The organism is Micromonospora globosa, from assembly GCF_000717585.1.
Classification (GTDB): domain Bacteria; phylum Actinomycetota; class Actinomycetes; order Mycobacteriales; family Micromonosporaceae; genus Micromonospora; species Micromonospora aurantiaca.
This window is the reverse complement of the sequence record NZ_JNZR01000027.1, coordinates 110,117-166,710: the sequence shown is the minus strand read 5'-3', so window position 1 is coordinate 166,710 and position 56,594 is coordinate 110,117. Positions and strand designations below refer to the sequence as shown.

The 56,594-nt window shown below is 72.8% G+C and carries 51 protein-coding genes, 1 pseudogene and 1 riboswitch (1 of these 53 cut by a window edge); of the genes and pseudogenes, 17 read left to right on the top strand and 35 right to left on the bottom strand.

Annotation, left to right across the window (positions count from 1 at the left end; translation table 11 throughout):
• Positions 1 to 74 precede the first annotated feature (74 nt).
• The 3 genes from IF06_RS0123360 (at position 75) to IF06_RS0123350 (ending at position 2,561) form a co-directional block, all read left to right on the top strand.
• Complete coding sequence (locus IF06_RS0123360) at positions 75 to 962, top strand: ABC transporter ATP-binding protein (protein WP_013283576.1); 888 nt, start codon at positions 75 to 77, stop codon at positions 960 to 962.
• 9 nt (positions 963 to 971) lie between these two features.
• A complete protein-coding gene (locus tag IF06_RS0123355; RefSeq protein ID WP_013283575.1) occupies positions 972 to 1,709 on the top strand; it encodes an ABC transporter permease in 738 nt (245 codons plus the stop codon).
• Positions 1,710 to 1,802: 93 nt separating this feature from the next.
• Positions 1,803 to 2,561: a VOC family protein gene (locus IF06_RS0123350; protein ID WP_030273565.1), complete on the top strand. Its 759-nt coding sequence runs from the start codon at positions 1,803 to 1,805 to the stop codon at positions 2,559 to 2,561.
• 318 nt (positions 2,562 to 2,879) lie between these two features.
• On the opposite strand, the gene IF06_RS0123345 is transcribed toward IF06_RS0123350, so the two are convergent.
• The 4 genes and pseudogenes from IF06_RS0123345 to IF06_RS0123330 all read right to left on the bottom strand — a co-directional run.
• On the bottom strand, positions 2,880 to 3,659 hold the full coding sequence (locus IF06_RS0123345) for an ABC transporter ATP-binding protein (RefSeq protein WP_030273563.1): 780 nt from the start codon (positions 3,657 to 3,659) through the stop codon (positions 2,880 to 2,882).
• The gene (locus tag IF06_RS0123340; RefSeq protein WP_369752213.1) at positions 3,656 to 4,750 is read right to left on the bottom strand and encodes a FecCD family ABC transporter permease; all 1,095 of its coding nucleotides are present in this window, start codon (positions 4,748 to 4,750) and stop codon (positions 3,656 to 3,658) included. The genes IF06_RS0123345 and IF06_RS0123340 overlap by 4 nt, the downstream gene beginning before the upstream one ends.
• A 77-nt stretch (positions 4,751 to 4,827) precedes the next feature.
• Positions 4,828 to 5,760, bottom strand: a complete 933-nt coding sequence (locus IF06_RS0123335; RefSeq protein ID WP_013473539.1) for an ABC transporter substrate-binding protein — start codon at positions 5,758 to 5,760, stop codon at positions 4,828 to 4,830.
• Between the two features lie 106 nt (positions 5,761 to 5,866).
• A riboswitch (cobalamin riboswitch) is annotated at positions 5,867 to 5,960 on the bottom strand.
• A 120-nt stretch (positions 5,961 to 6,080) separates the two neighbouring features.
• Positions 6,081 to 7,400: pseudogene (locus IF06_RS0123330) on the bottom strand (M14 family metallopeptidase); the annotation flags it as partial.
• A 205-nt stretch (positions 7,401 to 7,605) separates the two neighbouring features.
• On the opposite strand from IF06_RS0123330, the gene IF06_RS0123325 reads away from it, so the two are divergent.
• The gene (locus tag IF06_RS0123325; RefSeq protein WP_030273559.1) at positions 7,606 to 8,946 is read left to right on the top strand and encodes a C39 family peptidase; all 1,341 of its coding nucleotides are present in this window, start codon (positions 7,606 to 7,608) and stop codon (positions 8,944 to 8,946) included.
• An 84-nt stretch (positions 8,947 to 9,030) separates the two neighbouring features.
• On the opposite strand, the gene IF06_RS0123320 is transcribed toward IF06_RS0123325, so the two are convergent.
• From IF06_RS0123320 to mqnE, 3 genes are read right to left on the bottom strand one after another with little or no spacing between them, the layout of a single operon-like run.
• Entirely contained in the window at positions 9,031 to 9,315 is a 285-nt protein-coding gene (locus IF06_RS0123320; RefSeq protein ID WP_013283568.1) for a DUF4229 domain-containing protein, read from the bottom strand.
• Between the two features lie 26 nt (positions 9,316 to 9,341).
• Positions 9,342 to 9,770, bottom strand: a complete 429-nt coding sequence (locus tag IF06_RS0123315; RefSeq protein ID WP_030273557.1) for a hypothetical protein — start codon at positions 9,768 to 9,770, stop codon at positions 9,342 to 9,344.
• A gap of 7 nt (positions 9,771 to 9,777) precedes the next feature.
• Positions 9,778 to 10,947: an aminofutalosine synthase MqnE gene (gene mqnE, locus IF06_RS0123310; RefSeq protein ID WP_013283566.1), complete on the bottom strand. Its 1,170-nt coding sequence runs from the start codon at positions 10,945 to 10,947 to the stop codon at positions 9,778 to 9,780.
• A gap of 220 nt (positions 10,948 to 11,167) precedes the next feature.
• On the opposite strand from mqnE, the gene IF06_RS0123305 reads away from it, so the two are divergent.
• The 3 genes from IF06_RS0123305 (at position 11,168) to IF06_RS0123295 (ending at position 16,655) form a co-directional block, all read left to right on the top strand.
• A complete protein-coding gene (locus tag IF06_RS0123305; RefSeq protein ID WP_198039680.1) occupies positions 11,168 to 12,808 on the top strand; it encodes a C40 family peptidase in 1,641 nt (546 codons plus the stop codon).
• A gap of 109 nt (positions 12,809 to 12,917) precedes the next feature.
• Complete coding sequence (locus IF06_RS0123300) at positions 12,918 to 14,558, top strand: hypothetical protein (RefSeq protein ID WP_030273553.1); 1,641 nt, start codon at positions 12,918 to 12,920, stop codon at positions 14,556 to 14,558.
• Between the two features lie 189 nt (positions 14,559 to 14,747).
• A complete protein-coding gene (locus IF06_RS0123295; RefSeq protein ID WP_030273551.1) occupies positions 14,748 to 16,655 on the top strand; it encodes a DEAD/DEAH box helicase in 1,908 nt (635 codons plus the stop codon).
• A 76-nt stretch (positions 16,656 to 16,731) separates the two neighbouring features.
• Here the strand turns inward: IF06_RS0123295 and IF06_RS0123290 are convergent, their stop codons facing one another.
• Positions 16,732 to 16,953 (bottom strand): hypothetical protein, encoded by a 222-nt coding sequence (locus tag IF06_RS0123290; protein ID WP_013283562.1) that lies wholly within the window; start codon positions 16,951 to 16,953, stop codon positions 16,732 to 16,734.
• Entirely contained in the window at positions 16,946 to 17,197 is a 252-nt protein-coding gene (locus tag IF06_RS0123285) for a hypothetical protein (protein ID WP_013283561.1), read from the bottom strand. The genes IF06_RS0123290 and IF06_RS0123285 overlap by 8 nt, the downstream gene beginning before the upstream one ends.
• A 187-nt stretch (positions 17,198 to 17,384) precedes the next feature.
• On the opposite strand from IF06_RS0123285, the gene IF06_RS32300 reads away from it, so the two are divergent.
• Positions 17,385 to 17,600, top strand: a complete 216-nt coding sequence (locus tag IF06_RS32300; RefSeq protein WP_036311366.1) for a helix-turn-helix transcriptional regulator — start codon at positions 17,385 to 17,387, stop codon at positions 17,598 to 17,600.
• Positions 17,601 to 17,800: 200 nt separating this feature from the next.
• Complete coding sequence (locus IF06_RS0123270; protein ID WP_013283559.1) at positions 17,801 to 18,421, top strand: putative glycolipid-binding domain-containing protein; 621 nt, start codon at positions 17,801 to 17,803, stop codon at positions 18,419 to 18,421.
• A gap of 17 nt (positions 18,422 to 18,438) precedes the next feature.
• Here IF06_RS0123270 and IF06_RS0123265 read toward each other — a convergent pair whose 3' ends face one another.
• The 3 genes from IF06_RS0123265 to IF06_RS0123255 are packed head-to-tail and all read right to left on the bottom strand — an operon-like array spanning position 18,439 to position 20,887.
• Positions 18,439 to 19,533 carry a PLP-dependent cysteine synthase family protein gene (locus tag IF06_RS0123265; protein ID WP_013283558.1) on the bottom strand — a complete coding sequence of 365 codons (1,095 nt, stop codon included), beginning with the start codon at positions 19,531 to 19,533 and terminating at the stop codon, positions 18,439 to 18,441.
• A gap of 10 nt (positions 19,534 to 19,543) precedes the next feature.
• Complete coding sequence (locus IF06_RS0123260; protein ID WP_030273548.1) at positions 19,544 to 20,386, bottom strand: SDR family NAD(P)-dependent oxidoreductase; 843 nt, start codon at positions 20,384 to 20,386, stop codon at positions 19,544 to 19,546.
• Between the two features lie 42 nt (positions 20,387 to 20,428).
• Positions 20,429 to 20,887, bottom strand: coding sequence for an Lrp/AsnC family transcriptional regulator (locus IF06_RS0123255; protein WP_013283556.1), 459 nt, complete (start codon positions 20,885 to 20,887; stop codon positions 20,429 to 20,431).
• 257 nt (positions 20,888 to 21,144) lie between these two features.
• Between IF06_RS0123255 and IF06_RS0123250 the strand changes: the two genes are divergently transcribed.
• Positions 21,145 to 21,411: a BldC family transcriptional regulator gene (locus IF06_RS0123250; RefSeq protein ID WP_013473529.1), complete on the top strand. Its 267-nt coding sequence runs from the start codon at positions 21,145 to 21,147 to the stop codon at positions 21,409 to 21,411.
• 56 nt (positions 21,412 to 21,467) lie between these two features.
• Here IF06_RS0123250 and IF06_RS0123245 read toward each other — a convergent pair whose 3' ends face one another.
• On the bottom strand, positions 21,468 to 22,112 hold the full coding sequence (locus tag IF06_RS0123245; RefSeq protein ID WP_030273546.1) for a UbiX family flavin prenyltransferase: 645 nt from the start codon (positions 22,110 to 22,112) through the stop codon (positions 21,468 to 21,470).
• A 142-nt stretch (positions 22,113 to 22,254) separates the two neighbouring features.
• Between IF06_RS0123245 and IF06_RS0123240 the strand changes: the two genes are divergently transcribed.
• Complete coding sequence (locus IF06_RS0123240) at positions 22,255 to 23,220, top strand: terpene synthase family protein (protein WP_030273544.1); 966 nt, start codon at positions 22,255 to 22,257, stop codon at positions 23,218 to 23,220.
• 20 nt (positions 23,221 to 23,240) lie between these two features.
• On the opposite strand, the gene mqnP is transcribed toward IF06_RS0123240, so the two are convergent.
• The 3 genes from mqnP to IF06_RS0123225 form a co-directional block, all read right to left on the bottom strand.
• Entirely contained in the window at positions 23,241 to 24,146 is a 906-nt protein-coding gene (gene mqnP, locus IF06_RS0123235) for a menaquinone biosynthesis prenyltransferase MqnP (RefSeq protein WP_013283552.1), read from the bottom strand.
• Entirely contained in the window at positions 24,146 to 25,603 is a 1,458-nt protein-coding gene (locus tag IF06_RS0123230) for a menaquinone biosynthesis decarboxylase (protein WP_030273542.1), read from the bottom strand. The genes mqnP and IF06_RS0123230 overlap by 1 nt, the downstream gene beginning before the upstream one ends.
• Positions 25,604 to 25,697: 94 nt before the next feature.
• Positions 25,698 to 26,252 (bottom strand): carboxymuconolactone decarboxylase family protein, encoded by a 555-nt coding sequence (locus IF06_RS0123225; RefSeq protein WP_030273541.1) that lies wholly within the window; start codon positions 26,250 to 26,252, stop codon positions 25,698 to 25,700.
• Between the two features lie 63 nt (positions 26,253 to 26,315).
• Between IF06_RS0123225 and IF06_RS0123220 the strand changes: the two genes are divergently transcribed.
• Positions 26,316 to 26,786 carry a MarR family winged helix-turn-helix transcriptional regulator gene (locus IF06_RS0123220; protein ID WP_013473525.1) on the top strand — a complete coding sequence of 157 codons (471 nt, stop codon included), beginning with the start codon at positions 26,316 to 26,318 and terminating at the stop codon, positions 26,784 to 26,786.
• Between the two features lie 8 nt (positions 26,787 to 26,794).
• Here IF06_RS0123220 and IF06_RS0123215 read toward each other — a convergent pair whose 3' ends face one another.
• On the bottom strand, positions 26,795 to 28,279 hold the full coding sequence (locus tag IF06_RS0123215; protein ID WP_030273539.1) for an ATP-binding protein: 1,485 nt from the start codon (positions 28,277 to 28,279) through the stop codon (positions 26,795 to 26,797).
• Between the two features lie 96 nt (positions 28,280 to 28,375).
• Between IF06_RS0123215 and IF06_RS0123210 the strand changes: the two genes are divergently transcribed.
• The gene (locus IF06_RS0123210) at positions 28,376 to 28,600 is read left to right on the top strand and encodes a hypothetical protein (RefSeq protein ID WP_030273537.1); all 225 of its coding nucleotides are present in this window, start codon (positions 28,376 to 28,378) and stop codon (positions 28,598 to 28,600) included.
• Here the strand turns inward: IF06_RS0123210 and ccsB are convergent.
• The 6 genes from ccsB to hemL are packed head-to-tail and all read right to left on the bottom strand — an operon-like array spanning position 28,569 to position 34,633.
• Positions 28,569 to 29,543, bottom strand: coding sequence for a c-type cytochrome biogenesis protein CcsB (gene ccsB, locus IF06_RS0123205; protein ID WP_013283546.1), 975 nt, complete (start codon positions 29,541 to 29,543; stop codon positions 28,569 to 28,571). The two genes, IF06_RS0123210 and ccsB, sit on opposite strands and share 32 nt — an antisense overlap.
• On the bottom strand, positions 29,543 to 31,162 hold the full coding sequence (gene resB / locus IF06_RS0123200) for a cytochrome c biogenesis protein ResB (protein ID WP_013473523.1): 1,620 nt from the start codon (positions 31,160 to 31,162) through the stop codon (positions 29,543 to 29,545). Before resB ends, ccsB begins: the two co-directional genes overlap by 1 nt.
• On the bottom strand, positions 31,162 to 32,070 hold the full coding sequence (locus IF06_RS0123195; RefSeq protein ID WP_030273534.1) for a cytochrome c biogenesis CcdA family protein: 909 nt from the start codon (positions 32,068 to 32,070) through the stop codon (positions 31,162 to 31,164). The genes resB and IF06_RS0123195 overlap by 1 nt, the downstream gene beginning before the upstream one ends.
• The gene (locus tag IF06_RS0123190) at positions 32,070 to 32,645 is read right to left on the bottom strand and encodes a TlpA family protein disulfide reductase (protein ID WP_013473521.1); all 576 of its coding nucleotides are present in this window, start codon (positions 32,643 to 32,645) and stop codon (positions 32,070 to 32,072) included. The genes IF06_RS0123195 and IF06_RS0123190 overlap by 1 nt, the downstream gene beginning before the upstream one ends.
• On the bottom strand, positions 32,645 to 33,292 hold the full coding sequence (locus IF06_RS0123185) for a histidine phosphatase family protein (protein ID WP_013283542.1): 648 nt from the start codon (positions 33,290 to 33,292) through the stop codon (positions 32,645 to 32,647). The genes IF06_RS0123190 and IF06_RS0123185 overlap by 1 nt, the downstream gene beginning before the upstream one ends.
• Before the next feature lie 3 nt (positions 33,293 to 33,295).
• Entirely contained in the window at positions 33,296 to 34,633 is a 1,338-nt protein-coding gene (gene hemL / locus IF06_RS0123180) for a glutamate-1-semialdehyde 2,1-aminomutase (RefSeq protein WP_030273532.1), read from the bottom strand.
• A gap of 157 nt (positions 34,634 to 34,790) precedes the next feature.
• Here hemL and IF06_RS0123175 point away from each other — a divergent pair, with 157 nt between their 5' ends.
• Entirely contained in the window at positions 34,791 to 35,123 is a 333-nt protein-coding gene (locus tag IF06_RS0123175) for an STAS domain-containing protein (protein ID WP_013283540.1), read from the top strand.
• 98 nt (positions 35,124 to 35,221) lie between these two features.
• Here IF06_RS0123175 and IF06_RS0123170 read toward each other — a convergent pair whose 3' ends face one another.
• Together IF06_RS0123170 and IF06_RS0123165 are read right to left on the bottom strand one after the other, a co-directional pair.
• Positions 35,222 to 36,814: an ABC transporter permease gene (locus IF06_RS0123170; protein ID WP_030273530.1), complete on the bottom strand. Its 1,593-nt coding sequence runs from the start codon at positions 36,812 to 36,814 to the stop codon at positions 35,222 to 35,224.
• Entirely contained in the window at positions 36,811 to 37,770 is a 960-nt protein-coding gene (locus IF06_RS0123165) for an ABC transporter ATP-binding protein (protein ID WP_030273529.1), read from the bottom strand. The genes IF06_RS0123170 and IF06_RS0123165 overlap by 4 nt, the downstream gene beginning before the upstream one ends.
• A gap of 53 nt (positions 37,771 to 37,823) precedes the next feature.
• Here IF06_RS0123165 and IF06_RS0123160 point away from each other — a divergent pair, with 53 nt between their 5' ends.
• Positions 37,824 to 38,348, top strand: coding sequence for a GbsR/MarR family transcriptional regulator (locus IF06_RS0123160; RefSeq protein WP_225319687.1), 525 nt, complete (start codon positions 37,824 to 37,826; stop codon positions 38,346 to 38,348).
• 4 nt (positions 38,349 to 38,352) lie between these two features.
• Here IF06_RS0123160 and IF06_RS0123155 read toward each other — a convergent pair whose 3' ends face one another.
• Positions 38,353 to 38,910 carry a response regulator gene (locus IF06_RS0123155; RefSeq protein WP_013283536.1) on the bottom strand — a complete coding sequence of 186 codons (558 nt, stop codon included), beginning with the start codon at positions 38,908 to 38,910 and terminating at the stop codon, positions 38,353 to 38,355.
• Positions 38,907 to 43,100, bottom strand: coding sequence for a HAMP domain-containing protein (locus tag IF06_RS0123150; RefSeq protein WP_030273526.1), 4,194 nt, complete (start codon positions 43,098 to 43,100; stop codon positions 38,907 to 38,909). Before IF06_RS0123150 ends, IF06_RS0123155 begins: the two co-directional genes overlap by 4 nt.
• 170 nt (positions 43,101 to 43,270) lie before the next feature.
• Between IF06_RS0123150 and IF06_RS0123145 the strand changes: the two genes are divergently transcribed.
• On the top strand, positions 43,271 to 45,331 hold the full coding sequence (locus IF06_RS0123145; RefSeq protein WP_030273524.1) for a SpoIIE family protein phosphatase: 2,061 nt from the start codon (positions 43,271 to 43,273) through the stop codon (positions 45,329 to 45,331).
• 469 nt (positions 45,332 to 45,800) lie between these two features.
• On the opposite strand, the gene IF06_RS33195 is transcribed toward IF06_RS0123145, so the two are convergent.
• Positions 45,801 to 47,387, bottom strand: coding sequence for an FAD-binding oxidoreductase (locus tag IF06_RS33195; RefSeq protein ID WP_030273522.1), 1,587 nt, complete (start codon positions 47,385 to 47,387; stop codon positions 45,801 to 45,803).
• 100 nt (positions 47,388 to 47,487) lie between these two features.
• Here IF06_RS33195 and IF06_RS0123135 point away from each other — a divergent pair, with 100 nt between their 5' ends.
• Positions 47,488 to 49,581, top strand: a complete 2,094-nt coding sequence (locus IF06_RS0123135; protein WP_030273521.1) for a S9 family peptidase — start codon at positions 47,488 to 47,490, stop codon at positions 49,579 to 49,581.
• A gap of 80 nt (positions 49,582 to 49,661) precedes the next feature.
• Here IF06_RS0123135 and IF06_RS0123130 read toward each other — a convergent pair whose 3' ends face one another.
• The 7 genes from IF06_RS0123130 to IF06_RS0123100 all read right to left on the bottom strand — a co-directional run.
• A complete protein-coding gene (locus IF06_RS0123130) occupies positions 49,662 to 51,173 on the bottom strand; it encodes an FtsX-like permease family protein (RefSeq protein WP_030273520.1) in 1,512 nt (503 codons plus the stop codon).
• Entirely contained in the window at positions 51,170 to 51,871 is a 702-nt protein-coding gene (locus IF06_RS0123125) for an ABC transporter ATP-binding protein (protein WP_030273519.1), read from the bottom strand. The genes IF06_RS0123130 and IF06_RS0123125 overlap by 4 nt, the downstream gene beginning before the upstream one ends.
• The gene (locus tag IF06_RS0123120) at positions 51,868 to 52,404 is read right to left on the bottom strand and encodes a PadR family transcriptional regulator (protein WP_013283529.1); all 537 of its coding nucleotides are present in this window, start codon (positions 52,402 to 52,404) and stop codon (positions 51,868 to 51,870) included. Before IF06_RS0123120 ends, IF06_RS0123125 begins: the two co-directional genes overlap by 4 nt.
• Before the next feature lie 73 nt (positions 52,405 to 52,477).
• Positions 52,478 to 53,044 carry a TIGR03086 family metal-binding protein gene (locus IF06_RS0123115; RefSeq protein WP_030273517.1) on the bottom strand — a complete coding sequence of 189 codons (567 nt, stop codon included), beginning with the start codon at positions 53,042 to 53,044 and terminating at the stop codon, positions 52,478 to 52,480.
• A gap of 99 nt (positions 53,045 to 53,143) precedes the next feature.
• A complete protein-coding gene (locus tag IF06_RS0123110) occupies positions 53,144 to 54,682 on the bottom strand; it encodes a SpoIIE family protein phosphatase (protein ID WP_030273515.1) in 1,539 nt (512 codons plus the stop codon).
• Positions 54,683 to 54,684: 2 nt separating this feature from the next.
• On the bottom strand, positions 54,685 to 56,031 hold the full coding sequence (locus tag IF06_RS0123105) for a sensor histidine kinase (RefSeq protein ID WP_013283526.1): 1,347 nt from the start codon (positions 56,029 to 56,031) through the stop codon (positions 54,685 to 54,687).
• Positions 56,028 to 56,594, bottom strand: the 3' portion of a protein-coding gene (locus IF06_RS0123100; protein WP_013283525.1) for a SpoIIE family protein phosphatase. 447 nt of this gene lie beyond the right edge of the window; 567 of the gene's 1,014 nt are visible here — the last part of the coding sequence; its start codon lies off the right edge, out of view — the gene reads right to left on this strand; it ends in the stop codon at positions 56,028 to 56,030. The genes IF06_RS0123105 and IF06_RS0123100 overlap by 4 nt, the downstream gene beginning before the upstream one ends.

Sequence of the window (56,594 nt, the reverse complement as noted above, 5' to 3'; positions counted from 1 at the left end):
GTCAGGGGACAGCGCGGCTGGCGGGCGCACGGTAGACAGGGGAGGCACAGCCCTTCCGCCCGAGGAGATCGCCGATGATCCTGGCCCAGGCCGAACAGGTCAGCCGCCGCTACGGCGACGTGCTGGCGCTGGACCGGGTCGACCTGACCGTCCGGGCCGGCGAGCTGGTCGGCCTGCTCGGGCCGAACGGCGCCGGCAAGAGCACGCTGATCAACCTGCTGGTCGGGCTGCGCCGCCCCACCGCCGGCCGGGTCGAGCTGTGCGGCGGCGACCCGCGCGACCCGGCGAGCCGGCGGCAGCTCGGGGTCACCCCGCAGGAGACCGGCCTGCCCGGCACGCTGCGGGTCGGCGAGGTGGTCGACTTCGTCTCCGCGCACTTCCCCGACCCGGTGCCGCGAGGCGAGCTGCTCGACCGGTTCGGCCTCGCCGACCAGGTCCGCCGGCAGACCGGCGGCCTCTCCGGCGGGCAGCGTCGCCGGCTCGCCGTGGCGCTGGCGTTCGTCGGCCGTCCCCGGCTGGTGGTGCTCGACGAGCCGACCACCGGCCTCGACGTGGAGGCACGGCACGCGCTCTGGGACGCGATCCGCGGCTTCCACGCCGACGGTGGCACCGTGCTGCTGAGCAGCCACTACCTGGAGGAGGTGGAGGCACTCGCGCAGCGGGTGGTGGTGATCGGCCACGGGCGGGTGCTCGCCGACGACTCGGTGGCGGCGATCCGCGGGATCGTCGGCGTACGCCGGGTCAGCCTGGTCGCCGACGACCTGCCGGCGCTGCCGGGCGTGGTCACCACCGAACGCGCCGACGGGCGGGTGCACCTGCTCACCACCGACGCCGACCAGCTCGTCCGCGACCTGGTCACCTCCGGGGTGCCGTTCCACGATCTGGAGGTCCGGCCCACCTCGCTGGAGGAGGCGTTCCTCGCCATCACGGCCGACGACCGGCCCGCGCCCACCCCTGCCTAGGAGACCGCCGTGCCGCTCGCCCTGATCCACGCCCGCTACCACCTGTTGGAGATCATCCGGGTGCCGGTGGCGGTGGTGGGCAGCGCGTTCTTCCCCGCCGCCTCGATGCTCTTCTTCGTGGTGCCGTTCGCCGGCGACGATCCGGTCGGCGCCACCTACGCCACCGCCGCCATGGTGACCTTCGCGGTGATGACCGCCAACATCTTCCAGTACGGCGTAGGCGTCTCCGAGGACCGCGACCAGCCCTGGAACCCGTACACCCGGACCCTGCCGACCGGACCGGCGCCGCGGCTGGCCGGGCGGATCCTGGCCGGGGTGGTCCTGACCTACGTCTCGATGATCCCGGTGGTGGTGATCGCGGCGGTCGCCACCGACGCCCGGGTCAGCGCGGTGCAGTTCCTGCTCGGCCTGGGCGCGGTCGCCGTGGTCTCGGTGCCGTTCACGCTGCTCGGCCTGGCGATCGGCTACTCGCTGCCGAGCAAGGCCGCGATCGTGGTGGCGCAGGTGATCTTCTTCCCGCTCGCGTTCGGCGGTGGCCTGCTCTCCGGGCCGGACGACGCGCCCGGCTTCATCAAGGCGATCGCGCCCTACCTGCCGACCCGGGGCGCCGTGGAACTGATCTGGGCGGCGGTCACCGACTTCCGGCCGGACACCCGGGCGCTGGTGATGCTCGTGGTCTGGGTGCTGGTGCTCGCCGCGCTCGCCGGCTGGGCGTACCGGCGGGACGAGGGACGCCGCTTCAGCTGACCTTTTGTCCGGTTCCGGCCCGGTGGCCGACCCGGCGGTGCCACGATGCCGACAGGGCGGGCGAGCGGGCCGCCCCCGGCGAGAGGGGTCACCGTGAACGGCGTCGAGCCCGGCACGCCCTGCTGGACGGACCTGGCCACGCCCGGTCTGGACGACGCCCGACGGTTCTACCCCGAGCTGTTCGGCTGGACCGGAGAGATCTCCCCCGAACCGGAGGCCGGCGGCTACACCGTCTTCCGCAAGGACGGCAAGGCGGTCGCCGGGGCCGGGCCACCCGGTACGCCGGACCAGGTGCCGGTCTGGTCCACGTACGTGGCGACCGACGACGCCGACCTGGTCGCGACCCGGGTGGAGGCGGCCGGCGGGCAGGTGGTCGTATCCCCGTTCGACGTCGCGCAGCAGGGCCGCATGGCGGTGCTCGCCGACCCGGCCGGCGCGGTGTTCAGCGTGTGGCAGCCGATGGCGATGCGCGGGGCCGAGCTGTACAACGCGCCGGGCGCGATGTGCTGGAACGAGCTGGTCACGCCCGACCCGGAGGGTGCGAAGGAGTTCTACGCGCTGGTCTTCGGCTGGCATCCGGAGGAGCGCCCGGCCGGACCGGTCGCGTACACCGGGTGGCGCTGCGGCGCCCGGATCGTCGCCGGGATGCTGCCCCGGGCCGAGCCGATGCCGGAGGACCTGCCCGCGTACTGGGCGGTGTACTTCGCGGTGGAGGACGCCGACGCCACCGCCGCCCGGGCCGCCGAGCTGGGCGGCACCATCCTCGTCCCGCCGCGCGACAACCCGGCCGGACGCAGCGCCGCCCTGCGCGACCCCGACGGCGCCCTGTTCTCCGTCTCCACCCTGCGCTGACCCACCCCCGCGCCCGCACCGCCCCCGGTCCCGCCCGCGCCCGCCCGGCACCGCTGTCGATCTTGCAGTTACGGCCCTCGCGATGCGGCATACACACCTTTTGCCGGGGCCTGAACTGCAAGATCGCCGGGGAGAGGCCGGGGCAGCCGGGACGCTGATCCGGGATTCGAGACGGCGAACACTGGCGTGGACAGTTCAGCAGCAGGGCCGTCGCCCGGCCCGTCGATCTTGCAGTTACGGTCCTCCCGACGCGATATATGCACCTTTTGCCGGGGCCTGAAGTGCAAGATCAACGGCGCGGGAGGGTGGGGTGAGGGGTCAGGTGGGGCGGACGGGGACCACCAAGGGGCCGTGGTCGCCGGGGATGACGCGGATGTGGGCACGGTAGTGACGGGCCAGCAACTCCTCGGTGAGCACCTCCTCGGGCGGCCCGGCGGCAGCCACCCGGCCGTCGGCGAGCAGGACCAGGCGGTCGGCGTACTCGCCGGCGATGGAGAGGTCGTGCATGGTGGCGAGCACTGTGAGCCCGTGTGCGCGGCGGAGCTGGTCGACCAGTTCCAGCACCTCCTGCTGGTGCCCGATGTCCAGCGCGCTGGTCGGCTCGTCGAGCAGCAGCAGGGTGGCGCCCTGGGCCAGCGCCCGGGCCAGGAAGACGCGCTGCCGCTCGCCGCCGGAGAGGGTGGCCAGCTCGCGGTGGCCGAACGGACCCAGGTCGAGCCGGTCCAGCACCTCGTGCACGGCGGCCAGGTCGGCGGCGGACTCGCGGCCCAGCGGCGGGATGTACGGGGTGCGCCCGAGCAGCGCGTAGTCGAACACCGACATGCCGATCGGTACGACAGGGGACTGCGCCACTGTGGCCACGATCCGGGCGCGGTCGCGGCGACGCAGCGCGCCGATCGGCGTACCGAAGAGGGCCACCTCGCCCGGGCCGGTGAGCAGGCCGCCGACGGCGCGCAACAGCGTCGACTTGCCGGCGCCGTTGGGTCCGATCACTGTGACCCACTCGCCCGCCGTGACTGTGAGGTCGACGCCGGCCAGGACCGGCGTGCCGCCGAGGGCGACGCGCAGGTCGTGGACGCGCACCGCGGGGGCGTTCACATCGCCACCCGGCGGGCGGTACGCAGGACCAGTACGAAGAACGGGCCGCCGAGCAGCGCGGTGACCACGCCGATCGGGATCTCGGCGGGTGCGGCGGCGGTCCGGGCGACCACGTCGGTCAGGGCGAGGAACGCGCCGCCGAACAGCATCGACAGCGGCAGGATCACCCGGTGGCTGGAACCGGCGAGCAGCCGCATGGTGTGCGGCACGATGATGCCGACGAAGCCGATCAGCCCGGACGCGGACACGGCGGCGGCGGTGCCGAGCGACGCGGCGGCGATCAGCAGGTAGCGGGAGCGCTGCGGGTGCAGGCCGAGTCCGGCGGCCTCGTCGTCGCCGACGGAGAGCACGTCCAGTTCACGCCGGTGCAGCAGCACCACCACGGAGGTGAGCACGAAGTACGGCAGGACCAGCCACACGTCGTGCCAGCCGGCGGTGGCCAGCCGTCCGAGCAGCCAGGAGTAGACCTGCTGGATGTTGTCGGAGTGCTGTTGCAGCAGGTACGTCTGCCCGGCGGCGAAGAACGCCGACACCGCCACCCCGGCCAGGATCAGCGTGGCCGGGGACCGGTCCCGGCCACCGGCGGCGCCGAGCAGGTACGTCAGCACGACCGCGCCGAGCGACCCGACGAACGCAGCCAGCGGAATGGTGATCGGCAGCCCGGTCAGCGCCCCGCCCGCACCGGCGCCGAGCACGATCGCCGCGGTGACCGCGAATCCGGCTCCGGCCGCCACGCCGAGCAGGTACGGGTCGGCCAGCGGGTTGCGGAAGACGCCCTGGTAGCAGCCGCCGGCCAGGGCGAGGAGCGCGCCGACGAGCAGGCCGAGCACGACCCGGGGCAGCCGCAGCTCGGTGATGATCGCGACTTCCCGCTCGGTGAGCCCGCTGTCCAGGTGCACCCCGGGCAGCAGGTTGAGCAGTTCGGCCGCGACGCTGCCGGGCGGCAGGCTGACCGGGCCGAGCGAGACGCCCGCGACCAGCGCGACGAGCACCGCCACGACACCGGCGAACAGCCAGCGCTTGCGCAGCCCGGCGGGCCGGATCGGGGCACCGGCCGCGCCGCGCGCCCCACGCCGCCCCGGCCGGGACAGCAGCCGGGCACCCGGCCGGGGCGCGTCGGGCGTCCCGGCCGGGTTCGGGGCGGATTCCGCCTGTCGTAGGGCCACGGTCAGGCCGGGACCTTGGCGGTGGCGTCGACGATCACCTTGAGCAGTTCGACCACGCGCGGGCCCCAGCGCGAGGCGATGTCGTCGTCCAGCTCCACGATCTGGTTGTTCTTCACGGCGGTGATGCCGGACCAGCCGCTGCGCGCCTTCACCGTGTCGGCGCTCTGCTTGCAGCACTTGGTGTCGGAGAGGAAGACGAAGTCGGGGTTCGCCTTGACGATGACCTCCTGGGAGAGCTGCGGGTAGCCGCCGTTCTTCCCGTCGGCGTCGGACGCGTCGGCGATGTTCTCCAGGCCGGCGAGCGCGTAGATGGTGCCGATGAAGGTCTTGCTGGTCGCGCTGTACAGCTCCGGGCCCAGCTCGTGGTAGTAGGTCGGCTTCTCCGTACGCTTCGGCAGGTCCTTGGTCAGCGCGGTGATGTCGTCCTTCATCTTCTGCACCACGGCGTCCGCCTCGGACCGGTGGCCGGTGAGCGTACCCAGGTCGGTGAGCTGCCGGTACGTGTCGTCGAGCGTGGCCGCGGCGGGGATCTGCAGAACCGGGATCTTCAGCGCGACGAGCTGGTCGGCGATCTTGTTGAGGTTGTCGGAGATCACCACCAGGTCGGGGTTGCGGGAGGCGACGGCCTCGGCGTTCGGCTGGTAGCCGGACAGGTCGGTACGGGGCGCCTCGGCCGGGTAGTTCGACTGGTCGTCGACGGCGGTGACCTGCTTGCCTGCGCCGATGGCGAACAGCATCTCGGTGGAGGTCGGCGAGAGCGAGACGATCTTCTCGGGCCGCTTCTCCAGCGTCAGCTTGCCGACTGTGGCCGGGAACGCGCCGCCGGAGCCGCCGGCGGCGGGGGTGTCGGTCGAGGTCTTCTCGGCGCAGCCGCCGAGGAGCAGCACGCCGGCCGCGAGCGCGGTGGCGAAGAGCCGGGGGGTACGTCGGGACATGGGGCCTCCTGTCGGTCGAGGAGTGTGGTGCTTCGCCGACAGGGGAAAGGCCCGTCCGCGAGGCGCCCTTCCTCGAGAGCGCGTGTCGCGACCGGGCCTCAGGCGACCTGGCTCGTCCCACGTCCGTCGGCGCCGGCGGAAGGCCGGCGCCGCGCGTACGGGGCATCACAGTTGCGGGACAGCGCCGGTTTCACACCGGCTTCGCTGTGGCACGGTCGGTGCCACGGTAGCGCACGACCAGCGGAGATCGTCCGGACGGGCGGGGTGGGCGGGAACCCCGGCGGGGGTGGAACCGGGGTTCCCGCCCGGTGGTGAGGTCAGCAGTACTGGCTCTGCTTGCCGATCGCCCGGTACGGGCAGTCGGCGTACTCGGACAGGATCAGCACGGCCTCCCGGTTGCGTGAGGTCTGCGCCGGGATCACCTCGTCCGGCGGGTAGAAGCCGCCGCCGGAGGCCGAGCCGGGGTACATCTCGAAGGTGTACGCCCAGATCTTGTGGGCGCCCCACATCCAGTCGATGCTGGTGCCGTCGGCGATGTAGAGGTCGCTCGACTGTTCCGGGGTGTAGTTGTTCGTCGCCGCCATCTGCCGCCCGATGGTGGCGAAGGTGTTGTACTGGTCGGTGTTCATCCCGGTGGCGGTGTTGCTGTACGTGTATCCGTACGGCCAGAGCACCAGCTGCGAGTAGGTGTGGAAGTCGATGTTCGCCTTGATCTGCTGCACTCCGCCGACGACCCGGCTGTTGACGAAGTTGCGCAGCGCCGCGGTCTCCGGGGCGGAGAAGGCGGACGGGCCCCGGTAGGTGTCCGACGACTTGGTGCCGGACGAGCCGCCGCAGCAGCCCCACTGGTAGGCCCAGTTGCGGTTCAGGTCGGTGCCGATGGCTGTCGAACCGCTGTTGGGCTGCCGGTTCTTGCGCCAGGAGCGGTAGGAGCCGGTGGCGATGTCGTACTCGCTGCCGTCCGGGTTGACTGTGGGGACGATCCAGATCTCCCGGGAGTTGACGATGCTGCTGATCCGGGAGTCGCTGCCGTAGTTGTCGGTGAAGAGGTTGAGCAGGTAGATCGCCATCTCGACGGTCAGGTGCTCACGGGCGTGCTGCTGGGCGTTGAACAGGATCTCCGGCTCGGCCTCGTCGGTGGCGACGTTGTCGGAGATCTTCACCGCCATCAGGTCCCGGCCCTGGTACGACGTGCCGATGCTCAGCTTGCGGGCGATCGTCGGGTGGTCGGCGACCACCTTGTTCACCACCGCGGTCAGCTCGGCGTAGTCGTGGTAGTTCGAGTCGGCGGGCGGGAACGCGTTGGCGGTCATGCCCCCGTCGGCGTGGTTGTGCTCCGGCACGACGTCCTTCTCGAGCCGGAATCCGAGCCGGGTGATCGCGTTGGCCTCGGCCTTGGTCGCCGTGACGTGCAGCACGCCGTGCTCGGAGTAGTCGATCGCGGCGCCGGTGGAGGCGACGGCGGTGCGGTCGGCCGCCGTACGCGGGCCGAGCACCCGGTAGGCGACGGTGGCCGGCTCACCGGAGCCTTCCGGTGCGGGCCGGGCGACGGCGGGCGCGGCGGCCGCGGTGACGATGGTCAGGCCGATGACGGCGGCGAGCGCCAGCCGGCGGCGGAGCGGAGAGGAGCGGAAGGCCATGGACAACCTCCTGGGGGTACGGGAGATCCCGTTGTCCGCACACTCCACCAGGAGACACATGGTCATATCAATATCTGTCTTTGCCTTGGGTCATCCCGACCTGATCGTCACTTCGGCAATGATTTTCTACGCCTGAACATCTGGCGAAACTTCCCGCCAAGCGCGACAGTGAACGGCAACGATGCCGTCTCCCTGTGGAGCTGCCATGTTCGGACGACCCATGCGCGCGGCCGCCCTCGCCGGCCTCACCGCGCTCACCCTCCTCGCCACCAGCGCACCGGTCCAGGCACAAGCCCCGCGACCGGGCGTCACGCACGACGAACAGATCACCTTTCAGGATTTCTCCCGCTTCCCCGACTGGCGTAGCGGCTCCCACCAGGGCACCCGCGCCGTACCGGGCCGCCACCCGGCGCTGACCATCGGCCGCCCGGCGGGCACCACCGAGTTCACCGACGAGCACACCGGCACGACCCGCACCTGGGAGTACGCCACCTGGACCTCGCCCGAGCGGCGGATCGGCTTCGACGCCACCGAGATGGTCGCGTCGTGGAACGCCGCCACCCCGGCCGGCACCTGGATCCAGGTCGAGCTGCACGGCACGTACAACACCGGGGCACAGACCCCGTGGTACGTCATGGGCCGCTGGGCCTCCGGCGACCAGGACATCAAGCGCTCCACGCTGGACGGCCAGGGCGACCCGTGGTCGAGCATCTGGACCGACACGTTCTCGGTCGACGACGCCGACGCGGGGGTGCTGCTGCGCTCGTACCAGTTGCGGCTGACGCTCTACCGCGCGCCCGGCCAGGCCGCCGCGCCGCAGGTCCGGATGGTCGGCGCGATGGCGTCGAACGTCCCGGACCGGTTCACCGTCACCCCGAGCCGGGGCGGCATCGCCTGGGGCACCGAGCTGGCCGTGCCGCGCTACTCGCAGAACATCCACATCGGCGAGTACCCCGAGTACGACGGCGGCGGCGAGGCGTGGTGCTCGCCCACCTCGACGGAGATGGTGGTCGAGTACTGGGGCCGCAAGCCCTCGGCCGAGGACACCTCGTGGGTCGACCCCTCCTACCCCGACCCGACTGTCGACCACGCCGCCCGGATGACCTACGACTACGAGTACGAGGGCGCCGGCAACTGGCCGTTCAACACCGCGTACGCGTCGAGCTTCCCCGGCCTGGAGGCGCGGGTCACCCGGCTGCACTCGCTCGACGAGGCGGAACGGTTCATCAAGGCGGGCATCCCGGTGGTGACCTCGCAGTCGTTCCTCGCCAGCGAGCTGGACGGGGCCAACTACGGCACCTCCGGGCACCTGTTCGTGATCGTCGGCTTCACCGCCGACGGCGACGTGATCGTCAACGACCCGGCGTCCTCGTCGAACGACGCGGTCCGCAACGTCTACAAGCGGGAGCAGTTCGAGCAGATCTGGCTGCGTACCAAGCGCTACCGGGCCAACGGCACGGTGGCCTCCGGCTCCGGCGGCATCGCGTACCTGATCAAGCCGGCCAACCGGCCGTGGCCGGTCGTCCCGGGCTCGACCAACTGGTGAACGGCCCGGCCGGCCGGTGAACGGTTCGGCTGACCGGTGAAGGGCCCGGTGCCGTGTCCGGCGCCGGGCCCTTCGTCCGTCCGCTCAGCCGTCGCGGCGCTCGGCGTCCGGCTCGGCGCCCGGCTCGTCGTCACCGGCGAGCGCCGAGCGCAGCCGGTCCTTCTCCGCGCGCCGCCGCTCCGACGCCTCCGCCATCTCGCCGGCCATCTCGTCCCGCCAGTTGCGCAGCAGGAAGAACGACAGCGCGGCGGAGGAGATCAGCGCCACCATCAGCCGCAGGAACATGTTCATCTCGACGAACCAGAGGGCTGCCAGCACGGCGACGAACAGCCCGACCCGGCCCAGCGTGTACTTGACCGCCGCGCTCATTCCCGCATTCCCACTCTCTCCGTGCCTCAGCCCGTACGCCGGGCCAGCCAGTGCACGCCATGAAACCAGATGACGGCGTAGACCACGGTGAACACCGCCGCAGCCAACGCGCCGGTGAACAGCGCGGGCAGCCCGGAGGCCAGGCCCGCGGCCAGCAGACCGGCGACGATGCCGAGCCCGAGACCGGCCAGCGCGGCCACCACCCGGGCGGCGCCGAACTCCCAGGCCCGGAACTCGTCCCAGAACAACCAGAGCGGCAGGATCACCGCGAGCCAGCCGTTCGTACCCCCGAAGCCGCTGTCGCCGACCGTGGCGAACGCGAACTCGAAGACCAGCAGCGCCAGCACCCCGATGACCAGGCCGGCCAGGCTCACCCCGAGCAGGTCACCGAGGGTGAGGATGCGGCCTTCGGCGTCGCGCCGGGGGAAGCCGCGCTGCTGTTCCTCGTCGCTCATCGCCAGGTCAGGCCCAGACCTGCTGCGGCTCGGACCGGCGCTCCGCCAGCGACGGCGGCCCGTCGTACTCGCGGACGATCTCGTAGCGGGTGTTCCGCTCGACCGGACGGAAGCCGGCGTCCCAGATCATGTGCAGCAGGTCGTCGCGGTGCATGGTGTTCGGCGTGCCGTACGAGTCGGCGTCATGGGTGATCTTGTATTCGACCACCGAGCCGTCCAGGTCGTCGACGCCGAAGTTCAGCGAGAGCTGCGCGACCGACAGCCCGTGCATGACCCAGAAGCACTTGACGTGCGGCACGTTGTCGAACAGCAGCCGGGAGACCGCGAACGTCTTGAGCGACTCGGCCGGCGAGGCCATCGTGGTCCGGGCCTGGATCCGGTTACGGATCTTGCCGTCCGCCGAGTCGACGAAGTCGTGCTGGTAGCGCAGCGGGATGAAGACCTGGAAACCGCCGGTCTCGTCCTGCAGCTCACGCAGCCGCAGCACGTGGTCGACCCGGTGCCGGGGCTCCTCGATGTGGCCGTAGAGCATGGTCGACGGCGTCTTCATGCCCTTCGAGTGGGCCAGCCGGTGGATGCGCGACCAGTCCTCCCAGTGGCAGTTGTGGTCGACGATGTGCTGCCGGACCTCCCAGTCGAAGATCTCCGCGCCACCGCCGGTGAGCGACTCCAGGCCGGCGTCCATCAGCTCGTCGAGGATCGCGTCGGCGGTGAGCCCGCTGATCTTCTCGAACCACTGCACCTCGGTGGCGGTGAACGCCTTGAGGTTGACCTTCGGCAGCGCGGCCTTCAGCTCGCGCAGCACCTTCGGGTAGTAGCGCCAGGGCAGCGTCGGGTGCAGGCCGTTGACGATGTGCAGCTCGGTGAGCTGCTCGTCCTCCATCTCCTTGGCCTTGCGGACGGCCTCGTCGATGCGCATCGTGTAGGCGTCCTTCTCGCCCGGCTTGCGCTGGAACGAGCAGTACGCGCACGACGCGGAGCAGACGTTCGTCAGGTTCAGGTGCCGGTTGACGTTGAACATCACCCGGTCGCCGTTGAGCTCCGTACGCCTGTGGTGGGCCAGCCGGCCCAGCCAGGTCAGGTCGTCGCTGGCGTAGAGGGCGATGCCGTCCTCGCGGGTCAGCCGCTCCCCCGCGTACACCTTCGCCTCGAGTTCGCGCTTGAGTCCGGCGTCCATCCGAAAGCCACGTCCTTCCACCTGGGTTCCCGATCGAGCGTACGTCGCGGGTCCGACCGGCCGCCGACGTGGTCGCGCCGGTTCACCGGCCGTCACGCTCCGCACATCGACATCGTCGCAACCGTGAGGTAAGACAGGGTGGGGCGGAACACACACCAGGGCCGTCCTGTCCCGACACGCCCCAATCACGTGACGGACCCCAGACCGGACGGGGAGCGGTATGGCTCACAGCACCAAGGCCCGACGGCGACGAGGACGGCAGCCGGTGATCTCACCGATCCTGCGCCCGGCGCTCTGGTCCGCCCTTCTGGGGGCGGTCGCGGCCGCGGCGCTCGCCACACCCGCCTGGGCCGACCCGCTGCCCGACGTCGTACCCGACACCGGCTCCCGGCCCCAGGTCACCGGCCCCCTGCAACTGCCCGGCTCGTCCGGCGCCGTCCGCGGCGTACCCGGCACCGTCCCCGGCGTACCGGGTGCCGTTCCCGGCCTCCCCGGCACCGTCCCGGGCCTGCCCGGCGTCACCACCCCGGGCGGCACTGCGGGCCTGCCGGGCACCACCGGCGTGACCAACCCGGCCGACGGCCCGCTGATCGCCCAGATCAACCAGCTCGACGCCCGGGTCACCCTCCTCGGCGAGGAACTGCTCCGGATCAAGACCGAGCGGGACGCCGCACAGACCGAGCTGACCCAGTCCGCCGCCCGGCTCAAGGAGGCCCAGGACGCGCTCACCCGCGCCCAGGACAACGCCAAGAGCGCCGCCGCCGACGCCGTGAAGGCCGACGCGGCGCTGCCGCCCGGTGAGTTCGGCGCCAGCCTGCGCGACTTCGCCAACCTCCAGCGCATCACCCGCGGCGACAAGGCCGAGGGCGCCACCACGTCGGTGACCGGCGAACTCCTCCGGGCCACCAGCGCCGAGGAGGCCGCCCGGAAGGCACACGAGTCGGCCCAGCGCCGGGCCACCGAGCAGACCACCGCGTTCACCCGCGCCGAGGCCGACCTGCGCAAGCAGGAAACCGCGCTCGTCGCGCTGCGCAAGGAGAACGCGGCCAATCTCCTGGAGATCGAGCGCCTGGCGGACGCCGCCGAGCAGCGGCTCGGCACCTCGTACGTGGTCGATCAGAGCATCGACGGCCTGGTGGCGGACCCGCGGGCGCTCGCCGCCGTGCGCTACGCCCTCGCCCAGCTCGGTGACCCCTACCTGTGGGCCGCCGAGGGCCCGGACCGGTTCGACTGCTCCGGCCTGATGCTCGCCTCCTACCAGGCGGCCGGCTACCGGGGCCTGCCCCGCGTCGCCAAGGACCAGTACTTCGCGACCCGTTCCCGCACCGTCTCGCCGAACGCCCTGCTCCCCGGCGACCTGCTGTTCTTCGCCTCCAGCAGCAGCTGGACCAGCGTCCACCACGTCGCCATGTACATCGGCAACGGCAAGATGGTGGAGGCGCCGCGGACCGGGGACGTCGTCAAGATCTCGGTGGTCCGCTGGTCCCGGCTCTACGCCGCGACCCGGGTGATCGGCGCCGTACCCGCCCCGGCCACCCCGGTCCCGCCGCCGACCGTGCCGGCCACGCCGAAGCCGTCGACCACGCCCAAGCCGACGCCCACCACGCCCAAGCCGTCGACCACGCCCAAGCCGACGCCGACCACGCCGAAGCCCACCACGCCGACGCCGAAGCCGACGACGTCCAGCCCGGCGCCGAGTACGCCGCCGCCGAGCCCGACCGACTCGCCCGACCCGACGCCGAGCCAGAGCGCGAGCGCCGAGCCGGAGACCAGCAGCGCCGCGCCGAGCAGCAGCAGCGCCGCGCCGTCGAGCAGCACGTCCGGCAGCGGCTCCGCCAGCCCGAGCAGCAGCACCGACTGACCCAACCGCCGCTCCGGCTGTGCTCCCGGGCCGGAATGTGGCACGGTGAGATCCAGGCACTTCCGGTCGGCGCCACGGCCGGAGGCGAGCGTGGGTGCGGAGGGGCGAGATGGGCGAGCAGGACGTTCCGGCGGAGAAGGTCCACCCGGGACCGACGCCCGACCCCGCCGACCCGGCCGGCGACGACGACGACCACGGTTCGGCCCCACCCGGGCCGATAGCCGTCGCGCGGGCGCGGGTGTCGGTCGCGGGCTCGGCCGTGCCGCCGCCCGCCGGTGACGAGCAGCCGCTGCCGCAGGCCGGTCCCACGACGTACCGGGCGGCCACCCCGGCGGACACCCCACCGCCGCTGGACCGGCGCCTCCCCGGTGCCACCGTGCCGCCGTCCAGCTGGTCCGCCTTCGCCGTGGGCGAACGCCAGGCGACGTCCCAGCCCGCCGCCGCGGAGGCCGACGGCGACGCCTCCCCGGGTACGCCCGGCAGTGCTCCGGCCGCCATCCCGGCACCCCGCGTCTCCGGTTCCGCACGCGTGCCCACGCCGCCCGTCGCAACCGCGGACGCGGCAGCACCGGCCGACGCCGCACCGGACCGCGACACCGCACCGGCCGAGCAGGCGGACGGGACCGCCGTCGGGCCGCAGGACGACTCCCCGTCCTCGGCAGCCGGTTCGGCCGAGTCTCCGCCGAACGCGGCGCCGGCCTCCGCAGCCGGCCGCCCGGCCCCGCTCACCGGCTCTTCCACACCCGCTGAGCAGGCCGGATCCGCACCCGCGCGGGCCAGCGCATCGGTACCCGGCCTGAGCCGTGTCTCCGCCGAGGAGGTCGCCGCCTCCGTGGTGGCCGCGCCGCCCGCCGCCGCCACCGTCTACCGGGCCGGTCCGGTGAACCCGGAACCGCCGGAGCCGGTCCAGCCGCCGGAGCCCGCGCAGCCCCCGGCGCCGAACGGCCCCGAGCCCGAGCCGGCGCCGACCCCGGTGCCCGGTCCGACGCCACCGTCGCCCGCGCCGCCGGTACCCGAGCCGGAACCACCGCTCCGGCCCACGCCACCCCTGCCCACGCCGCCCGCACCCGCCCCGCCGACGCCGACGCCCGGACCGGTGCCACCGATCCCCGGGCCGCCGGTACCGCCGCCGGGTCCGCCCGTACCCCCGCCCCCGCCCCCGCCGGGTCCGATGCCCGCGCCGCCGTTCCCGCCGCCACCGGCGATGACCGGCGGGCCGGGCCCACTGCCCGCGCCGCTGTTCCCCGCCCCGGCGCCCGGCCCGTCGTTCCCGCCCGCGCGGGCCGCCGTGCCGGGCCCGCCGGCCACGCCCGGCACGCCGGACGGTGCGCTGCCGTCGTGGGCCGCCGCACCCGTGTCGGCACCGCCGCCGCCAGTGGTGCCGGCCCCGGCGCTGCCGACCTGGCCGCCGCCGGCCACGCCCGCCCGCGACGCCGACACGACCCGTCCGGTACGCCCCCAGCCCGCCGGCCCGGATCTCGCCGGCACCGCGTACGGCGGGACCGACGGGCCCGGGTTCGCCACCGTGTCGTTCCCGCAGGGCAACCCTCTGGAGAACTCCGGATCGCTGACCGGGCACATCCTGGCCCAGGGCTGGTCCGAGGAGAGCCCGGCGGCCCGGGGCGGCAACACCAAGGTGATCATCGTGCTGGCCGTCGCGCTGACCATGCTCATCGCGATCAGCCTGCTCGTGGTCTTCCTGGCCAACGACGCATTGAGCAGCCTGACCGGGACCATGCTCATCGAGTGACAGGGGTGAGCCCGCCCACTACGGCTTCGCGTTGCCGTGGCGGAGTCGGCGATGCGCCGTACACTTGTCTCCGATCACTGACCCGGCGCGCCCCGACTGCGCGCCCATGGGCGATCTTGCGGGCGATTCGGCGGCGTGACAGGCCGCGGCGGGCCATCGCGAAGATGCGCCCCGCTCGAGAGGTATTTCTTGACCACGTTCGCTGAATCCAGCACGTCCCCGTCCGTCGACTCGACGCCCGACACCGTCGACTTCGCCTCGCTCGGCCTGCCCCGGCAGGTCGTCGAGGTGCTCGCCCGGCAGGGCATCACCACCCCGTTCGAGATCCAGCGGGCCACGCTGCCCGACTCGCTCGCGGGCCGCGACGTCCTCGGCCGGGGCCAGACCGGCTCGGGCAAGACGCTCGCCTTCGGCCTGCCGGTGATCGCCCGGCTCGCCGACCGCAACCGGGCCCGGCCGCTGCACCCGCGCGCCCTGGTCCTGGTCCCCACCCGTGAACTGGCCATGCAGGTCAACGACGCGCTCATGCCGCTCGGCAAGGCGGTCGGCGTGTTCCTGAAGACCGCCGTCGGCGGTGTGCCGTACGACCGGCAGATCGACGCGCTGCGCCGCGGCGTGGAGATCGTCGTGGCCACCCCGGGACGGCTCGGCGACCTGATCGAGCGCGGCGTGTGCCGCCTCGACGACGTCGAGATCACCGTGCTGGACGAGGCCGACCAGATGGCGGACATGGGCTTCCTGCCCGAGGTCACCCAGCTGCTGGCGAAGACTCCGGCGGACGCGCAGCGGCTGCTGTTCTCGGCCACTCTGGACAACGACGTCGACACGCTCGTCAAGCGGTTCATGACCGACCCGGTCACCCACTCGACCGCGCCGGCCACCGCCGCCGTGTCCACGATGGATCACCACCTGCTGCTGATCCCGCCGCACGACAAGTTCGCGGTCGCCGCGTCCATCGCCGCCCGTGAGGGCCGCACCATGCTGTTCGCCCGTACGCAGCTCGGCGTGGACCGGCTGGTCGAGCAGCTCGCGGCCGTCGGTGTGCGGGCCGGTGGGCTGCACGGCGGCAAGACGCAGCGCATGCGTACCAAGACGCTCGCCGAGTTCCGCGAGGGCCGAACGCCCGTGCTGGTCGCGACCGACGTGGCGGCCCGCGGCATCCACGTCGACGGCGTCTCGCTGGTGCTGCACGTGGACCCGCCGAAGGACCCCAAGGACTACCTGCACCGGGCCGGCCGTACGGCTCGGGCCGGCGAGTCGGGCGCGGTGGCGACGCTGGTGCTGCCCAAGCAGCGCCGCACCACTCTGGCCATGATGGAGAAGGCGGGCGTCGAGCCGGCCGAGACCCGGGTCCGGGCGGGCGACGAGGCGCTGGCCGAGCTGACCGGCGCGCGCGAGCCCAGCGGCGTACCGGTGCGGGACGAGCCGGAGCCGCGACGCGGCGGCGGCTCGCGCCGCTTCGGCGACCGCGACGGCCGGGGCTTCGACCGGGGCGGCCGGGGCGGCTTCTCCGACCGTGGCGAGCGCCGGTTCGGCGACCGCGACGGCCGGGGCGAGCGCCGCTACGGCGACCGGCCCGCGGGCGAGCGGTCCGGCGACCGGTTCGCGGACCGCGGCGGTGACCGCCGGTTCGGCGACCGGCCGGCGGGTGAGCGCTACTCGGGCGAGCGATCCGGCGGCGAGCGCCGCTTCGGACGGCCGGAGCGCCGCGACGACCGCAGCTTCGGCGACCGGGGCGAGCGCAGCTTCGGCGACCGGCGGTCCGACGGCCGGAGCTTCGGCGAGCAGCGGTCCGACGACCGCGGCCAGCGCGGCGAGCGCTTCGGCGAGCGGGCCGACCGGCCGTACGGGGACCGGCAGCGACCGGCGACCGGACGCGGGTACGACCGCGACGAGCGGCGGTACGACGACCGGCCGAGCGGCTCGCGCGGCTTCGGTGACCGGCGCCAGGACGACCGCCCGCACGCCGAGCGGCGTTTCGGTGACCGGGGCGACGCGCGTCCGGCCGAGCGCCGGGCCGGCGGTTTCCGGGCCGAGGGGCGGGGCCGGGACGACAGGCGCGGCTTCGGCGGGCGCCCGCCGGCACGTACCCACTGATCTGAGCGCACCCACCGCCGCCGCCGAGCACCCGCTCGGCGGCGGCGGTGCGTCTGGGGTGATGTCGGCTCCCGTTCTAGCTGCGCGGTGTGAGGACGGGATACCGCCGGGTCGGCTCATTCCACAGCGACAGGCGATGACGAGGCCGCCAACCGGGCGGGGGCGTGGGGATGGTCTTGTCGATGGTCTGCCGGAGGCTGCGCCGAGCGGACCGGCCCCACGACCAGGCGACCCAGCAGCCGAACGCCTGGGCGATGACGGCGGCCAGCAGCAGCCCGGTGCCGATCGGGTCAGACATTGCGCACCGACCGCAGCCAGCCCAGGAACCGGATGTGCATCTCGGCGGGGTCCGGCGGCTCGGAGTAGAGCCTGGTCAGGTCATCGGTTGCCTGCCGCATCAGGGCAGCCAGATCGACGGCGAGGTGGCGCCGGTCGTGCTCGTAGTCAGCGACCAACTCGACCTTGGCGTTCTCGCAGGGCCAGTTGAGCAGGTCTGCCGTACAGACCCAAAGGGGTTTCAGCGGAGCGTGGCGCTGGGTCACTCGGGGCCCTCCTGCATGGTCGGCGTCCAGGTGGCACCCCCGTCCGCCGCGAACTCGCCACCGGGCGGGGGGCCCGATCCATCAGATCGCCCACCTGCCCCCCCTGTCAACGTTGACGGGCCTACATAGGTGGGATTATTTGTTCGCGTCACCATAGTCGGGTCAGCCCGCTCCTACCTTCGAAGTCGTGACCAAGGAGACGGGACCGGGCGAACTCGTCGCAGCCGGTGAGATCTTGAAGATGCTCGGCGTGGGTAGATCGAGATTCCGCGAGATCCGGCGGCACCCCGCATTCCCCGCGCCGTATCAAGAGCTGTCGGTCGGCGCGGTCTGGTTGAAGCGGGACGTCGAGCGGTACATCCGGGAACACCGGCCGCCCCGGCCGGCGGACGACGACGAGTAGCCCGACGGTATGAACGTCTGGGATGCGGACGAGGTGGACGAGTGGGCCCGCCACAACCGGCCGCCCCGCCCCACAGAGGGCGACGAGCAGGGGTAATCAGTAGCGCTGGCCTGACGCCCGGGAACAGCGGGACATCCCGCTCGGCGGCGGCGTTCGCGCATCCGCTGCCGCCGACGGCCGGGTCGCGTAACGTCCGGTCCATGCCGAAGTCGCTCTTCTGGGCCCGGACCGACACCGCCGGCTCCGAGCACGTCGTGCTCGACGACGGTCAGGGGCTGACCGCGCAGGGTGTGGCGCTCGCCGTGGATCCGATCCCGTACACGTGCCGGTACCGCCTGACTGTCGGGCCGGACTGGTCGACGAACCGGCTGGAGGTCGAGTCCGAGGGCGCCGGCTGGTCGCGGAGCGTACGCCTGGAGCGGGGCCGGGTCGGGTGGCGCGTGCGTACCGGCGAGGAGGGTGACCTGGACGCGGCGCTGAGCGCGGCGGGCCACCCACCGGCGGGCCTGCCCGGTACCGACGACCCGGGCCGGCTGGCCGAGGCGCTCGACGTGGATCTGGGCGGTTCCCCGCTGACGAACACGCTGCCGATCCGCCGGATCGGGCTGGGGCGGCTGCCCGCCGACCTGGCCACGGCCGTGAATGTGGCGTGGGTGCTGCTGCCCGGCCTGGCCGTGGTGCCCGCCGAGCAGGTCTACACCTCGCTGGGTCCGGGCCGGGTCCGGTACGCGAGCGGCACGTTCACCGCCGACCTGGAGGTCGACCCGGACGGCTTCGTAGTGCGTTACCCGGGGCTGGCCGAGCGGGTCGACCCGCGCTGACCGGCCGGGGCCCCGGCTCAGGCGGTCGGCCAGGTGCCGTCGGTCAGGAACCGGTCGATGGTGGCGAGGTGCGGGGCGAGGTCGAGGCCCTGGGCGACCACCCACTCGTCGGAGTAGTAGGTGTCGACGTACCTGTCGCCCGGATCGCAGATCAGCGTGACCACCGAGCCGGTACGTCCGGCCGCGCGCATCTGCGCGATCAGCCCGAACGCGCCCCACAGGTTGGTGCCGGTGGAGCCGCCCACGCGGCGGCCGAGCACCGCCGAGCCGGCCCGCATCGCGGCGAGCGACGCGGCGTCCGGCACCTGCACCATCCGGTCCACCACGCTGGGCAGGAAGGACGCCTCGACCGTGGGCCGCCCGATGCCCTCGATCCGGGATCCGCGGTCGGTGCGTACCGACCAGTCACCGGCCTGCCAGGCGGGGTAGAACGCGGAGTTCTCCGGGTCCACCACGCAGAGCTTGGTGGGCAGCCGGCGATACCGGGCGTAGCGGCCGATGGTGGCGCTGGTGCCGCCGGTGCCGGCGCCGACCACGATCCAGGCGGGCACCGGGTGCCGTTCCAGCGCGAGCTGGGCGTAGATCGACTCGGCGATGTTGTTGTTGCCCCGCCAGTCGGTGGCCCGCTCGGCGTACGTGAACTGGTCCATGAACCGGCCGCCGCTGTCCTCGGCGAGCCAGCGCGCCTCCACCACGACCTTGGACGGGTCGTCCACCAGGTGGCAGCGTCCGCCCTGGAACTCGATCTGGGCGATCTTCTCCGGCGACGTGGAGGCGGGCATGACAGCGATGAACGGCAGCCCGAGCATCCGGGCGAAGTACGCCTCGGAGACAGCCGTCGAGCCCGATGACGCCTCGACGATCGTGGTGTCCGGGCCGATCCAGCCGTTGCAGAGCCCGTAGAGGAACAGCGAGCGGGCCAGCCGGTGCTTCAGCGAGCCGGTGGGGTGCACCGACTCGTCCTTGAGGTAGAGGTCGATCCCCCACTCGCGGGGCAGCGGGAAGGGCAGCAGGTGGGTGTCGGCGGAGCGGTTGGCGTCCGCCTCGACAGTGGCGATGGCCTCGGTCACCCAGCGCCGGCTGGCCTCGTCGCACCGGTCGAGATGAGTCACGTCGGCAACGTTACAAGCGAGGTGGGCTCGGGTTCTCCCGGACCCGGCGGGCCTGCCGCCGCTGACCGGCCCGCCCGGTGGCCCGGATCACCGGCGTGAGGGCCAGGGCGAGCCGGGGGAAGGCGTCCAGGAGTCGCACCTGGGCACCGCGCCAACGCGGCAGGCTGACCACCGGCCGGGGCCGCCGGGCCAGCCGGACGGCCCGCGCGGCCACCCGCTCCGGCGTGAGCAGCGAGCCGGTGAAGGACGCCAGCGCTCCCGGGTCGTCCAGCTTGTCGTGCAGCATCGGCGTCCAGATCCCGTCCGGGCACAGGCACGACACGTGTACGCCCCGGACGCCCGCCATCCGCAGGTCGCTCAGAGTGCCGAGGCTGAACGCGAGCAGGGCGTGCTTGCTGGCCGCGTACACCGTCTCGCCCGGCGCGGCGATCAGCCCGGCCAGCGAGACGACGTTGAGCACGTGGCCGCGGCCCTGTTCGCGCATCACCGCGACGGCGGCGAGCGTGCCGTTGATCGCGCCGAGCGCGTTGACCTCGACCACCGCGCGCCGGGTCGGGGCGTCGTGCGCCCAGGACGGCCCGGTGACCAGGATGCCCGCGTTGTTCACCCAGAGCCCGAGGCCGCCGGGCGCGGCAGCCGCCTCGGCGGCGACGTCCGCGCAGGCGGATTCGTCGCGTACGTCGAGGGCGCGCGACCAGCCACCCAGCGGCGCGGCGGCAGCCGCCACGGCCCCGGCGTCCACGTCGGTGAGCAGTACGTTCCACCCATCGGCGTGCAGCGCGGCGGCGATGGCCCGCCCCAGCCCGCCGGCCGCTCCTGTGACCACGGCGGCACCCCGCACCGAGCTCGTCATCGGCGCACGGTAACCGCAACCCCCGGCCCGGGGCCAGAGGCGTCAGGCGGTGGGCGGTTCCAGCGGCTGCGGGCGGTTCTCCCACTTGGTCGACAGGGCGATGCTGGTACGGGTGGACGCCACACCCGCCGTCCGGTTCAGCCGGACGATCAGCTGCTCCAGCTCGGCGATCGTGCCGACTCGCGCCTTGAGCAGGAAGGACTCGACGCCGGCCATGAAGTAGCAGGACTCGATCTCGGGGATGCGGCGGAACGCCTCCAGCACCTCGTCGGTGTCCGCGTCGGAGTCCTCGATGATGCCGATGAGCGCGGTGACGCCGAGCCCGATCGACTCCGGCTCGACCTCGGCCCGGTACGCCCGGATCACGCCGCTGGACTCCAGCTTGCCGACCCGCTCGTGCACGGCCGGGGCGGAGAGGCCGACCTGACGGGCCAGCTCGGCGTACGACAGACGGGCGTTGCCTCGCAACAACTCCACGAGGCTCAGGTCGATCGTGTCCACGGAGAGTGACCCTATCCGTTTGGCGACCACGGAACACTGTCGGTACCCGTGGATCAACCCTTCACAAACGTACGATCACGGGGGTTCTCCGCCTGTACCATTTCCTAACCTTCCCAGTGTGTGCGTTTTTCGCGTTTGGCGGACACGTCCGGTAGCCGGTGCTGTAATTGCCATACGTCCCTCATGACGGCTCTGGGCTCGCACCGGCCGGGGGCAGTGTGTTCAGCCGGGGGCTTCGTCGACGCGAGGAGGGGGCTGTGGACACTGGAGATCGCCTGCTGACACCGGGTGAGGTCGCTGCGCTGTTTCGGGTGGACCCGAAGACCGTGACCAGATGGGCAGCGGCCGGCCGGATCGGCAGTATCCGGACTCCAGGAGGGCACCGCCGGTTTCGGGAATCCGAGGTGCGGGCCCTGCTCGAGGGGGAGGGCATGCTGGACGAGGCGGAGGACATGGGCAAGGCCCGCAACATGGGCCCGACCGCTTCCACCGGCCCCGGACCGGCGAACGCCGGCATGTACTGAACGTACGGGGCGCGGTCCGGCCGAGGGCCGCGCCCCGTACGTCGCAGCCGGGCCGGTCAGTCCGGATCCGCCTCACGGCGACCGGCGGCCAGCTCGCCGGACCACCGCCGGAACAGCGTGTGCTCGACACCGAGCGCGTCGAGCACCTTCCCGGCCACGAAGTCCACGAGCTGCCCGGCGGACGCCGCCGCGCCGGCACCGTAGAAGCCCGGACTGGCCGGCAGCACCACCGCGCCGGCGTCGTGCAGCGCGATGAGATGTTCCAGGTGACTGCGGGTCACCGGCGTCTCCCGGGGCACCACGACGACCGGGCGGCGTTCCTTGAGGTTCACCTCGGCGGCGCGCTGGAGCAGATCCTTGGACAGCCCGATCGCGATGCCCGCGCACGCGGCGGTACTCGCGGGCACCACCGCCATGCCGCGTACCGGGTAGGAGCCGCTGCTCGGGCCCGCCGCCAGGTCACCGGCGGCCCAGTGCCGCAGGTCCGCGCCGGTGAGGTCGCGGTCGAGCCAGGCGGCCAGGTCCTCGGCCCAGTGCGCGTCCCGGAAGGGCCGGCCGGTCTCGTCCAGCACCGTCAGCCGGGCCGCCCGGGAGACGATCAGGTCCACCGCCTGGCCGGCGTCGAGCAGGCCCCGGACGACAGCCGCCGCGTACGGTGTCCCGGACGCGCCGGAGACACCCACCACCCATGGTTCGCGCATGCCTCAAGCGTGCCTGGTCGCCGCGGGCGGCGGGCAGCGACCCCCTTTCGGTCGGCCCGCCCGGGATGTCCAGAGGGTTCACGGAACGTCCCGCGACATGAAATTCTTCGACCGGCGATCCACTTCCACGGAGGGGCCGGTGATGACGGCGGCGGTGCTGCGGGCGCTCCGCTCCGACTGCCCGATCCCGCCCCGCCTCTCCCCGTACGCCGACGACGTGCAGGGCTGGCTGGTGGAACTCGTCGACCGGCTCGGCCTGCCGGCTGACCCGGACACCCGCCGACGGCTGGCGCGGGCCGGCTTCGCCCGGTACGCCGGGCGCCTCTATCCGGACGCCACCGAGCCCGACCTGCGCGTGCTGACCACACTGTTCACCTGGTTCTTCCTCGTCGACGACGCCTGCGACGGGCGGGACGGCCTCACCCCGGCGCAGATCCGCGCGTTGCGTGACGGCGCGCTCGCCCTGCTGCGCGAGGGCCCGCGTGCCCGCCACCCGGGCTTCTCCGGCCCGCTGCGCCGGCTGCTGGTGCAGGCGTGGCGCGAGCCCCGCCGCCGGATGCCGGCCAGGTGGCGGCTGCGCTTCGCCGACGCGGTCGCCGACCACCTCGACGGGGTCCACCGGGAGGCCACCGCCACCACGTCCGGCCGCCCACCGGGCGTCGCCGAGTATGTACGGCTGCGCCGGGCCACGTCGGCGGCGTACGTGTCGTACCCGCTGATCGAGTTCGCGTCCGGGCGTCCGCTGCCCGACGCGGTCTACCACCATCCGGCACTGCGGCGGCTCGCCGGCCTCGCCAACGACCTGCTGTCCTGGTTCAACGACATCGCCTCGCTTGAGCGCGACCGGGCCACCGGCGGCGGGCACAACCTGGTGCTGGCGACGGCGGCCGAGCGGGGCGTGCCGGTGCCGGCGGCGGTCGACCTGGTCGCGGGGCACTGGCGGGCCGAGATGGACCGGTTCGCGGCGCTCCTGGCGGCGGCGCCGTCGTTCGGCCCGACGCTCGACGACGCCGTCGCCAGCCATCTCGACGGGCTGGCCGCCGCCGTGCGCGGCACGGTCGACTGGACGCTGGAGAGCGCCCGCTACCCGGTCGCCGCGGCGTCCTGACCGGTGCCCGGCGTTGCCGTCTACGGCCGCAGGCCGAGCCGGATCACCAGGTCGAGCAGCGCGAGGACGAACAACGCGATGCCGACGAAGCCGTTCGCGGTGAAGAACGCCCGGTTGACCTTGCTCAGGTCGGTGGGGCTGACCACCATGTGCTGGTAGGCGAAGGCGACAGCGGTGAGCGCCAGCCCGATCCACCACAGCCAGCCGAAGCCGACCCAGGCGCCGAACCAGATGAACAGCGCGAACGTCACCACGTGCGCGACCGTGGAGGCGTGCAGCGCGAAGCGCCGGCCGTACCGGGCGGGGACGCTGTGCACGCCGATCTCCCGGTCGATCTCCGAGTCCTGGCAGGCGTAGATCAGGTCGAAGCCGCCGATCCACAGGCCGACGGCGGCGCCGAGCAGCCAGGCCGGGCCGGAGCCGTCGAGCGTGCCGGTGACCGCCAGCCAGGCGCCGACCGGCCCGACCGCCTGGGCCACCCCGAGGATGGCGTGCGGCCAGTTCGTGAACCGCTTGGCGTACGGGTAGACCACGAGCGGCACCACGGCGAGCGGCGCGAGCACCAGGCAGAGCGGGTTGAGCAGGGCGGCGGCGGCCAGGAACACCACGAGCGCGACGGCCGCGCCGGTCCAGGCCGTCCGCACGCTCACCGCGCCGGTGACCAGTTCCCGGTTCGCCGTACGCGGGTTCCGCGCGTCGATCCGCCGGTCGAGGATCCGGTTCGCGGCCATCGCGAACGTCCGCGCGCCGACCATCGCCACGGTGATCAGCAGCAGGTCTCCCCAGCGCACCCGGCCGCCGTTGAGCTGCATGGCGGTCAGCGCCGACAGGTACGCGAACGGCAGCGCGAAGACCGAGTGCTCGATGGCGACGAGCTTGAGGAAGGACGAGACCCGGCCGGGTCGCTCCTGTACTGCCGCCGTCATCAGATCCCGTATTCCTTCCAGCGCTTGTCGACGAGCGAGACCACCTCGGGCGACATGCGCATCTCCTCCGGCCAGCCCCGGCTGTAGCCCTCCTCGGGCAGCTTGCGGGTCGCGTCGATGCCCGCCTTGCCACCCCAGAACTGCTGGTACGAGGCGTGGTCCAGGTGGTCCACCGGTCCCTCGGTGACCATCAGGTCGCGGGCGTAGTCGACGTTGCCGAAGGCACGGAACGCGACCTCGTTGTAGTCGTGCACGTCGCAGTCCTCGTCGACGATCACGATCAGCTTGGTCAGCGACATCATGTGCGCGCCCCAGATCGCGTTCATGACCTTCTGCGCGTGCTTCGGGTAGCGCTTGCGGATCGACACGATCGCGCAGTTGTGGAAGACCCCGGCGGCGGGCAGGTCGTAGTCGACGATGTCCGGGATCAGGAAGCGCAGCAGCGGCGCGAAGATCCGCTCGGTGGCCTTGCCGAGGCCGTGGTCCTCCTGCGGCGGCTGGGACGTGACGATCGAGTGGTAGACCGGGTCGCGCTGCATGGTCATGCACTCGATGTGCATCACCGGGAACGGCTCGACCGGCGTGTAGAAGCCGGTGTGGTCGCCGAACGGCCCCTCGGGCAGGCGCTCGCCCGGCTCGATGTAGCCCTCCAGCACGATCTGCGCGTGCGCCGGGACCTGCAACGGGACGGTCAGGCAGTCGACCATCTCGACCCGCTCACCGGCGAGGAACCCGGCGAACAGGTACTCGTCGATGTCGGCCGGCAGCGGCGCGCTGGCCGAGTACGCCACCACCGGGTCCGCGCCGATCGCGATCGCCACCGGCAGCCGCTGGCCGAGCCGCTCGGCGACCGCGTGGTGCGCGGTGGAGTTCTTGTGGATCTGCCAGTGCATGCCGATGGTGTTGTGCGAGTGCTGCTGGAGCCGGTAGAGCCCGAGGTTGCGCTTGCCGGTCTCCGGGTGCTTGGTGTGGGTCAGCCCGAAGTTGTGGAAGATCCCGCCGTCACCGGGCCACACCTGCAACCCGGGCAGCCGGTTCAGGTCGACGTCGTCGCCGCGGTAGACCACCTGCTGGCAGGGCGCGGTCTTGACCTTCTTCGGCGGCATCGACTTGAGCTGCATGACCTTGCCCAGGCCGCCCATCATCCCGGAGAAGCCCTGCGGCAGCTCCGGCTTGAGCATGTCGCCGATGCGCTCGCCGATCTCGTCGAGGTGCTCCACCCCGAGAGCCATCGCCATCCGCTTCTCGGTGCCGAACAGGTTGATCGCCACCGGCATCTCACCCCGGGTGGGGCGCTCGAACAGCAGCGCGGGCCCGCCGGCCCGGACGGTGCGGGTGACGATCTCGCTGATCTCCAGCGTGGGGTCGACCGGCGCGCTCACCCGCCGCAGCTCGCCCGCACGCTCCAGCGCCGCGAGGAAATCCTTCAGATCGGTGTACGGGAAGCGAGCCGCCATACCGCCCATCCTCCCGTACCCTCCTGCGGAGGTAAGGACGGGCCCCCTTTTAACGCCTCCGGTAGAGGAGGGGCCCCTTCTTAACACCCGCAGCTCAGGCGGCGGGCTGCCAGGCGTACGCGGCCAGCGGCTCGTCGAGCGGCGCCTCGGTGAGCCGGTTGGCGAACGTGGAGATCGTGTACGTGCCGACGCCGAGCACCACGTCCAGCGCGTGCCGGGCCTGCCATCCGGCGGCGAGCAGCGCGTCCAGGTCGGCGTCGGGGACCGCGCCCCGGTGGTCGAGCACGGCGGCTGTGAACCGGCGCAGCGCCTCCAGCCGGGGGTCGGGCAGCGTCGTACCGGCCCGCAGCGCCCCGATCAGCTCGGGCGCGGCGCCGTGCCGGACCAGCGTCGCGGTGTGCATGGCCACGCAGAGGTGGCAGCCGTTGCGGGTGGCGACCGTCAGCACGACCACCTCCCGTGCGACCGGGTCCAGGTCGGTGGCCTCGAACGCGGCGTTGGCGGCGAGGAAGCCCTTGAGCAGTTCGGGCGAGCCGGCCATCAGGCTCACGGCGGCGGGCAGGTGACCCAGCGAGCGGCGTACTCCGGCCATGACCGGGCGGGCGGCGGCGGGCGCGGTGCCCGGCTCGTACGCGGTGAAGCGGGACATGACAGGGCCCCTCTCGTAAGATAGTCAACGTGGTTGACGAAATAGTAAACGTGGTTGTCGAACATGGCAACGCCTGACCGCCCCGGCTTCGCGCTGCCGCTGCTCCTGCTCGCCGGTTTCCGTACGCTCGTCGACGACCTGCACGCCGAGCTGGCCCGCCAGGGGCACCCCGAGCTGCGCCCGGCACACGGCTTCGTCCTCCAGGCCGTCGGCCCGGCCGGCACCACCGCCTCCGACCTCGGGCAACGCCTCGGCGTCTCCAAGCAGGCAGCGGGCAAGACTGTGGACCGGCTGGTCGCGCTCGGCTACCTGGAACGCGTGGACGACCCCGCCGACGCCCGCCGCAAGCTGGTCCGGATGACGGCGAAGGGCCGCGACGGGCTGCACCGCTCGGCTGTGGTCTTCGACGAGTTACGCGACCGCTGGGCGGCCACGCTCGGCGCGGACCGGGTCGCCGCCATCGAGGACGACCTGCGCCGGATGGTCCCCGCCGACGTGTTCCGCCTCGACATCCCCGGCTGGTTCGGCGGATGAGCGCCCGCTCAGTGCCCGTAGAGGAGAGCTGGGTCGGCCAGGACCACATCCGCCCGACCGGCCGCGGCCTCGACGAGGTCGTCCTCGAAGCCGTGGCCGCCGGCCAGTAGCAGCCGTGCCCCGGCCGCGTCGACGCCGGGTCGTCGTCGCACCAACAGGGCCCGGATCCGTTCCAGCCGCTGGAGGTCGGCCCGGCCCAGCCGGCGACCCCACTTGACCTCACCGATCGCCAACAACGGGCGGGGGCCGTCGCCAGGTGGCGGCTCGCCCACCGCGACCAGGTCGAGTTCGTGACGCGTCCGGGTGTCCGGGTCGGTCAACGTCGCCGCGCTCACCTCGGCGACGTGCCCGCCGAGAAGCTCGGGTTCGGCGAAGCGGAGCGACCACTGCCGCACGATCTCCTCGAACCGGGGTCCGAGCACCGCGCTGGCGTAGCGGCGCTGTGAGCGACGCCAGACGTCGGCTCCGCGCCGCTGCTCCAGAGCCGTCCACGCCGGACGCATCATGGCCTGGTAGAAGGTGATCAACGGCTCGGTGATCCGGTAGCTGCTGCGACCGCTGCGCAGCGGGTCGGGCTCACGCAGCAGCAGTCCGGCGTCCTCCAGCACGGTCAGCGGGTGCTGGAGGTCGGTGGCCTTCCGCCCGATGTAGCCGGCGATGCCGCCCCGGTTGGCGTTCCCCTCCGCGACGGCGGCGAGGACCGAGTGGTACAGCGCCGTGTCCCGCAGGTCCGGGTCCTCGGCCAGCAGGTACCGGGCCTCACGGAACAGCGGCCGGGCCGGGTTCAGGACCGTCCGCACGATCCACGCGTCGAAGTCGTCCGGCCCGGCCGGGGTGTCGTCCTGGACGTACTCCCGGCGGTACGCGGGGGTGCCGCCGACGACGGAGAAGACGCGCACCGCCAGCAGCGGGTCGTCGATCTGCCAGAAGGCCGCCGCGGCGCGGAAGTCCAGTGGCTGCACCGGCAGTTCCAGGCCGGCCCGCCCGCGCAGCGGCGCCGACCCGGCGAGCAGTCCTCCCATGAAGGACAGCGCCGAGCCGCACAACAACAACCGCGCCCGGGACCCGGTCCGCTCCGGACGCCCGGGCGTCAGCGCATGCTGGATGACCGACGGCAGGTCACGGGCCGCACGCACCAGGTACGGGAACTCGTCGAGGACGACAGTGACGGGGCGTTCCCGTCCCAGCGCGAGCAGCGCGTCGACCGCAGCACCCCAGTCCGGCAGGTGGACGGGGCCGGGTGACCCGGAGTACGCGCCCAGCGCCTCACCCAACCGGCGCAGCGATTCCGTCGACGTCGCCTCGGTCGCGCCGAAGTAGAAGCCCTCGCTCGCCTGCGCCAGTTGGTACAGCAGCAGGGTCTTGCCCTGCCTCCGGCGGCCGCTGACCACGCCGAGCGTCGCGCCGGGCCGGTCGTCGGCCACGAACCGGGCCAGCTCGGCCCACTCGACGTCCCGGTCGAAGATCTCTGCGGGCTTTCCGAACAGCGGCATGCCGACACCACACTTCTTATAACTACAGTTCTAAGAAGTGTAGTCCTACATTCTGCGTCACTGACAGCTTCGCCGACGGCGGTTCATCATCGACGGATGGACGACGCATACGTGGTGGGTGACCCCGACGGCCTCAGCCCGCTTCAGGCCGAGATCCGCGACGCCGTGGCCCGCGAGCTGCACGCCCAGTTCGCGCTGCGGGCGGACCGCCTCGAACTGGCCGACCTGCCGGAGGTGGCCTACCAGGTCACGCGCCGGGTGGACGAGGTGCTGAGCGCGCGCCCGGTCACTACACTCCGGCGTACGAGTGCAGACCGGTGAAGAAGAAGTTCACGCCGAACAGGTTCATCATCACGGTCAGGAAGCCCACGATGGAGATCCAGGTGGCCACGTTGCGCTTCACGCTCGGCGTGGCCCGTGCGTGCAGGTAGCCCGCGTACACCACCCAGGAGATGAACGCCCAGGTCTCCTTGGGATCCCAGCCCCAGGCGCGACCCCAGGCCGCCTCGGCCCAGATCGCACCCGCGATCACCGCGAAGGTGAAGATCGGGAACGAGAAGGCGTGCAGCATGAAGGTCAGCCGCTCCAGCCCGGCCGCCTCCGGGAGGCGGCGGGCCAGGGTGTACGGGAAGCTGCGCCGCCCCTGCTCCCAGCCGGACCGCATCAGGTACGCGGCGGCGGGCACCACGCCCAGCAGGAAGATGCCCGAGGCGAAGATGATCGTCGAGACGTGGATGATGAACCACCACGACTGCAGCGCGGGCATCAGCGGCTCGATCGGCACGTAGAGCTTCAGCTCGGCGAACGCCAGCAGCAGCACCATGACCAGCGTCAGGAACAGCCCGAGCCGGCGCAGCCACGGCTGCTTCCAGAGCACCACGAGCCAGGCCGCCACACCGATCCAGGTGCCGGTCAGCACGAACTCGTACATGTTGCCCCAGGGCATCCGGTCGGCGGCGAGGCCCCGGGTGACCACGGCGCCCAGGTGCACGGCGGCGGCGAGCACTGTGAGCCAGGCGGCGATCCGGCCGGCCAGCACGGCCCGTGCGCCGGTGCGGTCCGGGCGCGGCGGCGTGGCCGCGACGGCCGGCTCGTCGATCGTGCCGCCAGCTCCGCCGACGCCCGCGCCGACCAGCTCCCGCGCCGGCGCGGCCGCGGGCACCTTCCGCGCGTTGCCCAGCGCGAACTCCACGGCGTGGCTGATCATCGCGATCAGGTACGCCAGGATCGCGAACGCGACCAGCTGGTCGGAGAGTGCGGACATCAGTCGTCTCCTTCTCGCGCCCGCCGCGCGTCCGGCGCGTCACCGCTCACCGCGGCGACGAGCTGCGCGAACTCGTCGGCGAACCCAGGGTGCTCGGTGCGCGGCAGCCCACCGGCCTCCACCAAACTACTACCGCTCGTCGGAGATCCGCCCTCGGGGGGCGAAACCCGGAACCAGACCCGGCGCCGCCGGGCGAACAGCGAGCCCATCAGGCCCAGCAGCAGCGTGCCGCTCGCCACCAGCAGCAACGTCTGCCCGGGCGCGTGCCGGACCGCGAGCGTGATGTACGGCTTGGTGCCGACGAACTCCAGCGTGCTGCCGTCGTCGAGGGTCCACTTCTCCCCCGGCCGCAGCAGCTTGGTGCCGATCTCCTTGAGCTTGCCGTCGTCGATCTGCCGCCGGTCCAGCGCGTAGACCGAGCCGGGGATGCCCGCGTCCAGCCCGAGGTTGCCCCGGTACGCGGTCAGGTTCACCGCCGGGTTCCGCTCGGCCGGGTACTGCGACGAGACGTACGGCGCGCTCTCCGGCGCGGTCGGCAGGTAGAGCCCGTCGAAGGCGATCTGCTGGTCCGGGGCACGCGCGCCGGTCTTCGGGTCGACGTTGGCGTCCGGGAAGATCGCCACGCCCTCCTCGGTCGCGTTGGAGTCACCGGTACGCAGGAACGGCGCCTCGCTGGTCTGGCTGCGGCCGTACTTGTCGGTGTACTTCAGCAGCGGCGCGTAGCCGTTGCCGAGCAGGTAGACGTTCGCCGAGCCGAGCCGCAGCGGCGAGTTGACCGAGAACCCGGCGGTCCGTTCCGCGCCGCCCGGCTCGTCCACGGTCACCGTGGCCCAGTAGCGGGACGCCAGCCCGGACGGCAGGTAGTCGGCCTCGAACTTCTCCAGCGTCAGGCAGAACGGCGGCAGGTCGGAGCTGTCCACGCGCGGGCCGAGCGACGCCTCGGCGTACTGCTGGCGGGTGTTGCAGAAGGCGTTGTCCTCGCCCGCCACCAGGATGCGGTTGCCGTGCCATCCGTACCAGGAACCGAGCGCCACCCCGAGCAGGACGGCGACCAGCGACACGTGGAAGAGCAGGTTGCCGGTCTCCTTGAGGTAGCCCTTCTCGGCGGAGACCTCGTCGCCGCGCACGGTGACCCGCCACCGGCGGCGGCGCAGCACCGCCGCGATCGCCTCGGGGTCGGCGGCGGCCGGGGCCTCCAGCACCGCGTGCTGGGGCAGCCGGTCGAACCGCTTCGGCGCGGCCGGCGGCTTCATCCGCAGCGCGCGGACGTGGTCGCGGGCGCGGGGCAGGATGCAGCCGATCAGCGAGGTGAACAGCAGCAGGTAGATCGCGGAGAACCAGACCGAGCCGAAGACCTCGAACGCGCCGATCTGGTTCAGCCGGGGCGCGAGGTCGGGGTGATCGACGAACCACTGGTTGACGCGTTCCGGGTTGACGCCGCGCTGGGGCAGCACCGAGCCGGGGATGGCCGCGACGGCGAGCAGGAACAGCAGGATCAGCGCCGTACGCATGCTGGTGAGCTGCCGCCACGAGTTGCGCAGCAGGGCCAGCACCGGGTTCACCCGCCGCCGGGGCGCCTGCGCGGGTGGGGTCGACGGCCTGTCGTCAACGGTCGTCATCAGATGCTCACCTCGCCCACGCCCACGTTCGTCTGCAACCAGATCACCACGTTCACCCAGCCGCCGGTGATCAGCGCCAGGCCGATCGCGATCAGCAGCGCGCCGCCGATCCGGGTGACCCACCGGCTGTTGCGCCGGACGGCGCGGAACACCCCGAGCAGGCGCTGGAAGCCCAGCCCGAAGACGACGAACGGTATCCCCAACCCGAGGCAGTACGCCACGGCGAGCACCACGGCCCGGTCGGTCCCGCCCTCGGTGGCCGCCATGCCGAGCACCGCGCCGAGCGTCGGGCCGGTGCAGGGCAGCCAGCTGAGCGCGAAGACCGCGCCGAGCACCGGCGCGCCGAGCAGCCCGGCGGAGGGCAGCCAGCGGATGCGGAACTCCCGCTGCATGCCGGGGATCACCCCGAGGTAGCCGAGGCCGAGCACCACCACGAGCGCGCCGATGACGATCTCCAGCGTGCGCTCGTACCGGAAGAAGAGTTTGCCGACGCCGGAGAAGAGGATCGCGGTGGCGACGAACACGACGGTGAAGCCCGCGATGAACAGCAGCGTGCCGGCGAGCACCCGGCCCTTGACGGCGGCGGTGGTCCGTTGCGGCGCCGCCCGCTCGGCGACGCTCACGCCACCCGAGCCACCCGAGCCGCCCGAGCCGCCGCCGCCCGCGCTGCTGCCGGCGGCGGCGCCGGTGTTAAGAAGGGGCCCTTCCTCTACCGGAGGCGTTAAAAGGGGGCCCTTCCTTGCACCCTCCAGGTCGGAGCCGGCCAAGCCGGTCACGTACGACAGGTAGCCGGGCATGAGCGGGAGCACGCACGGGGACAGGAAGCTGACCAGTCCGGCCAGCGCCGCCGCGCCGACCGCGAGCAGCAGCGGGCCGGACTCGGCGAGCTGGCGGAACGTCTCGCCCATCAGCGGGCACCGTTCGGCGGCGGCGCCTCGGCGGCGATGTCCTCGACGATCGGCCGCAGTTCGTCGCGGGTGACGGCCCGGCGGATCACCACGGCGATCCGGCCCTCGCGGTCGAGCACGACCGTGGCCGGGGTGGTGTTCGGCGGGATGTCGAAGTTCAGCGCCTGGCGGCTGGCCGGGTCGAAGATGCTCGGGTACGTGACCCGGCCCTCTTCGAAGGCGATCGCCTTGTCCTTGCTGTCCTGCACGTTGATGCCGAGGAACGTCACGCCGGAGCCCTTGGTGGCCTGGTAGGTGGCCTCCAGGTCGTCCGCCTCGGCGCGGCAGGGCGCACACCAGGAGCCCCAGAAGTTGACCACGACGACCTGCCCGCGGTCGCGGGAGATGTCGTAGCTGCCGCCGGTGAGCAGTTCACCGCTCACCTTCGGCGTCTTGGAGCGCTGGTCCGGGGCGCAGGTGACTGTGGAACCGTCGGCCGCGCACCGGCTCTCCTGGCTGCCGGAGGAACAGCCGACCAGCGCCGTACCGGCGGTGACGGCGGCGAGCAGGGCGGCGGCGAGCCTCCGGGTGAGCATCAGGCCCCCTTGGCCGTCCGGGCGGTCGGCGAGATCGAGACGAGGTGGGCCGCCGGCTCGGAGTACCCGATACCGACGATCTTGGCGCCGTCGAAGTGGAACGAGGTGAGGCTGGCCAGGCCGCACTGGCGACGGCGCGGGTCGTGCCAGAGGCGCTTGCGCTCGACGTGCCGGCGCAGCGTCCAGATCGGGAGCTGGTGCGACACGAGCACCGCCTCCCGCCCCTCGGCGGCGACCCGGGCGGCGTGCAGCGCGGCGAACATGCGCTCGGCGATGGCCCGGTACGCCTCGCCCCAGGACGGGGTCACCGGGTCGCGCAGCACCCACCAGTTGCGCGGGTCGCGGAACGAGCCGTCACCCGGCGAGACCTTCTTGCCCTCGAACCAGTTCGCGCTCTCGATCAGGCGCTCGTCGACGCCGACGGAGAGACCGAACTGTGCCGCGATCGGCTCGGCGGTCTGCTGGGCGCGCTCCAGCGGGCTGGCCACCACGTGCACCACGGTCCGGTCGGCGAGCGCCTGCGCCGCCGCCTTGGCCATCTGCACGCCCAGCTCGGAGAGGCGGAACCCGGGCAGGCGGCCGTAGAGGATGCCGTCCGGGTTGTGCACCTCGCCGTGCCGCAGCACGTGCACCACAGTCTCCGCCACTGGTTACCCCCCGTGTCCCGCCGCTGCCGCCGCCCGCGCCGCCACCGGCAGGGCGGCGGCGATCTGCTCCCACGCGGCGTCGTCGATCGCGGTCGAGACGAACCACGACTCGAACGCGCTCGGCGGCAGGTAGACGCCACCGGCGAGCATCGCGTGGAAGAACGCCTTGAACGCCGGCACCACTTGGGTGCGGGCGCTGTCGTAGTCGTGCACGTCCGCGTCGGTGAAGAAGACCGAGAACATGTTGCCCGCGGTGGAGAGGCGGTGCGGCACGCCCGCCGCGGACAGCGCCTCGGTGGTCAGCTTGCCCAGCGCGGCGGCGTTCTCGTCGAGCCGCCGGTAGAGCGCGTCGTCGGCCAGCCGCAGCGTGGCCAGACCGGCCGCGCAGGCCAGCGGGTTGCCGGAGAGCGTGCCGGCCTGATAGACCGGGCCGGCCGGGGCGAGCTTCGCCATGATCTCCGCGCGCCCGCCGAACGCCGCGGCGGGCAGGCCGCCACCCATGACCTTCCCGTACGTCCACAGGTCCGCGTCCGACGGGTCGAGGCCGTGCCATCCGGCGCGGGACACCCGGAACCCGGTCATCACCTCGTCGACGATGAGCAGCGCGCCGTTGGCGTGGGCGATCCGGGCCAGCTCGGAGTTGAAGCCATCGCGGGGCGCGATCACGCCCATGTTGCCGGCGGCGGCCTCGGTGATGATCGCGGCGATGTGCTGCCCCTCGGCGGCGAACGCCTCCTCGACCGCGCGCAGGTCGTTGTACGGCAGCACGATGGTGTCGCCGGCCGCCGCGCCGGTCACGCCGGGCGAGTCGGGCAGGCCGAAGGTGGCCACGCCGGAGCCGGCGGCGGCGAGCAGCGAATCGGAGTGGCCGTGGTAGCAGCCGGAGAACTTGATGATCTTGGCGCGGCCGGTGAAGCCGCGGGCCAGCCGGATCGCCGACATGGTCGCCTCGGTGCCGGAGTTGACCAGGCGCACCTGCTCCACCGGCGTCCGCGCGATGATCTCCTCGGCCAGGTCGACCTCACCCGGCGTCGGCGTGCCGAAGCTGGTGCCGAGCGGCGCCGCCTCGCGCAGCGCCTCCACCACTGCCGGGTGCGCGTGACCGAGGATCAGCGGACCCCAGGAGCAGACCAGGTCGACGTAGCGCCGACCGTCGGCGTCGAAGAGCCACGGACCCTCCCCCCGGACCATGAAGCGCGGGGTGCCGCCGACGGCACGGAACGCGCGCACGGGAGAGTTGACCCCGCCGGGCACGACGGCCTTGGCGCGGTCGAACAGGGCCTCGGAGGCCGGGGCGTCGGCCGGGTAACGGCCGGATCCGGCGGAAAAGGTCTCGGTCACGATGGGGCCATTGTGTCAGCGCCGGAGCGCTGCCTGGCAGGCACCCCGCAACGGGGGTTACCAGGCTCACCCGCCGCTCACCCGCCTGAGCGGCGCGGCGGACCGACGGCGATCCGCTCGACAGGCCCGTCGGTCGAGATCGCGATAGGCTGACCGGGTGGATCGTGCCGAACTGTCCATCACCGTACACCGGACGGGTGACGAAGCCGTGCTTCGCCTGGCCGGTGAGATCGACATGCTCACGGCCGCCCAGCTCTCGACAGTGGTGAACGAGGTGCTGGCGGATCCGCCCCCGCGCATCGTGCTCGACCTGGCCGGGGTCACGTTCTGCGACTCGCAGGGCCTCGGCACGCTCGTGGTGCTCAGCCGCAAGGCCAGCCACACCCAGTGCCTGCTGATGCTCACCAACGTCGGCGACTTCCTGATCCGCGTCCTGGACATCACCGGCCTCCGCAGCGCCCTGATGATCCGCAACGAAGCCACCCCGTAGCCCTCACCTCCACCCTCACCCGCGATCTTGCACTTGCGGCCCTCCGCGCGGGTGATTCGCCCGCTTTGTCGGGGCCACAAGCGCAAGATCAACGCGGGTCAGAGGACGGGGATGTCGCGGCGGCGGAACGTGAGCAGGCCTGCTGTGGCCAGGGTCACCGCCAGGGCCGTCAGCACGTAGAGCGGGGTGGGGGTCCACGCGTCGCGCAGCACCTGCGGGGTGTGCGTGAACGGGGACACGTCCAGCAGCCACTGGTCCAGCTCCAGCACGGCGCCGAGCTGCCCGAGCAGCACGCAGACCGCCAGCACCACCCACGCGGCGGACGCGAGCCGGGGCAGCAGGCCGTAGAGCAGCACGGCGAGCCCGGCCAGCACCCACGCCGCAGGCACCTGGGCCAGGCCCGCGGCGAGCATCCGGCCCAGCTGGCGGGGCACGTCACCGGTGCTCAGCCCGTACGTCAGGCCGGTGGCCAGCCCGGTCACTCCGAGCACCACGACCGGGCCGAGCAGCGCGAACGCCACGTGCGAGAGCAGCCAGGTCGAGCGCCGCGTCCCGGTGGCGAGCACCGGCTCGGCGTGCCCGGCGGCCTCCTCGGCGCGCATCCGCAGCGCGGCCTGGATGCCGTACCCGGCTGCTGCGAGCCCGGCCAGGCTCAGCGTGACCCCCAGGTACGCGTCGGCCATCCCGGACGCCCCGCCGAGCCGGGCCACGATCTCCTCCATCCGCGGGCTTCCCTCGACCGACCGGCTGGCCGCCTCGGCCGCGCCACCGAGGATCAGCCCGAGCAGGCCGAACCCGACCGACCACCAGAGGATCTGCCCCCGGTGCAGCCGCCAGGCCAGCCCGAACGGACCGGACAACGCGCCGCCCGCGCCAGCCGGGCCGAGCCGGGGCGGCAGCACGCCCGCGCCCAGGTCGCGGCGGACCGAGATCGGGTACGCGAACGCGGCGAGCAGCACAGTGGCGGCCAGTGGCAGCAGCAGCACCCACCACCGCTCCCCCTCGTACGGGCGGACGCGGGCGGCCCAACCCAGCGGGGACAGCCAGCTCGGCCAGTCGTTGCCGGCGGTGTCCCCGGCCAGGCGCAGCCCGAACGCGGCGCCGAGACCGGCGAGGCCGATGCCCCGCGCCCCGCCCGCGGTCTCGGTGAGCTGGGCGGCCAGCCCGCCGAGCGTGGCGAAGACGGCGCCGGTCAGCACGGTGACCAGTCCGTATGCGACCGAGCCGCCGACCGGCAGCCCGGTCGAGACGAGCCCGGCGGCGGTGAGCAGCCCGAGCACCAGGTCGGCGCCGTACGTGACGAGCAGCGCGGCGGTCAGCCCGGCGTGCCGCCCGAGCACGCTGCCGCCGAGCAGTTCCCGGCGACCGGCTTCCTCCTCGGTGCGGGTGTGCCGGATGACGGTGAGCAGGCTCGCCAGCGCGACGATGAGCAGCAGGAAGCCGCTGCGCTGGGCGGTGAGCGCGCCGACGCTGTCGCCGTACGCCGGGCCGAGCAGCGCGACGATCGACGGGTTGCGGGCGGTGCCCTCCAGGTATGCGGCCCGCTCGGCGGCGGTGGGGAACAGCTCGAAGAAGCTGGCCGCGTACGTGATCGGCAGCACCGCGAGCACGAGCACCCACAGCGGCAGCAGGAGGCGGTCCCGGCGCAGGATCAGCCGGACCAGGTGACGCGTGCCGGTGAGCGCGCTCATGACCGGTCCGCCGTCTCGGAGGGCGCCGCGTCGGAAGAGGGCGCCGCGTCGGAGGCGGGCGCCGCCTCGGACGGCGTCGTCTCGTAGTGCCGCAGGAACAGTTCCTCAAGCGTGGGCGGCGTGCTGACCAGGCTGCGTACCCCCAGCTCGGTGAGCCGGCGCAGCGCGGCGTCGAGCGACGCGGTGTCCACGTCGAAGCGGACCCGCTGCCCGTCCACCCGCAGGTCGTGCACGCCCGGCAGGTCGGCCAGGCCGTCCAGCGGCGCGGTGACCTCGGCGTCGATCGCGGTGCGGTGCAGGTGGCGCAGGTCCCCGAGCGTGCCTGACTCCACCGCCCGGCCGGCCCGGATGATCGTCACCCGGTCGCAGAGCGCCTCCACCTCGGCCAGGATGTGGCTGGACAGCAGCACGGTCCGCCCGTCCTGCCGGGCTCGGCGGACCCAGTGCTGGAAGACCTCCTCCATCAGCGGGTCGAGCCCGGAGGTCGGCTCGTCGAGGATGAGCAGTTCGACGTCGGAGGCGAGCGCGGCGACCAGGCCGACCTTCTGCCGGTTGCCCTTGGAGTAGGTGCGGCCCTTCTTGCGCGGGTCCAGCTCGAACGACTCCAGCAGCTCGGCGCGGCGTTCCGGGTCGAGCCCGCCGCGCAGCCGGCCGAGCAGGTCGATCACCTCGCCGCCGCTGAGGCCGGGCCAGAGCGTGACGTCGCCGGGTACGTACGCGAGGCGCCGGTGCAGCGCCACCGCGTCCCGCCACGGGTCGCCGCCCAGCAGTCGGACGGCCCCCGCGTCCGCCCGCAGCAGGCCGAGCAGCACCCGGATGGTGGTCGACTTGCCGGAGCCGTTCGGGCCCAGGAAGCCGTGCACCTCTCCGGTGCGAACGGTCAGGTCGAGCCCGTCGAGGGCCCGGGTGCGGCCGAAGGTCTTCACCAGGCCGGACACATCGATTGCCGTTTCCATGCTTCAGAAGCTACGCTCGTTTCACAAAGTTGTGAAGACTGTAGGGTCACGGGGTGAGTGTCGAGGAGCCGACCATGAACGTGCCGCCCCAGCACGACGAGGAAGAGGTCCACCTCTTCGTCGAGCGGATGGCGATGGCCTTCGCCGACGTGGGCTTCCCCCGGATGGCCGCCCGGGTCCTGTTCACAGTGATGAGCGCCGACGACCCGCTCACCGCGGGCGAGATCGCCGAGCGGCTCGGCGTCAGCGCGGCGGCGGTGAGCGGCGCGGTGCGCTACCTGACCCAGTTCGCCATGCTGGTCCGCGAGCCGGTCAAGGGCTCCCGGCGCGACCGCTACCGGATGCCCGACAACCCGTGGTACGAGGCGACCATCACCAAGACCACGCTCTACAAGAACTTCATCGACATCGCCGCCGGCGGGGTCGACGCACTGCACGGCCGGAGCACACCGGCCGGTGAGCGGGTCGCCGAGATGCGCGACTTCTTCCTCTTCGTACAGGAGGAGCTGGAATCGCTCGGCGACCGCTGGCGGGCCCGGCGGGCCGCGACCGGGCACGGCGGCCCGGCCGGCGGCTGAACCGTCAGCGGGTGTTGCCCCAGCGCGCCTGCTCCAGCAGCTCCACCGCGCGTTCCCGGGTGGACGGGTCGTCGTCGGCGCGCAGCAGCGCCGTCGCCTCGTCGACCGCGTCGGTCAGGTGCCGCCACTGCAGATCCCGTTCCCGCACGAGATCCGACTGGGCGGCGAGCTGCCGCGTCTTCACCCAGAGGTCGACGAAGACCGTCACCTTGGCCCGCAGCACCCACGGGTCGAACGGCTTGGTCAGGTAGTCGACCGCGCCGGCCGCGTAGCCGCGCAGCGCGAGCTGGGCGTCCTTGTCCGCGGCGGTCAGGAAGATGATCGGTACGTGCCGGGTGCGCTCGCGCCGCTTGATGTGGGTGGCGGTCTCGAACCCGTCCATGTCCGGCATCTGGGCGTCCAGCAGGATCACCGCGAAGTCGTCCACCAGAAGCTGCTTGAGCGCCGCCTCGCCGCTCTCCACCGCGACCGACTGCACCGGGAGACCCTGGAGGATCGCCTCCAGCGCCATCAGGTTCTCCCGCCGGTCGTCCACCAGCAGGGCCTTGGCCGTCTGCGTCACGCGTTCTCCTCGCCTCGGCTCCGGCTGATCCAGGACGCCATCAGTTCGATCAGCTCGTCCAGGTCCACCGGCTTGGTGATGTAGTCGCTGCCGCCGGCGCCGAGCGCCGACTCCCGGTCGCCGGGCATCGCCTTCGCGGTCAGGAAGACGATCGGCAGGTCCGCGAACCGGTGGTTGCGGCGGATCTGCGCTGTCGTCTCGTACCCGTCCTGGTCCGGCATCATGGCGTCCATCAGGACGATGTCCACCTCCGGGTGCTCGGCGAGCTGGCGGACGCCGTCCGCCCCGTTGTCCGAGTACAACACGGTCATCCCGTGCAGTTCCAACGCGGACGTCAGCGCGAACACGTTCCGCACGTCGTCGTCGATGATCAGCACGGTCACGCCGTCCAGGCGCCGGGTGGCGGGCGTCTCCTGCGGCTGCGGCAGCTCCATGGGCATGAGCAGCGACGACGGCAGGCCCGCGCGGCTCGGCGACGGTGGCGCCGGCGCCACCACCGCGTCCGGCGCCAGCACATCGGGTACGAAGAGAGTGAACGTCGAACCCTGACCGGGCGCGGACGAGACGGTGATCGTGCCGCCGAGCAGGCGGGCCAGGTCACGGCTGATGGACAGGCCCAGGCCGGTGCCGCCGTAGCGGCGGCTGGTGGTGCCGTCCGCCTGCTGGAACGCCTCGAAGATCAGCGACAGCTTGTCGTCGGAGATCCCGATGCCGGTGTCGATCACGGTGAACGCGATCACCCGCTGCGCGTTCGTCAGCGCCGGCACGTCGAAGACGGCGTTCTCGGCCGCCGGGCCGATCCGCAGCGTCACCGCGCCGTTGTCGGTGAACTTCACCGCGTTGGACAGCAGGTTGCGCAGGATCTGCTGCAACCGCTGGGCGTCGGTGACCAGCGCGGGCGGCAGGTCACGGCTGACCCGTACCTGGAAGTCCAGGCCCTTCTCCTCGGCCTGCGGCGCGAACGCCTGCTCGACGTAGCCGCGGATCTCGGCGAACTGGATCTCGGTGGGCTCCACGTCCATCCGGCCCGCCTCGATCTTGGACAGGTCGAGGATGTCGTCGATCAGCGACAGCAGGTCCGACCCGGCGCCGTGGATGGTCCGGGCGAACTCGATCTGCTTCGCGCTGAGGTTGCGCTCCGGGTTCTCGGCCAGCAGCCGGGCCAGCAGGAGCAGCGAGTTCAGCGGCGTACGCAGCTCGTGGCTCATGTTGGCCAGGAACTCCGACTTGTACGCCGACGCGCGGGTGAGCTGCTGTGCCTTCTCCTCCAGGCCGAGCCGGGCCAGCTCGATCTCCCGGTTCTGCGTCTCGATGTTGGCCTTCTGCTCGGACAGCAGCTTCGCCTTGTCCTCCAGCTCGGCGTTGGTGCGCTGCAACTCGGCCGACTGGTCCTGCATCTCGTGCGCCAGCCGCTGCGACTGCGCCAGCAGTTCCTCCGTACGCCGGTTGGCCTGGATGGTGTTGACAGCGACGCCGATGGTGAGCACCAGCCGCTCCAGGAACGCCAGGTGCAGCTCGGAGAACGTGGCCACACCGGCGAACTCGATCACGCCGAGCAGTTCGCCCTCGAACTGGACCGGCAGCACCACCAGGTCGGCCGGGGGCGTGTCGGCCAGCCCGGACCGTACGACGAGGCGCCCGTCCGGCTGCGCCTTGACCCGGATCGTCCGGCGCGACAGGGCGGCCTGCCCGACCAGCCCCTCACCCGGGCCGAACGTGACGTCGTGGCCGCGTGCCACGTACCCGTAGGAGGCGGTGAGCCGCAGCCGCATGCTGCCCTCGGAGCTGTCCGCCAGGAAGAACGCGCCGAGCTGCGCGTCCACCAGCGGGGTCACCTCCTGCATGATCATCCGGCAGACCTCGCCCAGGTCGCGCTGGCCCTGGAGCAGACCACCGATCCGGGCCAGGTTCGAGTCCAGCCAGCCCTGCTCGGCGTTCTTCTTGGTCGTCTCCCGGAGGGTGACGATCATCTGGTTGATGTTGTCCTTCAGCTCGGCGACCTCGCCCTGCGCCTTCACGTTGATCCGCTGGGTCAGGTCACCACGGGTCACCGACGTGGAGACCTGCGCGATCGCGCGCAACTGCGTGGTCAGGGTCGAGGCGAGCTGGTTGACGTTCTCGGTGAGGTCACGCCACGTACCGGAGACGCCCTTGACCTGGGCCTGACCACCCAGCTTGCCCTCGGTACCCACCTCACGGGCCACCCTCGTGACCTCGTCGGCGAACGACGAGAGCTGGTCGACCATCGTGTTGACGGTCGACGCCATCGAGTTCACGTTGTCGGTCAGGTCCCGCCACGTACCCGAGACGCCCTTGACCTGGGCCTGACCACCCAGCTTGCCCTCGGTACCCACCTCGCGCGCCACCCGCGTGACCTCGTCGGCGAACGACGACAGCTGATCCACCATCGTGTTGACAGTCGACTTCAGCTCCAGGATCTCGCCCTGCGCGTCCACTGTGATCTTCTGCGACAGGTCACCCTTCGCCACGGCTGTCGACACCTGGGCGATGTTGCGCACCTGCGCGGTCAGGTTCGACGCCATCGAGTTCACGTTGTCGGTCAGGTCGCGCCAGGTGCCGGCGACGCCGCGTACCTGGGCCTGGCCGCCGAGCTTGCCCTCGGTACCCACCTCGCGCGCCACCCGCGTGACCTCGTCGGCGAACGACGAGAGCTGATCCACCATCGTGTTGACAGTCGACTTCAGCTCCAGGATCTCGCCCCGGGCGTCCACAGTGATCTTCTGCGACAGGTCCGACGCCATCGAGTTCACGTTGTCGGTCAGGTCCCGCCACGTACCCGAGACGCCCTTGACCTGGGCCTGACCACCCAGCTTGCCCTCGGTACCCACCTCACGGGCCACCCGGGTCACCTCGTCGGCGAACGAGGAGAGCTGGTCCACCATCGTGTTGACGGTGTTCTTCAGCTCCAGGATCTCGCCCTGCGCGTCCACTGTGATCTTCTGACCCAGGTCGCCCTTGGCCACCGCGGTGGAGACCTGGGAGATGTTGCGGACCTGGCTGGTCAGGTTGCCGGCGAGCTGGTTGACGTTCTCGGTGAGGTCGCGCCACGTGCCGGAGACGCCGCGCACCTGCGCCTGGCCGCCCAGCTTGCCCTCGATGCCCACCTCACGCGCCACGCGCGTCACCTCGTCGGCGAACGACGAGAGCTGGTCCACCATCGTGTTCACGGTGTCCTTCAGCTCCAGGATCTCGCCCTGCGCGGCCACCGTGATCTTCTGCGACAGGTCACCCTTCGCCACCGCCGTGGACACCTGGGCGATGTTGCGCACCTGCGCGGTCAGGTTCGACGCCATCGAGTTGACGTTGTCGGTCAGGTCCTTCCAGGTGCCGGCCACGCCCGGCACCTCGGCCTGGCCGCCCAGCTTGCCCTCGGTGCCCACCTCGCGCGCCACCCGGGTCACCTGCTCGGCGAACAGCCGCAGCGTGTCGGTGAGCGAGTTCATGGTGTCGGCCAGCTCGGCCACCTCGCCGCGCGCCCCGACCGTGATCTTCTGCGACAGGTCGCCCTTCGCCACAGCCGTCGCCACCTGGGAGATCGACCGCACCTGCCCGGTGAGGTTCGACGCCATGGTGTTCACCGAGTCGGTGAGGTCCTTCCAGGTGCCCGCCACCCCGCGCACGTCGGCCTGGCCGCCCAGCTTGCCCTCGGTGCCCACCTCACGCGCCACGCGCGTCACCTCGTCGGCGAACGACGAGAGCTGGTCCACCATCGTGTTCACGGTCCGGCCGATGCGCAGGTACTCACCGCGCAGCGGGCGACCGTCGATCTCCAGCGCCATGTGCTGGGACAGGTCGCCGTCGGCCACCGCCACGATGACCCGGGCGATCTCGGTGGTCGGCCGGCCCAGGTCGTCGATGAGCGAGTTGACCGCGCGCTGCCCCTCCGCCCAGGAGCCGTCCAGGCCCTCGTCGTCCAGGCGCTCGGTCAGCCGGCCGTCGCGGCCGACGATCCGGCTGATCCGCCGCAGGTCCAGATGCTGCCGCTCCTGCAACGACACCACGTCGTTGAAGGCGTCGGCGACCTCACCGGGCAGCCCCGCCCGCCGGGGCAGGCGCACCCGGAGATCGCCGCGTCCCACCCTGCGCAACGCCTCGACCAGTTCGCCGAGGAGCACCTCGTGGTCGGACGCGGACGGGTCAGCGGTCACCGACTGATTCACCGTGGCCATCGATCCTCGCTCCGCTCGGGCTCGTGCCGTCACACGGGCCATCCCATCATTGTGCCGCGCGATCCGTCGAGGTCACCGCGTGTGATCGCGCGTCACGTGCGGTATCGACCCGGGTGGCGGGTTCGGCCTGATGCTTGGCACCCGGGGTGGGCGCGGTGGAGGATACGAAGGTGTCAGCGGAGGCAGGGCCTGCTAGCGGCGGCGCGGACGAGCGCGTCCGCCGGGTCCGCCTCCCCGCCGACCGCCGCACCCCGGCGGCGGCCCGCGCGCTGGTCCGCACCATGCTGCTCGAAGCGCGTCTGCCCGAACTGCTGAACGAGGCGCTGCTGCTCACCACCGAGCTGACGACCAACGCCGTCGAACACGCGCGTACCGAACTGGACATCGAGGTCGACACCGACCGCAACGGCCTCACCGTGACAGTCACCGACTTCGCCTCCGGCCCGGTCGACGAGCTGATCGTGGGCGTGCGCAACACCACGTCCGACATCACCGAGGTCGCCGCCCGAGGGCGCGGCCTGCTGCTCGTCGACCACTTCTCCAGCCGGTGGGGCACCACGTACCTGCCCACCGGCAAGGGCGTCTGGTTCCGCCTGGACCGGCCCGGCCCCGGCGGGTCCGCCCGGCCGTCGGCCGGCCCACTGCGCGTCGCCGAACCGGAAGGAAACGGCGACGGTACGCCGAGCGCCGCGGCGATGAGTGAGCTGATGCAGCTCACCCCTGACGCGTACGCCGACGAGCCGCTGCCCGAGTTCGCCACCGGACTGCTGACCCGGGTCGCCGAGATGGTGGGCGCCGCCGGTGGCACGGTCCGGCTCGACCGGGGCGACGGACTCGGCACCCAGGTCTTCGCCCGGTACGGCCGGCCGGCGCGCGAGGGCAACGAGCTGCTGCGCGTCCCGCTCGCCGTGCACCGGCCGTACTCCGGTGAGCTGGAGCTGGACGCGGCGCCCTCGGCGTACGCCCGGCCGCTCGCCGTACTGGCCGCCGAACGGCTGTCGCTGCACCTGGAGAACGACCGGCTGCGCCGCGCCGACGTACGCCGCTCCACCTGGCTGACGTTCCTGGCCGAGGCCAGTGAACTGCTCGCCCAGTCGCTCGACGTCGAGCTGACCATGGCGCTCATCCCGCAGCTCGTGGTGCCCCGGCTCGGCCAGTGGTGCGCCGTGCACACCACCGACGAGTGGGGCCGCCTGCGGCTCGCCGCGTCGAGCCACGCCGACGAGGCGATGCTGCCGCAGCTGCACCGGATCCTCCAGGAGACCGGCCAGGACTCGATCCAGTCCCGGCTGCGCGAGGCGTCCCGCAACGCCGCCCAGGTGCCGCTCGGCGGGCCGATGGAGGGCTTCGCCGTACCGCTCATCGCCCGCGGCCAGCGGCTCGGCACCCTCGCCGTGGGCCGGCACCAGCGGCACCGGCACGACCCGGACGAGGTCTCGGTGCTGGAGGACGTGGCCCGCCGCGCCGCCCTCGCCATCGAGAACGCCCGCATCCACGCCGAGCGCCGCCGGGTCGCCCAGACGCTCCAGCAGTCGCTGCTGCCGCCGGTGCTCCCGGTGGTCGAGGGCATCGGCTTCGCCGCCGAGTATGTCCCGACCGGCGACGACGCGGAGGTCGGCGGCGACTTCTACGACGTGCTCCCGCTGCCGGACGGCCGCTGGCTCGTGGTGGTCGGCGACGTGTCAGGCAAGGGCGTGCAGGCCGCCGCCGTGACCGGCCTGGTCCGCGACGTGATCCGGGTGCTCGTCGGCGACGGCAAACCGCTGCCCGAGGTGCTCGGCCGGCTCAACGAGACGCTCGTGGAACGCGGCGGCGGGCGTTACTGCACGCTGGCGCTGGCGGCTGTCGCACCCGGCGACGGCGACCAGCTCGACGTCTCGCTGCACCTGGCCGGCCACGACCGCCCGGTGCTGCTGCACGGCGGTGGAGGGGCGACGTTCGTCGGCGCCGGCGGTACGGCGCTGGGCCTGCTCGACACGATCACCACGCCGACCGCCGAGCTGACACTCAAGCCCGGCGACGCGCTGATCTTCTACACCGACGGGGTCACCGAGCGGCGGCGCGGACGGGAGCTGTTCGGCACCGACCGGCTGCGCGAGTCGGCGGCGCCGCTGGCCGGATACTCGGCCGACGTGGTGGCCGCCCGGCTGCGCGCCGCCACCATCGCCTTCTCGGTGGAGCCCCCACGCGACGACATAGCCATCCTGGTCCTCCGGAACGACACCCCCTAGCCCGCTCGCCCCGCCCCGCCCCGCCCCGCCCCGCCCCGCGTCCGCTCCGGGTTCGGCGTCGGCGTCGGCGCCGACGTCGGCGTCCGCCTCGACGATCATGAACTTAGCCGCTCATTTCGCCCGATTCCTCCCCGCCAACTTCATGGTCAACGAGCGCTCCCTCCTGCACCGACGCCTCAGCCGTCGTTCGCGGCGCTCAGCTCGCCGTCGTGACCGTTGAGCCCGCCCCGTCGCGGCTGTTGAGCCCGCCCGTCGTGGCGCTCGCTCCCCGGCGCAGCCCTTCAGCCCTCCCCGTCTCGCCCTCAACTCCCCCTCGTGGCGCTTCCGCCCGCCCCGTCGGCGGTGATCAAGGAGTTTGTGGCTCAGGAGGGCGCGAAATCTGACACAAACTCCTTGATCACCGAGTGAGGGCGGGGCGGGCCGGGCGAGGGCCGGCGGGGACAGGGCCGGGCCAGGCGGGGCAGGTGGGTCAGAGGCCGCCGGGGAGGCGGCCGGGGGCCAGGCGGTGGTGCGGATCCAGGTGGGCCTTGGCGCTGCGCAGTCTCGGCAACGTGGGCAGCTCGCCCCAGAGGTCCACGGCACGGCGTACCGCCGCGGGCGCGGCCACCACCACGCACCGACCCCGCCGGGCGATCAGCACGCTGCGAACCGCGGTGAGGATCGAGGCGACCCGCTCGGGCGGAAGCGCGCCGGACAGGGCGGCGTGGACGGTGCCCGAGCCGGCCGAGCCGCGTACCGGCACCGGGCCGCCGGTGGCGTCGCGCAGCGCGTAGACGGCCGCGTGCAGGTCGTTGATCGGCACCTCGATGCGCAGCGCCGTGTCGCCGGGCGCGAACGGGTAACGCCCCCACCATTCCGGTGCGTGGTGGCTGACGATCGCCTCGGCGCCGAGGACGGCGGTGAGCCGCTCGGCCCGCTCGGTCACGTCGGCCGGGCCGCCCTCCAGCAGCACCACGAGGCTGCCCGCCGCGGGTCGTCCGGTCACGGCGGGATGGTCGGGGCGGTTGACCACCGACGGGTGCGTCGGCGGAATGCGACGCCGGGGCAGCGGCACCGGCACCGGCAGGTCCAGTTCGACGGCGGCCGGATCGACGCCCGCGGCCAGTACGGCACGGACCAGGTCGTGCACCTCCAGCGGTGTCCAGACCGGACGGGACACCCAGAGCCGGCCGGCCGGCACGGCGTGCACCCGCATGGTGGCCGAGACCAGCACGCCGAGCCCGCCCTGCGAGCCGCAGAGCAGCCGGGCCACGTCCAGCCCGGGCACCTCGCCCCGGCCGAGTATCGCGTCCCCGCCGCCGCGACCCGGATCGCCGCCGGCACCGCCCGCCGGATCTCCGACACCCCAGCCGGGACCGTCCGCCAGACCGCCGGCACCCCAGCCGAAACCGTCCGCCGCGCCGGCAGGCCCAGAGCCGGCACCGCCACCACCATCGCCCGCCGGACCGCGTCCACTCGCCCGGCCACCGCCGCTGCCAGGGGTGGCCCGGCCCAGCGCCTCCGTGCCGGACTCGCCGACGCTCACCAACTCGCCGTCGGCGTCCAGATAGCGCACCCCGACGAGCTGGGCGCACGGGCTGCCGTGCCGGTGACGCAGCGGACCGGACTCGTCGGCGGCGAGCACCCCGCCGAGCGTCGCGCCCGGCGAGGGCGCGTCGACAGGCAGCCGCCGGTTGGTGCGCGCGAGTGTGGCCTGGACGGCGCGCAGCGGCGTACCGGCGCCGATCTCGGCCACCGCCGCGTCGCGCGGCTCGTGCCAGACCCCGGCGAGGCGGCCGGTGTCGAGCATGATGTCCACCTGCGCCGGCGCGGCACCCCAGTCGATCTTCGTGCCGGCGCCGCGCGGCACCACTGTCAGGTCGTGCGCCGCGGCCAGCCGCAACACCTCCGCCGCGGCGTGCGGGCCGCCCGGCACGGCCACCCATCGGGCGGTACGGCCGGCCACCTCGTCGGCCGGGCCGGCGAAGCGGGCGAACGGGGTGCCGCAGATCGCGGCCAGCTTCCGGGTGATGTCGAGGGCTTCGAGTCGGTCGGTGGAACGTGCCGCATCCGCCATGGCGGTTATCGTACACATGTTCGAAAGACCTGGCGGCGAGTCGCCGGATTCGGTCGGTGGGCGAGCCCGGCGGCGGCCCGCCGACCGGTAACGTGGCGCCGTGACCGAAACCCCACCGCCCGTCGCCAAGCGCGTCCCGACCGAGCGCCTTCATCACGGTGACACAGTCCTCGACGAGTACGCCTGGCTCGCCGCCAAGGACGACCCGGACACGATCGCGTATCTGGACGCCGAGAACGCGTACACCGAGGCGCGCACCGCCCACCTGGCCGGCCTGCGCGCGGAGCTGTTCGAGGAGACGCGCCGGCGCACGCAGGAGACCGACCTGTCGGTGCCGACCCGCAAGGACGGCTACTGGTACTACACCCGCACGGTGGAGGGCCAGCAGTACGGCGTGCACTGCCGGCGCGCGGTCCTGCCGGGCGAGACGGCGCCCCCGGTCAGCGCGGACGGCGCCCCGCTCGACGGCGAGGAGGTGCTGCTCGACGGCAACCAGCTCGCCGAGGGGCACGACTTCTTCTCGCTCGGCGCGTTCGACGTCAGCCCGGACGGGCGCTGGCTGGCCTACTCCACCGACTTCTCCGGCGACGAGCGCTTCACGCTGCGGATCAAGGATCTGACCACCGGCGAGTCGCTGCCGGACGAGGTACCGGACACGTTCTACGGCACGGCCTGGTCCAGCGACGCGTCCACGCTGTTCTACGTGACTGTGGACGAGGCGTGGCGGCCGAACCGGGTCTGGCGGCACACCGTCGGCACGGCGTCCACCGAGGACGTGGTGGTCTACCAGGAGGACGACGAGCGGTTCTGGGTCGGCGTCGAGCTGACCCGCTCCGAGCGTTTCGTGGTCATCGACATCCACAGCAAGATCACCAGCGAGGTGTGGGTGATCCCGGCGTCCAACCCGACCGGCGAGCCCGCCGTCGTGGCCCCGCGGCGTCAGGGCATCGAGTACGCGGTGGAGCACCACGGCCACCGCTTCCTGATCCTGCACAACGACGGCGCGGAGGACTTCGCGCTTGCGTACACCTCGGCGGACTCGCCGGGCGAGTGGGAGCCGCTGATCCCGCACACCCCTGGCACTCGGCTGGAGGCGGTCGACGCGTTCGAGAACCACCTCGTGGTGTCGCTGCGCACCAACGGCCTGACCGGCCTGCGGGTGCTGCCGGTGGGCAGCGACGACAGCTGGGACATCGACTTCCCGGAGCCGATCTACAGCGTCGGGCTGGACGCCAACCCCGAGTACCGCACGAGCGAGGTGCGGCTGCGCTACACCTCGCTCGTCACCCCCGACTCGGTCTACGACTACGACCTGGTCACCCGGGAGCTGACGCTGCGCCGGCAGAAGCCGGTCCGCCCCGGGCCGGACGGGCGGGCGTACGACCCGGCCGACTACGAGCAGCACCGGGACTGGGCGCTCGCCGACGACGGCACCCGCGTACCGATCTCGCTCGTCTGCCGCCGCGACACCCCGCGCGACGGCTCGGCGCCCGCCGTCATCTACGGCTACGGGTCGTACGAGGCGAGCATGGACCCGTGGTTCTCGATCGCCCGGCTGAGCCTGCTCGACCGCGGCGTGATCTTCGCGGTGGCGCACATCCGGGGCGGCGGTGAGCTGGGCCGGCGCTGGTACGACGAGGGCAAGCTGCTGGCCAAGAAGAACACGTTCACCGACTTCGTGGCCTGCGCCCGGCACCTCGTGAAGGCGGGCTGGACGGCGAGCGACCGGCTGGTCGCCCGGGGCGCCTCGGCCGGCGGCCTGCTGATGGGCGCGGTGGCGAACCTCGCCCCGGACGCGTTCACCGGCATCGTCGCGCAGGTGCCGTTCGTGGACGCGCTCACCTCGATCCTCGACCCGTCGCTGCCGCTGACTGTCACCGAGTGGGAGGAGTGGGGCAACCCGCTCGACGACCCCGAGGTCTACGCGTACATGAAGTCGTACACGCCGTACGAGAACGTGAGCGCCGCCGACTACCCGGCCATCCTGGCGGTGACCAGCCTCAACGACACGCGCGTGCTCTACCACGAGCCGGCCAAGTGGATCGCCCGGCTGCGGTCGCTCGCGCCGGCCGGCGACTACCTGCTCAAGACCGAGATGGGCGCGGGCCACGGTGGCCCGAGCGGCCGGTACGACTCCTGGCGCGAGGAGGCGTTCGTCAACGCCTGGATCCTCGACCGCGTCGGCCGCGCCTGAGGTGTAAGGAAGGGCCCCTTATTAACAGACGTCTGTTAATAAGGGGCCCTTCCTTACACGGGGGCCTGCCCGCTGACCGCTCAGCCCGCGCGCAGTTCCTCCACCGACGTCGCGGTGCGCAGGAACAGCAGGCCGGCCACGACCGTGCACAGCACCGCCGCCAGCCCGCCCGCCGCGAGCCAGGCCAGCTGATCCCACGGTACGTCCGGCGGAACTGTCGTCTTCGGCACCCATTCGGTACGGGTGTACCGCGCCGCGGTGGCCGGATCGCCGCACAGTTCCGAGCCGGCGTCGCAGATCGTCCGCGTGAAGCCGCCGTTGCTCGGTGCCGGCATGACGCCCCGGACCAGCAGGTAGCCGACCGTCAACGCGAGCCCGATCGCGGGTACGGCGGGGGCGAGCGCGGCCCAGAGCAGCGACCGGCCGATGGTGGCCCGTGGCACGCCGGTCGCCACCTGCGCCGCGTACGCCCGTCGCCGGCTGGTGATCCCCTCGACCACCGCCACGAGCAGCCCACCGCCGGCGATCGCCATCGCCACCAGGACCGCGAGGTCGACCAGGTCCATCGCGCCGAGGTAGAAGCCCGGGTCGGCCATTCCGGAGCCGGTGCGGCGGGTCACCTCGGCCTCGGCCTGGAAGTCGGCACGCAGCCCTGCGGCACCGGCGCCGAAGATCAGCGCGGCCAGCAACGCGGCGAAGGTGCGGCTGCCGGCCCACGGGTCGGCGGCCAGCCGGCGGGCGGCGAGCAGGGCGGCCGGGCCGCGTCCGTGCCGGTGCAGCAGCCGGCCGGTCCGGTACGAGATCCAGCCGGTGCCCGACACCACGCCGATCATCGCGGTCAGCCCGCCGACGACGAGCAATGTCGGCACCGGCCAGTCGGGGGCCACGGCGCCACGCCGTTCGTACCAGAGCAGGAGCGGGCGGATCGCGGCGAACATCGCCAGCGCGGCGAGGATGAGCACGCCCGGCCACGGCCAGGGCGCCCGGGTGCGGACCTTGCGCACGACGCCGAACGGGGTGGTGGCGACCCGCCGCAGCAGCAACGCGCTCACCAGCGCGGCGGCCAGCGGCAGGCCGAGCACGACGGCTGCCACCGCCACCGGGGCCGGGTGCACGTCGGTGGGCAGCGGCAGCCGCCCGTCCGCGTCGGGCCGGTGCAGCAGCCGGCGCCCGGCCAGGAAGACGGCCAGGCCGACGAGGGTGCCGAGCAGGCTCGCCACGCCGGTCTCGGCGACCGCGACCCGGGTGACCTGCCCGGGGGTGGCACCGGCCAGCCGGAACGCGGCCAGCCGCCGGTCCCGGCCCGGCGCGCCGAGGCGGGCGCACTGCCCGGCCAGTCCCAGGACCGGTACGCAGAGCAGCAGCAACGCGAACGCCACGCCGGGGCGCAGACCGGGTTCCCGCAGCAGGGCGTTGGTGTACTGGTCGGAGTTGAGCCCTTCGTCGCCGGACGGCTTCACCACCGACAGCACGGTCAGCGCGGCCAGCCCGGCCAGCGTCGCGAGCGCGGCGCTCACCGCCGTGAGCACCACCCGTGCGATGTCGGTGCGGGTGCCCGCCAGCACGAGACGCAGCAGCGTCCCCGGCCTCACCGCGACCCGCCCGGCAGCGCCGGGTCGAGCCCGAGCCCGGTGTGGTCGACCATGCCGTCGCGCAGGCTGACCTCCCGGTCCGCGTACGCGGCGATGCGCGGCTCGTGCGTCACCAGCACGACTGTGGTGCGCTGCTCGCGGGCCAGCCGGACCAGTTGAGTGAGCACCTGCTCGCCGGCCAGCGTGTCGAGCGCGCCGGTCGGCTCGTCGGCGAAGATCACCCGTGGTTCGGTGACGAGCGCCCGGGACAGCGCGCAGCGTTGCTGCTGCCCGCCGGACATCTCACCGGGCCGGGCGTCGGCGACGTCGGCCACGCCGAGCCGGTCCAGCCAGGAGAGCGCCGCCGTCCGCGCCGCTCGCCGCCCCGTGCCGGCGAGCAACAGCGGGAGCGCGACGTTCTCCGCGGCGGTCAGCTCGGCGACGAGCTGGCCGAACTGGAACAGCACCCCGAATTCGGTACGGCGCAGCCGCGAGCGGGCCGCCTCCGACCACGTGTCGATCCGATCCCCGCGCCAGGTGACCTGACCGGCGTCGGGGCGCAGGATGCCGGCGAGACAGTGCAGCAGCGTGGACTTGCCGCAGCCGCTCGGGCCGGTGACCGCGACGATCTCGCCTTCGGCCACGTCGAGCGTCACACCGCGCAGCGCGGGGTTGTGACCGTAGGCGCGGACCACTCCGCGCGCTTGCAGGAACGTCACGTGCGCACCTCCCGGTGCCAGTCGGCGACCCGGTCGAGGGTGGTGTGCAGCCACCGGAGATCGGCGTCGAGGTGGGCGATGGCGAAGTCGGCGGCGACCACCTCGTCGAGGCGGGCGCCGGGGGCCGTCTTCAGCGCGGTCAGTTCGCGCAGGCGTTGCGTGTGCGCCTGCCGCTGCGCGATCAGGTAGACGCGGGCCTGGTCGACGTCGGCCACCAGGAGCGCGACCACCACCTTGGCGAAGAGCGTGCTGGCCACGTACGGCATCGGCGGCTCGACGGTGCCGAGCCAGTGGTCCAGCGCCGCCCGCCCGTCCTCGGTGAGCGCGTACGAGGTACGGTCCGGTCCGCCCTCGCGGGTCTGCCCAGCCGTGGCCACGAGGCCGTCGCGGCACAGGCGGGCCAGTGTCGCGTAGACCTGCCCGAAGGCGAGCGGCCGGGCGCGGGGCAGCCGCTCGTCGTGCGCGCGCTTCAGCTCGTAGCCGTGGCGCGGGCCGGCGGCGAGCAGCCCGAGCAGGACGTGCGACGTGGACACGGCCCTACTATTCGCTGAGCGAATAGTGGTGTCAAGAACGGCCCGCGCGGCGCACCACGCGGGCCGTCGGAGTTCAGCGGGTCCAGGCCGGGTCGCGCCCGGCCCGGCCGAGCAGCGCGTCCATGCTGTCCGGTGCCGCGTCGGTGGGCACCGGCGGGCCGAACGCGCCCATCTTCTGCCCCGTGTCGCCCATCCGGTCCATGAACTCGTGCCCCGCCGCCACCACAGCGGGGTCCACGGTCAGATCCTGGCCGGTGGCCCGCGCCAGATCCCATCCGTGGATGGTGAGGTCGATCAGGGCCATCAGGCCGACCGTCTCCTGCGGCAGTCCCATGCCCGGCGACACACCCTCCTGCGTGGACGGGTCGGACCACGCCTCGGTCAGCCGGGCCGCCTCGGTCGCGAACCGGTCCCGCCAGCCGTCGGTCAGATGGTCGGTCTTGCCGGACCAGTCGACCTCCTCCCGGCGGGCCAGCGCCTGGAAGTTGACCACCACGTCGAACAGGTGGCCGAGCAGGTCGCGCACTGTGTAGTCGGGACAGGGGGTGGGCAGGACGAGCTGGTCGTCGGAGACGCCGCGCACCATCGCGGCCGTACGCGGCGCCGCGACGGCGAGCAGTTCACTGGTCTTCGTAGTCATCGGGCCAGCCTATAAGGACTGTCGCGAGGAAACGGGACACGAACCGGCAGGGTCCGGTTCCGGCACCGGCGCGTCCGCCGCAGCGACCGCGCCGGTCGCTCAGCGACGGCGGACCGCTACCACCGCGACGTCGTCGTGGATCTCCGGCGGCGCCAGCTCGACGAGCAGCCGCCGGCAGAAGTCGTCCAGGTCGTCGTCGACCCGGGTGGCGGCCACCCCGAGCGCCGCCATGCCGTCGTCGATCGTGGCGTCCCGCCGCTCGATCAGCCCGTCGGTGTAGAGCACGAGGGTCGCCCCGGCCGGCAGCACGAACTCCAGGTCCGGCGGGCGCGGCGCGCGCACGCCGAGCAGCGGCGCGGACTGCGTCACGAACTCGACCCTCCCGTCCCGGCTGAGCAACGCCGGCAGGTGCCCGGCGCTGGCCAGCCGGACCAGCCCGGTCGGCGGGTGGAGCAGCAGCACGCAGATGGTGGCCAGCTCGGTCGGCAGCAGGGTGCGCATCAGCTCGTTGACCCGGTCCAGGATCACGCCCGGCTGGTGCCCCTCGACCGCGTACGCCCGTACCGCGTGCCGCAGCTCGGCCATCACCGTGGCGGCGTGCAGCGAGTGCCCGGCCACGTCACCGATCGCCACCAGCAGGTGGCCGTCGAGCATCACCAGCTCGTAGAAGTCGCCGCCCACCTCGGTCTGCGCGCTCGCCGGCTCGTACCGGACGGCCAGGTCCAGGCCGACGACGTCGGGCAGCCGCTGCGGCAGCAGGCTGCGCTGCAACGTCACAGCGATCCGGTGCTCCTCGTCGAAGGACCGCTGCGCCTCGACCGCCGAGGCGACCGCCTGGGCGAGCTGCACCAGCACCGGCGTGCGTACGGTCTGGGTGGCGGTCGGCACCACCACGTAGAGCGGGGCCCGGTCCTCGCGCAGCCGGGAGGCGGCGACGGTCACGGTGTCGCCGTCCGGCCAGCCGGCCAGCGCCCAGTTGGCCGGCTCGTCGACGCGTACCCGGGTGCCGATCGGCACTCCGGTGTCGTCCACCACCCACGGCACGATGGTGGCCGGTGTGTGCGGGTCGGCCGCCACGCCCGCCAGGCAGTCCCCGTCGAACGTCTCGGCGACCACCGCCGCCGGGGCATTGAAGATCCGCGCCGCGCCGCTCGCGGCGGCCTCCAGCAGCCGGACGAAGTTCGGCGTCGCGTGCATCTCCACAGTGGCGTCGGCGAGCGCGGCGAGCCGTTCGGCGAGCTGCTCGGCCCGCCGCCGGGCCTGGTAGTAGCGCAGCACCGCGTGGGCGGTGGCGACCAGTTCCTCCGGCTCGATCGGCTCGGCCAGGTAGGCGTCCGCGCCCCGGGTGAGACCCTGCGCCCGGTCGACCACGTCGACCGCGTGCGCGGAGACGTGGATGACCGGGATCGACGGGTGCGCCTCCTTGATCCGCTCGCACACCTCGAAGCCGCTCATGTCCGGCAGACGGACGTCGAGCACCACGAGGTCGATGTGTTCCCGGTCCACCCGCTCCAGCGCCGCCGTGCCGTTCTCGGCCTCGACGGTGACGAAGCCGGCCCGGGTCAGCCAGTTGACCAGCAGGTATCGCTTGGGGCCGCTGTCGTCGACCACAAGCACGGTCACCGGCCCGCCGTCCACCGTCACGCTCCGCCCGCGGGGAGGACCACTGTGAACGTGCTGCCCCGGCCGGGTTCGCTGGTCAGCTCCAGCGTCCCGCCGAGCAGCGTGATCAGCCGGCGCGCGTACGGCAGGCCGAGCCCGGTGCCACCGACCCGGGTCGTGCCGGGCACCTGGTAGAACTCCTCGAAGACCCGTTCGTGCAGCTCCGGCGGGATGCCCACGCCGGTGTCGGTGACCGACAGCGTCCACTGGCCGCCGCGGCGCTCGGCGCGCAGGCGCACCTCGCCGCGTTCGGTGAACTTCAGTCCGTTGTGCAGCAGGTTGCGCAGCACCTGGGCGAGCAGCACCTCGTCCGAGCGCACAGTGGCCGGGGCCGGCGGTTCCTCGACCACCAGCTCCACCTCGGGGCGCGCGGCGAGCGCCCGCAGCGTGCCGCGCAACTGCCCGAACACGGCGCGCAGATCGACGTCGGACCAGTCCGGCTCGATCCGGCCCGACTCCGCCTTGGCCAGGTCGAGCAGCTCGTTGACCAGCCCCAGCAGGTCGCCCGCCGAGGAGCGGATCAGCCCCACCTGACGGGCCTGCTCGCCGGTGAGCGGGTCGGAGGCGGAGTCGGCGAGCAGCCGGGCCAGGCCGATGATCGCGGTGACCGGGGCGCGCAGCTCGTGGCTGACGTTCGCCAGGAACCGGCTCTTCGACTCGCTCGCGGCCCGCAGCTGGGCGGACTTCTCGTCCAGTTCGGCGTAGAGCGCCACCACACCGCGGTTGGTCTCCTCCAGCTCCTCGGTGAGCTGGTTGTAGAGCGCCATCACGCCGTGGTTGGTCTCCTGGAGTTCGGAGTTCAGCACCGCCAGCTCGTCGCGCTGGCTGCGTACCTCGTCGAGGGCGGCGATGAGCTGCGCGTTCTGGGCGGCCAACTCGTCCAGCGCGGAACCCGGCGCGCGCTCGGCCAGCTCGGCGCGGAGCTCGGCGGCGCGCTCGGCCGTCAGCTCCTCGGCATGGTCGGGCACTCGTCGGGACATCCTCACGACGGTATCGCCCTCGACGGCCACCACCCGCAACGTGTCCACCAGACGCGCGACGGCGCCGGACTGCGGCTCGTACCGTCCACCGGGGAGCGGACGCAGCGGCGACAGGTCCACCTGGAGGACCCGGCGGCCGACCGCGTCCCGGTCGAGGGCGAACGTCACGTCCGCGCCGTCGGCCCCGTGCAACAGTTCCCGGGCCACCTCGCTGAGCGCGGTGGCGATCCGTACCTGGTCCTGATGTTCCAGCCCGACCGCCGCGGCCACCTCCCGGCCACGCTGCCGGACCAGGAAGATGTCCTGCTCCACCCGGAGCGCGAGGTGCAGGAGGGGCTCGGTCATGCCGCCCCCCGGGCCACCAGGACGCAGGCGTCGTCACGGCGGACACCGGCGTCGCGCAGCAGGGTCGCGGCGGCCAGCAGCGGGTTGCGGCCGGCGAGCCCGGGATAGTCGTCCAGATCCCAGCGGTCCACCACTCCGTCACTGTGCATGACCAGGGTGGCGTCGCGCGAGAAGGGGTAGTCGTACCCGCGGATCGCCGGACGCTGGTGCCCGGCGATGCCCGGCAGCGAGACCAGCCCGCGCCGCCGCTCGCCCGGCGCGACGATCATCGCGGCGATGTTGCCCAGCCCGGCGTAGCGGAGCACTCCGGCGGCCGGATCCGGTTCGGCCACCGCGAGCGCGGCGCCCCGGGTGTGCGAGATGGCGGCGTGCAGGTGCCGCACCACGACGTCCGGCGGCCCGTCCGGCGCCGAACGGAACGCGGACACGGCGGCACCTGTGGCGGCGGCGGCGAGCGGCCCGTGGCCCAGCCCGTCGGAGACCAGCACCTGCCGCCGGCCGCCGACCTGACGGACCGCGTACCCGTCGCCGCTCGTCTGCTCGCCGGTGATCGGCCGGGCCAG

Coding starts and splice junctions, on each gene's coding strand:
- IF06_RS0123115 (WP_030273517.1), bottom strand. CDS start 53,044: ATGACTACGAAGACCAGTGAACTGCTCGCCGTCGCGGCGCCGCGTACG.
- IF06_RS0123260 (WP_030273548.1), bottom strand. CDS start 20,386: ATGACGAGCTCGGTGCGGGGTGCCGCCGTGGTCACAGGAGCGGCCGGC.
- IF06_RS0123300 (WP_030273553.1), top strand. CDS start 12,918: ATGGGCGAGCAGGACGTTCCGGCGGAGAAGGTCCACCCGGGACCGACG.
- IF06_RS0123215 (WP_030273539.1), bottom strand. CDS start 28,279: ATGCCGCTGTTCGGAAAGCCCGCAGAGATCTTCGACCGGGACGTCGAG.
- IF06_RS0123190 (WP_013473521.1), bottom strand. CDS start 32,645: ATGCTCACCCGGAGGCTCGCCGCCGCCCTGCTCGCCGCCGTCACCGCC.
- IF06_RS0123195 (WP_030273534.1), bottom strand. CDS start 32,070: ATGGGCGAGACGTTCCGCCAGCTCGCCGAGTCCGGCCCGCTGCTGCTC.
- IF06_RS0123325 (WP_030273559.1), top strand. CDS start 7,606: ATGTTCGGACGACCCATGCGCGCGGCCGCCCTCGCCGGCCTCACCGCG.
- IF06_RS0123305 (WP_198039680.1), top strand. CDS start 11,168: ATGGCTCACAGCACCAAGGCCCGACGGCGACGAGGACGGCAGCCGGTG.
- IF06_RS0123105 (WP_013283526.1), bottom strand. CDS start 56,031: ATGACCGAGCCCCTCCTGCACCTCGCGCTCCGGGTGGAGCAGGACATC.
- IF06_RS0123220 (WP_013473525.1), top strand. CDS start 26,316: ATGGCAACGCCTGACCGCCCCGGCTTCGCGCTGCCGCTGCTCCTGCTC.
- IF06_RS0123240 (WP_030273544.1), top strand. CDS start 22,255: ATGACGGCGGCGGTGCTGCGGGCGCTCCGCTCCGACTGCCCGATCCCG.
- IF06_RS0123170 (WP_030273530.1), bottom strand. CDS start 36,814: ATGAGCGCGCTCACCGGCACGCGTCACCTGGTCCGGCTGATCCTGCGC.
- IF06_RS0123290 (WP_013283562.1), bottom strand. CDS start 16,953: ATGTCTGACCCGATCGGCACCGGGCTGCTGCTGGCCGCCGTCATCGCC.
- IF06_RS0123335 (WP_013473539.1), bottom strand. CDS start 5,760: ATGTCCCGACGTACCCCCCGGCTCTTCGCCACCGCGCTCGCGGCCGGC.
- ccsB (WP_013283546.1), bottom strand. CDS start 29,543: ATGTCCGCACTCTCCGACCAGCTGGTCGCGTTCGCGATCCTGGCGTAC.
- IF06_RS0123360 (WP_013283576.1), top strand. CDS start 75: ATGATCCTGGCCCAGGCCGAACAGGTCAGCCGCCGCTACGGCGACGTG.
- IF06_RS0123210 (WP_030273537.1), top strand. CDS start 28,376: ATGGACGACGCATACGTGGTGGGTGACCCCGACGGCCTCAGCCCGCTT.
- IF06_RS0123165 (WP_030273529.1), bottom strand. CDS start 37,770: ATGGAAACGGCAATCGATGTGTCCGGCCTGGTGAAGACCTTCGGCCGC.
- IF06_RS0123320 (WP_013283568.1), bottom strand. CDS start 9,315: ATGAGCGCGGCGGTCAAGTACACGCTGGGCCGGGTCGGGCTGTTCGTC.
- IF06_RS0123230 (WP_030273542.1), bottom strand. CDS start 25,603: ATGGCGGCTCGCTTCCCGTACACCGATCTGAAGGATTTCCTCGCGGCG.
- IF06_RS0123315 (WP_030273557.1), bottom strand. CDS start 9,770: ATGAGCGACGAGGAACAGCAGCGCGGCTTCCCCCGGCGCGACGCCGAA.
- IF06_RS0123270 (WP_013283559.1), top strand. CDS start 17,801: ATGCCGAAGTCGCTCTTCTGGGCCCGGACCGACACCGCCGGCTCCGAG.
- IF06_RS0123245 (WP_030273546.1), bottom strand. CDS start 22,112: ATGCGCGAACCATGGGTGGTGGGTGTCTCCGGCGCGTCCGGGACACCG.
- IF06_RS0123225 (WP_030273541.1), bottom strand. CDS start 26,252: ATGTCCCGCTTCACCGCGTACGAGCCGGGCACCGCGCCCGCCGCCGCC.
- resB (WP_013473523.1), bottom strand. CDS start 31,162: ATGACGACCGTTGACGACAGGCCGTCGACCCCACCCGCGCAGGCGCCC.
- IF06_RS33195 (WP_030273522.1), bottom strand. CDS start 47,387: ATGGCGGATGCGGCACGTTCCACCGACCGACTCGAAGCCCTCGACATC.
- mqnP (WP_013283552.1), bottom strand. CDS start 24,146: ATGACGGCGGCAGTACAGGAGCGACCCGGCCGGGTCTCGTCCTTCCTC.
- IF06_RS0123150 (WP_030273526.1), bottom strand. CDS start 43,100: ATGGCCACGGTGAATCAGTCGGTGACCGCTGACCCGTCCGCGTCCGAC.
- mqnE (WP_013283566.1), bottom strand. CDS start 10,947: ATGGACGCCGGACTCAAGCGCGAACTCGAGGCGAAGGTGTACGCGGGG.